Annotated in this window: 53 protein-coding genes (2 of these 53 running past the window's edge); 22 read left to right on the forward strand and 31 right to left on the reverse strand. The window is 68.9% G+C overall.

All coding sequences use genetic code 11. The features are described 5' to 3' along the window. From ABD255_RS28450 to ABD255_RS28470, 5 genes are all read right to left on the reverse strand, one after another. Positions 1-296, reverse strand: partial view of an SGNH/GDSL hydrolase family protein gene (locus ABD255_RS28450; protein ID WP_344219343.1) — the beginning only. 547 nt of this gene lie to the left of the window's left edge; only the first 296 of its 843 coding nucleotides appear in the window; its start codon is at positions 294-296; its stop codon lies off the left edge, out of view. Positions 297-406: 110 nt separating this feature from the next. Next, on the reverse strand, positions 407-1,633 hold the full coding sequence (locus ABD255_RS28455; RefSeq protein ID WP_344219345.1) for a glutathionylspermidine synthase family protein: 1,227 nt from the start codon (positions 1,631-1,633) through the stop codon (positions 407-409). Continuing rightward, on the reverse strand, positions 1,633-2,058 hold the full coding sequence (locus ABD255_RS28460) for a hypothetical protein (protein WP_344219347.1): 426 nt from the start codon (positions 2,056-2,058) through the stop codon (positions 1,633-1,635). The genes ABD255_RS28455 and ABD255_RS28460 overlap by 1 nt, the downstream gene beginning before the upstream one ends. Further along, entirely contained in the window at positions 2,055-3,410 is a 1,356-nt protein-coding gene (locus ABD255_RS28465) for an APC family permease (RefSeq protein WP_344219349.1), read from the reverse strand. Before ABD255_RS28465 ends, ABD255_RS28460 begins: the two co-directional genes overlap by 4 nt. Before the next feature lie 86 nt (positions 3,411-3,496). Continuing rightward, positions 3,497-4,075, reverse strand: a complete 579-nt coding sequence (locus tag ABD255_RS28470) for a GNAT family N-acetyltransferase (protein WP_344219351.1) — start codon at positions 4,073-4,075, stop codon at positions 3,497-3,499. A 29-nt stretch (positions 4,076-4,104) separates the two neighbouring features. On the opposite strand from ABD255_RS28470, the gene ABD255_RS28475 reads away from it, so the two are divergent. Next, positions 4,105-4,704: a TetR/AcrR family transcriptional regulator gene (locus ABD255_RS28475; RefSeq protein ID WP_344219353.1), complete on the forward strand. Its 600-nt coding sequence runs from the start codon at positions 4,105-4,107 to the stop codon at positions 4,702-4,704. On the opposite strand, the gene ABD255_RS28480 is transcribed toward ABD255_RS28475, so the two are convergent. The 4 genes from ABD255_RS28480 to ABD255_RS28495 all read right to left on the reverse strand — a co-directional run bounded on the left by ABD255_RS28480 (position 4,693) and on the right by ABD255_RS28495 (position 9,775). Further along, positions 4,693-7,173 carry a glycoside hydrolase family 2 protein gene (locus ABD255_RS28480; RefSeq protein ID WP_344219355.1) on the reverse strand — a complete coding sequence of 827 codons (2,481 nt, stop codon included), beginning with the start codon at positions 7,171-7,173 and terminating at the stop codon, positions 4,693-4,695. The two genes, ABD255_RS28475 and ABD255_RS28480, sit on opposite strands and share 12 nt — an antisense overlap. Positions 7,174-7,320: 147 nt before the next feature. Beyond that, positions 7,321-7,935 (reverse strand): SGNH/GDSL hydrolase family protein, encoded by a 615-nt coding sequence (locus ABD255_RS28485; protein ID WP_344219357.1) that lies wholly within the window; start codon positions 7,933-7,935, stop codon positions 7,321-7,323. Further along, positions 7,935-9,032: a Gfo/Idh/MocA family protein gene (locus tag ABD255_RS28490; RefSeq protein ID WP_344219359.1), complete on the reverse strand. Its 1,098-nt coding sequence runs from the start codon at positions 9,030-9,032 to the stop codon at positions 7,935-7,937. Before ABD255_RS28490 ends, ABD255_RS28485 begins: the two co-directional genes overlap by 1 nt. Next, positions 9,029-9,775: a sugar phosphate isomerase/epimerase family protein gene (locus ABD255_RS28495; RefSeq protein ID WP_344219361.1), complete on the reverse strand. Its 747-nt coding sequence runs from the start codon at positions 9,773-9,775 to the stop codon at positions 9,029-9,031. The genes ABD255_RS28490 and ABD255_RS28495 overlap by 4 nt, the downstream gene beginning before the upstream one ends. Before the next feature lie 269 nt (positions 9,776-10,044). Between ABD255_RS28495 and ABD255_RS28500 the strand changes: the two genes are divergently transcribed. After that, positions 10,045-10,725: an AAA family ATPase gene (locus ABD255_RS28500; RefSeq protein ID WP_344219363.1), complete on the forward strand. Its 681-nt coding sequence runs from the start codon at positions 10,045-10,047 to the stop codon at positions 10,723-10,725. A gap of 124 nt (positions 10,726-10,849) precedes the next feature. Then, positions 10,850-11,863 (forward strand): LacI family DNA-binding transcriptional regulator, encoded by a 1,014-nt coding sequence (locus ABD255_RS28505; RefSeq protein WP_344219365.1) that lies wholly within the window; start codon positions 10,850-10,852, stop codon positions 11,861-11,863. Here the strand turns inward: ABD255_RS28505 and ABD255_RS28510 are convergent. From ABD255_RS28510 to ABD255_RS28520, 3 genes are all read right to left on the reverse strand, one after another. Beyond that, positions 11,809-13,968 (reverse strand): molybdopterin-dependent oxidoreductase, encoded by a 2,160-nt coding sequence (locus tag ABD255_RS28510; protein WP_344219367.1) that lies wholly within the window; start codon positions 13,966-13,968, stop codon positions 11,809-11,811. The genes ABD255_RS28505 and ABD255_RS28510 overlap by 55 nt on opposite strands. Positions 13,969-14,000: 32 nt before the next feature. Then, a complete protein-coding gene (locus tag ABD255_RS28515) occupies positions 14,001-14,519 on the reverse strand; it encodes an AAA family ATPase (protein WP_344219369.1) in 519 nt (172 codons plus the stop codon). A gap of 70 nt (positions 14,520-14,589) precedes the next feature. Continuing rightward, complete coding sequence (locus ABD255_RS28520; protein WP_344219371.1) at positions 14,590-15,189, reverse strand: TetR/AcrR family transcriptional regulator; 600 nt, start codon at positions 15,187-15,189, stop codon at positions 14,590-14,592. Positions 15,190-15,264: 75 nt separating this feature from the next. On the opposite strand from ABD255_RS28520, the gene ABD255_RS28525 reads away from it, so the two are divergent. The 3 genes from ABD255_RS28525 to ABD255_RS28535 all read left to right on the forward strand — a co-directional run bounded on the left by ABD255_RS28525 (position 15,265) and on the right by ABD255_RS28535 (position 17,197). Then, positions 15,265-15,822 carry a 2TM domain-containing protein gene (locus ABD255_RS28525; RefSeq protein WP_344219373.1) on the forward strand — a complete coding sequence of 186 codons (558 nt, stop codon included), beginning with the start codon at positions 15,265-15,267 and terminating at the stop codon, positions 15,820-15,822. Positions 15,823-15,897: 75 nt separating this feature from the next. Continuing rightward, positions 15,898-16,545: a Pr6Pr family membrane protein gene (locus ABD255_RS28530; protein ID WP_344219375.1), complete on the forward strand. Its 648-nt coding sequence runs from the start codon at positions 15,898-15,900 to the stop codon at positions 16,543-16,545. A 4-nt stretch (positions 16,546-16,549) separates the two neighbouring features. Next, positions 16,550-17,197 (forward strand): class I SAM-dependent methyltransferase, encoded by a 648-nt coding sequence (locus tag ABD255_RS28535; RefSeq protein ID WP_344219377.1) that lies wholly within the window; start codon positions 16,550-16,552, stop codon positions 17,195-17,197. Between the two features lie 118 nt (positions 17,198-17,315). Here the strand turns inward: ABD255_RS28535 and ABD255_RS28540 are convergent, their stop codons facing one another. Next, the gene (locus ABD255_RS28540) at positions 17,316-17,957 is read right to left on the reverse strand and encodes a transglycosylase family protein (RefSeq protein WP_344219379.1); all 642 of its coding nucleotides are present in this window, start codon (positions 17,955-17,957) and stop codon (positions 17,316-17,318) included. Between the two features lie 617 nt (positions 17,958-18,574). On the opposite strand from ABD255_RS28540, the gene ABD255_RS28545 reads away from it, so the two are divergent. Next, a complete protein-coding gene (locus ABD255_RS28545; protein WP_344219381.1) occupies positions 18,575-19,174 on the forward strand; it encodes a response regulator transcription factor in 600 nt (199 codons plus the stop codon). On the opposite strand, the gene ABD255_RS28550 is transcribed toward ABD255_RS28545, so the two are convergent. From ABD255_RS28550 to ABD255_RS28590, 9 genes are all read right to left on the reverse strand, one after another. Then, positions 19,153-20,961 carry an ABC transporter ATP-binding protein gene (locus ABD255_RS28550; protein ID WP_344219383.1) on the reverse strand — a complete coding sequence of 603 codons (1,809 nt, stop codon included), beginning with the start codon at positions 20,959-20,961 and terminating at the stop codon, positions 19,153-19,155. The genes ABD255_RS28545 and ABD255_RS28550 overlap by 22 nt on opposite strands. Continuing rightward, positions 20,958-22,613 carry an ABC transporter ATP-binding protein gene (locus ABD255_RS28555; protein ID WP_344219385.1) on the reverse strand — a complete coding sequence of 552 codons (1,656 nt, stop codon included), beginning with the start codon at positions 22,611-22,613 and terminating at the stop codon, positions 20,958-20,960. Before ABD255_RS28555 ends, ABD255_RS28550 begins: the two co-directional genes overlap by 4 nt. Continuing rightward, positions 22,610-24,577, reverse strand: coding sequence for a prolyl oligopeptidase family serine peptidase (locus ABD255_RS28560; protein WP_344219387.1), 1,968 nt, complete (start codon positions 24,575-24,577; stop codon positions 22,610-22,612). The genes ABD255_RS28555 and ABD255_RS28560 overlap by 4 nt, the downstream gene beginning before the upstream one ends. A gap of 149 nt (positions 24,578-24,726) precedes the next feature. Then, positions 24,727-24,861, reverse strand: a complete 135-nt coding sequence (locus ABD255_RS28565; RefSeq protein WP_133797906.1) for a SapB/AmfS family lanthipeptide — start codon at positions 24,859-24,861, stop codon at positions 24,727-24,729. Positions 24,862-24,865: 4 nt separating this feature from the next. After that, positions 24,866-27,466, reverse strand: coding sequence for a class III lanthionine synthetase LanKC (gene lanKC / locus ABD255_RS28570; protein ID WP_344219392.1), 2,601 nt, complete (start codon positions 27,464-27,466; stop codon positions 24,866-24,868). A 300-nt stretch (positions 27,467-27,766) separates the two neighbouring features. Beyond that, the gene (locus ABD255_RS28575; protein WP_344219394.1) at positions 27,767-28,831 is read right to left on the reverse strand and encodes an ABC transporter ATP-binding protein; all 1,065 of its coding nucleotides are present in this window, start codon (positions 28,829-28,831) and stop codon (positions 27,767-27,769) included. Further along, on the reverse strand, positions 28,828-29,628 hold the full coding sequence (modB, locus tag ABD255_RS28580) for a molybdate ABC transporter permease subunit (RefSeq protein ID WP_344219396.1): 801 nt from the start codon (positions 29,626-29,628) through the stop codon (positions 28,828-28,830). Before modB ends, ABD255_RS28575 begins: the two co-directional genes overlap by 4 nt. Further along, entirely contained in the window at positions 29,625-30,398 is a 774-nt protein-coding gene (gene modA / locus ABD255_RS28585; protein WP_344219398.1) for a molybdate ABC transporter substrate-binding protein, read from the reverse strand. Before modA ends, modB begins: the two co-directional genes overlap by 4 nt. Next, positions 30,398-30,802 carry a TOBE domain-containing protein gene (locus ABD255_RS28590; protein ID WP_425554549.1) on the reverse strand — a complete coding sequence of 135 codons (405 nt, stop codon included), beginning with the start codon at positions 30,800-30,802 and terminating at the stop codon, positions 30,398-30,400. Before ABD255_RS28590 ends, modA begins: the two co-directional genes overlap by 1 nt. A gap of 123 nt (positions 30,803-30,925) precedes the next feature. Here ABD255_RS28590 and ABD255_RS28595 point away from each other — a divergent pair, with 123 nt between their 5' ends. Both ABD255_RS28595 and ABD255_RS28600 read left to right on the forward strand, forming a co-directional pair. Beyond that, complete coding sequence (locus ABD255_RS28595) at positions 30,926-32,860, forward strand: acyl-CoA dehydrogenase family protein (RefSeq protein ID WP_344219402.1); 1,935 nt, start codon at positions 30,926-30,928, stop codon at positions 32,858-32,860. After that, entirely contained in the window at positions 32,853-33,470 is a 618-nt protein-coding gene (locus ABD255_RS28600; protein WP_344219404.1) for a hypothetical protein, read from the forward strand. Before ABD255_RS28595 ends, ABD255_RS28600 begins: the two co-directional genes overlap by 8 nt. A 507-nt stretch (positions 33,471-33,977) precedes the next feature. On the opposite strand, the gene ABD255_RS28605 is transcribed toward ABD255_RS28600, so the two are convergent. Continuing rightward, on the reverse strand, positions 33,978-36,626 hold the full coding sequence (locus tag ABD255_RS28605; protein ID WP_425554550.1) for a bifunctional FO biosynthesis protein CofGH: 2,649 nt from the start codon (positions 36,624-36,626) through the stop codon (positions 33,978-33,980). Between the two features lie 88 nt (positions 36,627-36,714). Here ABD255_RS28605 and ABD255_RS28610 point away from each other — a divergent pair, with 88 nt between their 5' ends. Further along, complete coding sequence (locus ABD255_RS28610; RefSeq protein WP_344219408.1) at positions 36,715-37,263, forward strand: TetR/AcrR family transcriptional regulator; 549 nt, start codon at positions 36,715-36,717, stop codon at positions 37,261-37,263. Here the strand turns inward: ABD255_RS28610 and ABD255_RS28615 are convergent. From ABD255_RS28615 to ABD255_RS28625, 3 genes are all read right to left on the reverse strand, one after another. Beyond that, entirely contained in the window at positions 37,237-37,758 is a 522-nt protein-coding gene (locus ABD255_RS28615) for a DUF2867 domain-containing protein (protein ID WP_344219410.1), read from the reverse strand. The genes ABD255_RS28610 and ABD255_RS28615 overlap by 27 nt on opposite strands. A 10-nt stretch (positions 37,759-37,768) precedes the next feature. Beyond that, complete coding sequence (locus ABD255_RS28620) at positions 37,769-38,326, reverse strand: TetR/AcrR family transcriptional regulator (RefSeq protein ID WP_344219412.1); 558 nt, start codon at positions 38,324-38,326, stop codon at positions 37,769-37,771. Between the two features lie 138 nt (positions 38,327-38,464). Next, positions 38,465-39,718: a glycosyltransferase family protein gene (locus tag ABD255_RS28625; protein ID WP_344219414.1), complete on the reverse strand. Its 1,254-nt coding sequence runs from the start codon at positions 39,716-39,718 to the stop codon at positions 38,465-38,467. A gap of 41 nt (positions 39,719-39,759) precedes the next feature. Here ABD255_RS28625 and ABD255_RS28630 point away from each other — a divergent pair, with 41 nt between their 5' ends. Continuing rightward, complete coding sequence (locus ABD255_RS28630) at positions 39,760-40,239, forward strand: MarR family winged helix-turn-helix transcriptional regulator (RefSeq protein ID WP_344219416.1); 480 nt, start codon at positions 39,760-39,762, stop codon at positions 40,237-40,239. Then, positions 40,232-40,693: a methyltransferase family protein gene (locus ABD255_RS28635; RefSeq protein ID WP_344219418.1), complete on the forward strand. Its 462-nt coding sequence runs from the start codon at positions 40,232-40,234 to the stop codon at positions 40,691-40,693. The genes ABD255_RS28630 and ABD255_RS28635 overlap by 8 nt, the downstream gene beginning before the upstream one ends. Here ABD255_RS28635 and ABD255_RS28640 read toward each other — a convergent pair. Further along, a complete protein-coding gene (locus ABD255_RS28640; protein ID WP_344219420.1) occupies positions 40,677-41,381 on the reverse strand; it encodes a transporter substrate-binding domain-containing protein in 705 nt (234 codons plus the stop codon). The genes ABD255_RS28635 and ABD255_RS28640 overlap by 17 nt on opposite strands. Before the next feature lie 97 nt (positions 41,382-41,478). Between ABD255_RS28640 and ABD255_RS28645 the strand changes: the two genes are divergently transcribed. From ABD255_RS28645 to ABD255_RS28655, 3 genes are read left to right on the forward strand one after another with little or no spacing between them, the layout of a single operon-like run. Continuing rightward, positions 41,479-42,138: a TetR/AcrR family transcriptional regulator gene (locus ABD255_RS28645; protein ID WP_344219581.1), complete on the forward strand. Its 660-nt coding sequence runs from the start codon at positions 41,479-41,481 to the stop codon at positions 42,136-42,138. Beyond that, complete coding sequence (locus ABD255_RS28650) at positions 42,135-43,802, forward strand: MDR family MFS transporter (protein WP_344219423.1); 1,668 nt, start codon at positions 42,135-42,137, stop codon at positions 43,800-43,802. Before ABD255_RS28645 ends, ABD255_RS28650 begins: the two co-directional genes overlap by 4 nt. Further along, on the forward strand, positions 43,799-44,098 hold the full coding sequence (locus ABD255_RS28655; RefSeq protein WP_344219425.1) for a thiamine-binding protein: 300 nt from the start codon (positions 43,799-43,801) through the stop codon (positions 44,096-44,098). Before ABD255_RS28650 ends, ABD255_RS28655 begins: the two co-directional genes overlap by 4 nt. Before the next feature lie 4 nt (positions 44,099-44,102). On the opposite strand, the gene ABD255_RS28660 is transcribed toward ABD255_RS28655, so the two are convergent. Beyond that, on the reverse strand, positions 44,103-44,846 hold the full coding sequence (locus tag ABD255_RS28660; protein WP_344219427.1) for an SDR family oxidoreductase: 744 nt from the start codon (positions 44,844-44,846) through the stop codon (positions 44,103-44,105). A gap of 99 nt (positions 44,847-44,945) precedes the next feature. Here ABD255_RS28660 and ABD255_RS28665 point away from each other — a divergent pair, with 99 nt between their 5' ends. Then, the gene (locus tag ABD255_RS28665) at positions 44,946-45,800 is read left to right on the forward strand and encodes a helix-turn-helix transcriptional regulator (protein ID WP_344219429.1); all 855 of its coding nucleotides are present in this window, start codon (positions 44,946-44,948) and stop codon (positions 45,798-45,800) included. 230 nt (positions 45,801-46,030) lie between these two features. Beyond that, on the forward strand, positions 46,031-47,329 hold the full coding sequence (locus ABD255_RS28670) for a ThuA domain-containing protein (RefSeq protein ID WP_344219431.1): 1,299 nt from the start codon (positions 46,031-46,033) through the stop codon (positions 47,327-47,329). Here the strand turns inward: ABD255_RS28670 and ABD255_RS28675 are convergent. Beyond that, the gene (locus tag ABD255_RS28675; RefSeq protein ID WP_344219433.1) at positions 47,298-48,170 is read right to left on the reverse strand and encodes a bile acid:sodium symporter family protein; all 873 of its coding nucleotides are present in this window, start codon (positions 48,168-48,170) and stop codon (positions 47,298-47,300) included. The two genes, ABD255_RS28670 and ABD255_RS28675, sit on opposite strands and share 32 nt — an antisense overlap. 96 nt (positions 48,171-48,266) lie before the next feature. On the opposite strand from ABD255_RS28675, the gene ABD255_RS28680 reads away from it, so the two are divergent. The 3 genes from ABD255_RS28680 to ABD255_RS28690 all read left to right on the forward strand — a co-directional run bounded on the left by ABD255_RS28680 (position 48,267) and on the right by ABD255_RS28690 (position 51,952). After that, positions 48,267-49,358, forward strand: a complete 1,092-nt coding sequence (locus tag ABD255_RS28680; protein ID WP_344219435.1) for a WD40/YVTN/BNR-like repeat-containing protein — start codon at positions 48,267-48,269, stop codon at positions 49,356-49,358. A gap of 85 nt (positions 49,359-49,443) precedes the next feature. Then, positions 49,444-50,274 carry an endonuclease/exonuclease/phosphatase family protein gene (locus tag ABD255_RS28685; RefSeq protein ID WP_344219437.1) on the forward strand — a complete coding sequence of 277 codons (831 nt, stop codon included), beginning with the start codon at positions 49,444-49,446 and terminating at the stop codon, positions 50,272-50,274. A gap of 235 nt (positions 50,275-50,509) precedes the next feature. Beyond that, positions 50,510-51,952, forward strand: a complete 1,443-nt coding sequence (locus ABD255_RS28690; protein ID WP_344219439.1) for a C40 family peptidase — start codon at positions 50,510-50,512, stop codon at positions 51,950-51,952. Between the two features lie 264 nt (positions 51,953-52,216). On the opposite strand, the gene ABD255_RS28695 is transcribed toward ABD255_RS28690, so the two are convergent. Next, on the reverse strand, positions 52,217-53,020 hold the full coding sequence (locus ABD255_RS28695; protein ID WP_344219441.1) for an alpha/beta hydrolase: 804 nt from the start codon (positions 53,018-53,020) through the stop codon (positions 52,217-52,219). Positions 53,021-53,065: 45 nt separating this feature from the next. After that, a complete protein-coding gene (locus ABD255_RS28700) occupies positions 53,066-53,554 on the reverse strand; it encodes an inorganic diphosphatase (RefSeq protein ID WP_344219443.1) in 489 nt (162 codons plus the stop codon). Positions 53,555-53,604: 50 nt separating this feature from the next. Between ABD255_RS28700 and dacB the strand changes: the two genes are divergently transcribed. Then, positions 53,605-54,966: a D-alanyl-D-alanine carboxypeptidase/D-alanyl-D-alanine endopeptidase gene (dacB, locus tag ABD255_RS28705; protein WP_344219445.1), complete on the forward strand. Its 1,362-nt coding sequence runs from the start codon at positions 53,605-53,607 to the stop codon at positions 54,964-54,966. Positions 54,967-55,057: 91 nt separating this feature from the next. After that, positions 55,058-55,912: the 5' portion of a zinc-dependent metalloprotease gene (locus ABD255_RS28710; RefSeq protein WP_344219447.1), read on the forward strand. Its footprint extends 240 nt past the window's final position; 855 of the gene's 1,095 nt are visible here — the first part of the coding sequence; it begins with the start codon at positions 55,058-55,060; its stop codon lies off the right edge, out of view.

Raw genomic sequence — 55,912 nt, forward strand, 5'->3', positions numbered from 1 at the left:
ACCTGCCGGATCTGCCCCGGCGACGAGATCGCCCGGCTCAGATTCGTCCACGGCCCGATCCTGCCCGAGCCGTAGGTGCCGCGCGGGACGGCCTCCACCGTGTTCGGCGCCGGGTCGGCCTGCGAGTCGGGCACCGCCTGCGAGCCGGGCACCGCGTGCGAGGCCGGCGCCCAGGCCGCGGCGGACTTGCCCCGCCCGGCCGGGATGGCCACTGCCGCGACGAGTCCGGCGATGATCACGATGAGCAGCGTGATCCGCACGCTCATCCTGGTCGTGCGGACACTGATCGCGGCCATCGGTCCCTCACTTCGCGAGACGTTGAGGTCTTCTTGTCTCCAATACGCGGTCAGCCGGCGAAACGCTGCATCCGGCGCCCAACTATTTTCGCCTGTCCGGGGGGACTGGCCTACTCGGCGAGCCAACGTTGGATGGTCTCCTGGTCAGGGCGGGCCTCGGTACCGATGGCATGCGGGACGAAGCGTGCATAGTAGTCGGTCACGGGTCCGTCCGACTCGCGGACCATCATCCCAGCCGCGACGCCGTCCACCACCCAGCTGCCGATCACCGCCAGGTTGCCCTCGTACGACGGGAGCGGGTGCCACTCCTGGTAGACCATCGTCTCGGTGTCGTACGGACCGTCCTGGACCAGGTCCTCCGCCCCCGAGACGGTGTGGATCCGGATGTTGCTGCCCTCCCGCCCGTGCAGCGGCTTGGCCACCCACTCGAGCAGGTCACCCGGGGAGTCGAAGTACGCCGGCAGCAGGTTCGGGTGGTCCGGGTAGAGCTCCCATAGCACCGGCAGGATCGCCTTGGTCGACAGCATGGTCTTCCAGATCGGCTCGATCCACTGCACCGGCTCCCGCTCGACCCCGGCCAGGACGTACCGGCCGAACTGGTCGTCGAGCATGTCCTCCCACGGGTAGAGCTTGAACGCGGTCCGGATCCTCCGCCCGCCCCAATCCACGAAGGCGCGCTGCTCGGACTCCCAGCCGAGGTCCTCGATCTCATGCCCGTACGTCGCCAGTCCGGCCATCGCGGCCGTGTCGCGCAGGTAGGCGACCGTCATCGCCTCCTCACCGCTGGTCTCGGCGCCGGAGTTGAAGAAGTGCGCCTCGTTGCCCGGAAAGCGGCCGGCCGCGAGCTGCTCGCCCCACCACTTGACCAGCCGGTCGTGCACGGAGTTCCACTGGTCGGCGTCGGGGAACACGTCCTCGAGCCAGTTCCACTGGATCACCGCGGACTCCACCAGCCCGGTCGGGGTGTCCCCGTTGATCTCCAGCATCTTCGGCTCGATCCCGTTCCAGGCGAGGTCGAACCGGGCGTACACGGACAGGTCGTCGCGTTTCAGCGACTCCTGGACCAGGGGCAGCGTGCCGGGCGCCAGGCCGAGCTGGGCGTCGCTGAAGCGGTCACCCGCGGCCATCACGGAGGCGGCGTGCTTGCACATCTCGTAGAGCTCCTCGGTGACCTCTTCGAGGTGCAGGACCTCTTCCATCGTCACCTCGTACCAGGCGCTCTCGTTCCAGTACGGCCGCTCGCTGCCGTCGGGCATGTCCGTCATCGGGAACACCAGACCCTGCTCGACGACCTTGTCCCTCCAGTTCGGACGAGGCTTGATCGAGTGGCGCCACATCAGCCGCCAGAGCTCCCGGTGCCCGCCTTGCCGAACCCGCCGCGGGTGATGGTGCCGATGTTGCCGCCCTTGGTGTCGAGCCCGCCGCGCTTGACGGTCGCGGTACCGCCCTGGGCATTGCGCAGGCCGGAGGCGCTGTAGGTGCCGTCGGCGGCGCTGTAGCGGCCGCCGATGGGCGGCACGAAGGCGCCGCCGCGGGTGGCCATGTAGAACCAGAAGAAGCCCGTGCCGGAGCCGTGGTACTCGCGCTCGTCCTTGCAGTTGTCGTCGGAGGTGCGCTCCTGGGTCTGCGGGTCGACGCAGATCGCGGCGTAGTCAGGCTGGTCCTCGTCGTCGCTCGAGCACCCGGTCAGCGACGCGGCGACCAGCGCGGTCAGCCCGAGCGTGATGCCCGCGCTCCGCATCCGCCTGCGTGGTTGGTTCACCTTTCCCCCTCGCCGGGCGGCTTCATGGAGAACATGATGACGGCGCCCACCACCATGGTCACACCCACCACAACCAGCGGTCCCGTGCCCACGTCGGAAACCGCCAGCACGAGTACTACGACGAAGGAGCCCGCCGCGAGCAGCGGAACCACCGCCCGCTGCAGCACCCGCCCCCGGATCTCACCACTGAAGTACACCGGTACTGCGAGCGCCGTGGCCAGGTAGTACAGGGAGACCAGGACGGAGACCGCCGCCACCGAGTCGGCCAGTACTGCCTCCGAGGTGAGCACGAGGGCCAGGTAGACCAGCACGCTGGCTCCCGCGAACGCCCAGGTGGACACACTGGGCGTCTGGAAGCGGGCCGAGATCCGGGCGAACTGGCCCGGGAACGCGTCCCGCCGGGCCATCGAAAGCATCGTCCGGGCGGTCGGCAGGATGGTGGTCTGGGTGGAGGCCAGGGCGGACACCAGCACGGCGCCGACCAGGACCTTGCCGCCGGCCGTGCCGAGCAGTTCCGCGCTCAGGATCGCGAAGAAGTCGTCGTCGGCGATGTCGTCGAGCACGTCGGTCCCGGCGTACGCGACCGCGGCCCACGCGACCACGAGGTACAAAACGATCAGGAAGGCGTTCGCGATCAGGGCGGCGATGGCGGGAGTGCGGCGCGGGTTGCGGGACTCCTCGTTGACGCTGAAGGACGAGTCCCAGCCCCAGTAGAGGAACACCGCGACCAGGACGCCGGCTGCCCAGGCGCCCTCGCCGGTGGCCGAGAACGCGGGGATGCTGACGGTGCCTGCTTCCTGGAACGCCCTGAGGGCGAACCAGAGCAACCCGATCACCTCGACCGTGAGCAGCAAGACCTGTGTCCAGGCGGCGATCCGGATGCCGCGGTAGGCGAGCACGGCCATGCCGAGGATGAAGACCGTCCCCAGCCCGGCCTGTGCGAGCTTCGACTCGGCAGCGCTGTCCAGGTCGAACAGGGTGTAGGTGTAGATGGCAGCGACCTGGGCCAGGTTGCTCATGACGAGCACGCACGCCATCACGGTGGTCCACCCGACCATGCGGCCGACAGAGAGCCCGAACGCCTTCTCGGTCCACGGGAACGTCGTACCGCAGTCAGGCTCGGCCCGGTTCAACTCGCGAAAGCACAGAGCGACCAGGACGACCGGGATGGCGCTGGCAGCGAGCACCAGGGGAGCGGCTGCGCCTACGTAACCCGCGAGCAGGCCCACGGACACCGCGAGCGAGTAGGCGGGGGCTGTCGACGCGATACCGATGGCAGTCGACGCACCCACGCCCAGGGCGTCCCGGCGCAGGCTACGGCCCCGGGAGCGTGAATCAGCGGTGGTCGTCATCGCCACCAGAGTCTCACCTGCCCGGACCAGCCTCCGGACGGCCTGCCGATCAGCCACAACTTCGGGGAGGCAGCTACCCGGGGCCGTCACGCCCAGTGGCGGCTCTCCCACTCGTTGTGCAGCATCGCCCAGACCTGGAGGTCATGCCGCTCACCCCGGTACGGGAACGCCTCTCGCAGGGTCCCCTCGTAGGTCATGCCGAGCCGCTTCGCCACCGCGATGCTGCGCTCGTTGGACGGCACGCACCGCCACTCGACCCGGTTCATCCCCCGAACGCCGATCGCGTAGTCGATCAACTGCCGCGTGGACCGGGTGATCAGTCCGTGCCCCTGGCCCTCGGCAGAGATCCAGACACCGATCTCGCAGCTTCCCCAGGCCGGCTCGAAGGTCCGGAACAGCAGCCCTCCGGCCAGTTCCCCGTCGAGCCAGATCCCGTAGATCCGGCCTTCGCCCGCCGCCTGCCGGTCGGCGTACCGCTGGAGGAAGGTCTGTGCGCCGTCGAGGTCGGTGACCAGTTCGGCCCATGGGATGTACTGCTCGATGTTGGCCCTGGCCTTGTCGATGTGGGCCAGGAACTCGGCCGCCTGCCACGGCTCCAGCGCTCTCAGTTCGGCGTTCTCGGTGAGTCTCGACGCGAACAGCATGGTGGCCTCCGGTGCGTACATAACAAACGTTAGGTACGTACTATAGGACGATGCCGGCGAAGACGGATCACGAGGCCAGACGGCGGGACGTGTCGGCCGCGGTCTGGCGGGTGCTGGCGGCCGCGGGATTCGGCGGGTTGACCCTGCGCGCGGTCGCGGCGGAGATGGGCGCGACCACGGGTCTGGTGACGCACTACTTCCCGTCCAAGAAGGCGCTGATCGTGCACGCGCTGGAGTTGGCGGAGTCACACACCCGCGAGCTTGTCCCAGCGACAGACGGAGTGCACGGCCTGGAAGCACTACGCCAGGCCCTGGCCGCCGTGCTGCCGTTGAGTCCTGAGGGCACTGAGATCAACCGCGTCTGGGTGAGCTCCTGGGATGCCGCCCTGGCCGACCCCGAACTCCACGCTCTGGAGAAAGCCCGCTACAAGCGCTGGCGCTCCCGGCTGCACCCCCTGGTCGTCGAGGCCCAGACAGACGGCAGCCTGCCACCAGGAGATCCAGCTGACCTGGTGGCAGGCTTGGCCGCGTTCACCCACGGCCTCGTAGTACAGGCGCTCTTCGACCCGCGGGCTTTCAGTCACAAGCGCCTTGCCGCCTTGCTCGACACTCATCTGGACGCATTGCGTCCGACCGGCTCAGTTCAGTAGGTCGTTCACCGAGCGCAGTACGGGGACGCCGAGCGGTTCCTTCGGTGTGTTGCCGCAAGAGGTGACGTGGAAGGTGTGGGACTCGCCGGCGTTGAGGGTGATCAGGCAGCTGTCGACCCGGGCAGAGGCCTCCAGCCGGTCCGGGAACAACGCCAGGTCCTTGGCGAGGGCCGTCGCCGTCACGGTCACGTCGTAGCCGCCCCTGCTGCTGTCTGCCACCTTGACCGTGTAGGCGTCCGCCTCGAGCCGCAGCGCCGTGTCCTCGACGAAGTACCAGTACGCCGTACTGCCGTCCGCGCCGCGCACCTCGACGTACTCGGTCGCGGGATCGCCCGGGGTCGCGACCGAAGCGGGCAACGAGTTGAGGACCGCTGAGCGAGCCGGGACTTCCAGCGCGAAGGTCTCGCTGGCCAAGACCTCGCCACCGGTCGCGGTACTCCGCCGTGCCACCGTCACCTCGGTGCTCCAGGCGACGTCCGTGTCGTTGTGTGCGGCAACAACCGGACCGTCCTCGCGGGGCTGCACGGTCAGCAGGCGGTCGGCGTACACGCGCTTGAGGGCGTGCCACAACGGCTTGCGGACGCCGTGCCCGTCGACGGCGGCCCAGGAGACGACCGGCCAGTTGTCGTTCAGCTGCCAGACGATGGCGCCGGTGTTCAGCGGGAACAGGCTGCGGAAGTGCTCGATGCCGTAGGCAACCGCCCGCGCCTGGTTCAGCTGGGTGGTCCAGTGCCAGTCCTCGATATCCTTCCACTTCGGCAGGTGCTCGCCGAGACCGCGCTCGAGCTTGAGGTTGCCCTCGAACGCCTTCTGGTGCACGAGCATCTGCTCGCCGTACGGGTCGAGCGGCTCGTCGTGCACGACCGAGGTCAGCGTGGACCAGGCCGGCGGACCCTGGAAGCCGAACTCGGAGACGAAGCGCGGCTTGTACTTGCGGTAGGTCGAGTAGTCCACCTGGTTCCAGACGTCCCAGATGTGCATCGTCCCGTTGCGTTCGTCGTTCGGGTGGATGTACCGGTCGTAGGAGAACGGGCTGCCGGCCGAGTACGGCGTCCGCGGGTCGAGCTCGGCGACGATGCCGGGGAGCAGGTCGAAGTAGTACCCCTCGCCCCAGGTCCGGCCGCCCAGCGGAGCCCGCCAGCCCCACTCGACGTACCCCCAGATGTTCTCGTTGTTGCCGTTCCACAGCGCGAGGCTGGCGTGCTGGCTCAGCCGGGTGACGGCCTGCCGCGCCTCGGCCTCCACCTCGCTGTGCAGCGGCTCCTCCTCGGAGTACGCGGCGCAGGCGAAGAGGAAGTCCTGCCAGACGAGCACGCCGAGTTCGTCGCAGACGTCGTAGAAGTCGTCGCTCTCGTAGATGCCGCCGCCCCAGACGCGGAGCAGGTTCATGTTCGCGTCGATCGCGTCGCGGATGCTGCGCTCGTAGGTCTCGCGGTTCAGCCTGGTGACGAAGGCGTCGTCGGGGATCCAGTTCGCGCCGCGGACGTAGACGGGCCTGTCGTTGACCGACAGGATGAACGGGCCGCCGTCGTCGTCCGGGGCGACGTTCATCGTGATGGTGCGGAAGCCGACCCGGCCCTGCCAGCTGTCGGTCCGCGCGCCGGCGGCGACGGACACGGCGACGTCGTACAGCGACTGGTCGCCGTAGCCGCGCGGCCACCAGCGGTCGACCGCGTCGATGGTCGAGGTGACGCCGACCTCGGCGGTCCCCGCGCTCACTGTCATCTGGGTGGTGGTGCCGCCGACCTCGACGGTGACGGTCGCGTCGTCGCCGAAGCCCTCCGACCAGGCCAGGGCGACCCGGGTGTCGAGCACGCCGCGGTCACGGTCCAGCCCGGCGAGCGGGCGGACCGAGTCGACCCGGACACCGGTCCACGACTCGATCCGGATCGGCCGCCAGATGCCGACGGTCGCGACGTCCGGTCCCCAGTCCCAGCCGAAGTTGCTCGCCATCTTCCGGATCGCGTTGTAGGGATGCAGGTTCGTGTGCGGCCACAGCCCGGACGCCTCGGACAACCGGTTCGCGGTCTCGACCGGAGCGGCGAACTCGATCACCAGCTCGTTGCGCTCGGCAACGAGCAGCCCGGTGACGGCGAACCGGTACGAGCGGTGCTGGTTCCAGGTCCGGCCGAGCTCGGTGCCGTTCAGGGTGATCGTCGCCGCGGTGTCGAGCCCCTCGGCGACCAGTTCCTGGACGGCGTGCTCGTCCGGCTCCCAGTCGAACACGGTCCGGTAGCTCCAACTGGTCCGGCCGATCCAGGCCAGTTTGCTCTCGTTGTCGCCGTCGAACGGGTCCGGGATGACACCCGCGCCGAGCAGGTCGGTGTGCACCTCGCCGGGCACGGTCGCGTCGACAGGAGCGCCGAGCAGCGCGCTGTTCCGGTCGGGCACCGGTCCTTCGATCGCGCGGACGGACCACGCGGTCCCGGCGTCGCTGGTCAGCGGGACGGACCTGAGGGTCGGATTCACAGGCGGGATCTCTCTTGTCGAGGGGTTACTTGACCGGTTCAGTAAGGCTACGCCAGGACCTGCGGCCGAGGCTCCCGGCCCAGCCGGTCGTCGGCTGCCCTGACGCAGCCGACGACCACTCCTGCCCGGTGCCCCCGCGTCGGGGCCCTAGCTCTCCGAGACCGTCCGGCGCCAGAGGTCGGCCAGCAGGCGATGCCCGGCGGCCGTCGGGTGCACGCCGTCGTCGGCGAGGGTGGTCGCGCCGACCTGCTCGGCCTGCCGGGTGAACTCCCCGTCGGCCGGGACGAGCAGTGCGCCGTACTCCGCGGCCAGCCGCCGTACGACGTCGATCTTCGGGTCCAGGTCTTCGCGCCAGCCGAGCTGATCTTCCTTCACCGCAAGAAGGAACGGCTCGATCAGGACGAGCTCGGCCCTGCCCCGGACCTGCTCGAGCATGTTGCGGTAGGACTGCTCGTACGACTCGGTCGAGGTCGGGTCGTCCTTGTCGTACCGGCGCCAGGTGTCGTTGATGCCGACCAGCACCGACACGATGTCGGGCTCGTGGGCGAGGACGTCGGCCTGCCAGCGGGCGTCGAGGTCAACCGCCCGGTTGCCGCTGATGCCGACGTTGACGATGCGCGGCGGCTGCGGCCCGAACGAGGCGTGCAGCTGGCGGACGTACCCGTCGCCCAGCCCCTCCGGATCCGTCCGGCGGCCGCAGTCGGTCACGGAGTCCCCGGCGAACACCACGGTCCGCCGGGGGTCCAGGAATCCTTCGGCCATCAGATCGTCGCGGCGTGCACGTCCCAGTCGTCCGGCAGGACGGCGGGGATCTCGACGGTGCTGGTGACGTCCACGAAGGCGCCGGTCTCGATCGACTGGGTGATGGACGCCATCACGTCGACGGCGTGGAATGCCAGCGCCCCGGTGGCCCGGTGCGGCCGGTCCTCCCGGATCGCCCGCGCCATCTCCAGTACGCCGGTACCGCGCTCGGCCGAGGCCTCGGTGCTGGCGACGACCTCCCAGTCCTCGCTGCCGAGGCGGCGGATCCTGATGTCACCGTCGAACCGGTTCGGGTCCGGCACCGCCAGCGTCGCCTCCGAGCCGGTGATCTCCACGAAGCCCTGGCGGGGCAGCGGGGAGTCGAAGCTGAAGATGCTCTGCGAGGACTGGCCCGACTCGAACCGGGCGATCGCGCTGACATGCGTCGGCACCGTCACGTCGAAGTCCGTGCCCTGCAAGGGGCCGGACCCGATCGTGCGCTTGTCCCGCGACTTCGAACCCAGACCGGCGACTGCCGCGACCGGGCCGAACAACTGCACGAGGGTGGTCAGGTAGTACGGGCCGATGTCCCACAGCGGACCGGCACCCTCCTGGAACAGGAAGGCCGGGTTCGGGTGCCACGACTCCGGTCCGGGGGACTGCATCAGCGTGAGCGCCGTCAGCGGCTCCCCGATGTCACCCTTCTCGATGATCTTTCGCGACGTCTGCAGACCCGGGCCGAGGAACGTGTCCGGGGCGCAGCCCAGCCGGAGTCCCGCGTCCTGAGCGGTCGCGAGCAGCTTGAGGCCACTGTCCTGGTCGAGCGAGAACGGCTTCTCGCTCCACACGTGCTTGCCCGCGGCAACGGCTGCCAGGGCGACCTCGACGTGCGCGATCGGGATGGTCAGGTTGACCACGATCTCGACGTCCGGGTGGCTGAGCACGACCTCGGGTCCACCGTGGGCCTCGATGCCGAACTCCTCGGCCTTCGCCTGGGCCGCCTCCGGCCGCAGGTCACCGATCGCGACCACCTTGAGGTCGGGGAAGCTCTGCATGCTCTTGATGTAGGCGTCGGAGATGACGCCGGCGCCGATGACGCCCACACCGACAGCGCTCATGCGACATCCTCTCCGGTGAGGTAGGTGAAGCTGCCGGCCACGGCGTCGAAGATCTCGCCGCTGAAGTCGTCGAGCTCGACCACCCGCAGCGCGGTCGGGGCCGCCTTGAGGATGTCGATCACGGCGATGGTGCCGTCGCCGACCGCCACCTGCGCCTTGTTGTCGAGGGTGCCGTCGCCGTCCTTGACGTGCAGCGCCTTGACCCGGTCGCCGAGCCGCCCGAGCAGCGCCGGTACGTCGGCGCCTCCGACCGCGGCCCAGTAGGTGTCGACCTCGAGGATGACCTCGTCGGACAGGTTGTCGACCAGGATCTCCAGGCCGTGCACCCCGTCGATCACCGACTCCAGTTCGAAGTGGTGGTTGTGGTAGCCCACGGTGATCCCGTGGTCGGCGGCCTCGGCCGCCGCCTTGTTCAGCGCTTCCGCCGTCGCCTTGATGTCCTCGGCGGACTGCCAGCGCGCGGGATCGACGAACGGGTCGATCACGGTGGTGATGCCGAGCTTCTTGGCCACCTCGAAGATCGGGCCGCTGTCCTCGCGGAGCAGCCCGGCGTGGGTGGTGGGAGCCGACAGACCGTACTTGGGCAGCGCCTCGGCCAGCTGGTCGGCGAAACCGACCACGCCGAAGGGCTCGACCTTCGTGTACCCGATCTCCGCGATGCGGGCCAGCGTGGCGTCGAAGTCCTCCTCCAGCTTGTGCCGGACCGTGTAGAGCTGGAGGGACAGGTTGTCCACTGCGACCATGTTTTCTCTCCTCGTCTTCGGGTCCTCCCGCTGCCCATGGGAGGCCCGGACTGGACTAGCCGAACCGGTTAAGTAACTCGCCGCAGCCTATCCCAGCCTGCCCGCCCCCGACCACCCCATAACCACCAGGCGAGCCGCCTTCACGACGCGAAGGCAAACGCTTACCCAGAGGTGCGCGGCGGGCTCTCAGTCAATTCCCAGTGACTTCTTATCGGCGGGCGGGACGATGGCGGAACGCCTTCCGGCTCCGTTGCGTTGACGGACGAAAGGTGGATTGGCTGAGAGAGGACGGGACTATCAAAGTGGCAGGTCTGGGCATCGCCGAGGTGCCGGATACCCGCGGGGACCTTCGGGAAGTGTGCACCGGCGAACTGCGGTACCCGGCGGACTCTGTGGTCGTGCTCGCCGGGATTCCGGGGGCCGGCAAAAGCACCTTGCTTCACCGGTTGTTCCCGGACGGCGGCGCCGAGTACGGCGTACGGGTGCTCGACTCCGCGCGTCTTCGTGCTGACTGGATGCAGGTGCTCGGCGCCATCCCGTACTCCTGGTGGCGTCCACTTCTCCACCTCGGCTACTACGTCCACGTACTGCGGGAGATGCGCCGTGGTGGCCCCCTGGTGGTCCACGACTGCGCCACCCGGCCTTGGGTCAGGCGACTGCTCGGCTGGAGTGCGCGGCGATCCAACCTGAAGGTGCACCTCCTCCTGCTCGACGTCCCCGCTGACGTCGCGCGCGCCGGCCAACAGACCCGCGGGCGAGTCGTCCTCTCGCGGACGATGGCGACCCACTGCCGCCGCTGGCCGCACCTGATCGAGCAGGCCACCGAAGACCCTGGCCGAGTCGTTCCGGGCGCGGTCTCCGCCCTGATCCTGAACCGCCGTCAGGCGAACGAAATCACCGGACTCACCTTCGAACCGGCTTCTGCGGACCCGCATGTGCCCCGCATTTGATCAAACCTGTCGCTCTCGGTGCCGGAAACCGTTTACCTGAAGACGGGGAGTAGGCAGCGGGCGCAGAATGTAGCCAACCGGATCGCCCGTCACGGTTCGGATCGCCCGTTCGAAGGAGGCCATCGTGCCCCGAATCACGATCAAGGAGATTGCCCGACGGTCCGGCGTCTCCAAAGGCGCGGTGTCGTATGCGCTGAACAACCAGCCCGGTGTCTCCGAGGCCACCCGGGCCCGGGTGCTGAAGGTCGCCGAGGAGTTGGAGTGGGTGCCGAACCGGGCCGCCCGGCAGTTGTCCGCGGCGCGCAGTGAGACCTTCGGCCTGGTCCTGGCCCGGACGGCCAAGACTCTCAGCGAGGAGCCGTTCTACATGGGCTTCGTCGGCGGCGTGGAGTCCGTGCTGAGCGACAAGTCGTACGCGCTCGCGCTGCAGGTCGTGCCGGACCTCGCCGACGAGATGGCGACGTACCGGAAATGGGCGGCCGAGCGCCGGGTGGACGGCGTGATCGTGGTGGATCTGCGAGTCGACGATCCGCGGATCCCGTTGCTGCGCAAGCTCGAACTGCCCGCGGTGCTGGTCGGGGATCCAGCCCTGGCCGACGGGATGACGTGCGTCTGGACCGACGGTACGACGGCCATGTACGCCGCGGTGCAGCATGTCGTGTCTCTCGGGCACCGGGTGATCGCCCGGGTCGCCGGGCCGCCGGAGCACGGGCATGTGTGGATCCGCGACGAGGCGTTCGCGGCGGCGGGCCGGCGGTTCGGGCTGGATGCCCAGGTCGTGCACACCGACTTCTCGGGCGAGGAGGGTGCCGCGGCCACCAGGAAGCTGATCGCGAGCGAGAGCAGGCCGACCGCGATCATCTACGACAACGACCTGATGGCCGTCGCGGGGTTGTCGGTGGTCAACGAACTCGGCCTGACGTCACCCGGCGATGTCACGCTGGTCGCCTGGGACGACTCGACGCTGTGCCGGCTCACGCACCCGACGCTGACCGCGATGAGCCACAACATCGTCGCGTACGGCGCCGAGGTCACGCACCGCTTGTTCGGCCTGCTGGACGGGGCTCTGCCCGCGGCGCACCTCTACTCGACACCGGCCTTGGTCGTCCGGGGCAGTTCGGGTCCGCCGCCCGCCTGAGCAGTAGCTGCCGCCGACACCTCCACCGGTACGCCGTTCACCACGGCCGTACCGGCGAGCAGGTCCGTCAGCGCACCGTCGGTGACGTCGTTCGCGCTGACGCCGGCGACCTGGTTGGCGACCGACAATCGCGAGCCGGGCCGCCCGTGCCCGAACCCGTGCGGCAGGCTGACCACGCCCGGCATCATGTCGTTGCTGGCAGCAACTTCCACGTCGATCGACCCGGCGGCCGAGCTGACCTGCACCAACTGGCCGTCGGTCAGCGAGCGGGACATCAGGTCGTCCGGATTCATCAGCAACTGATGCCGCGGCTTGCCCTTCACCAGCCGGGCCGAGTTGTGCATCCACGAGTTGTTGCTGCGCAGATGCCGCCGCCCGATCAGTAGCAGCCCGTCGCCGGGTGGACCACCGAGCAAGGTGTCAGCGGCCCGCGGGAGATCGTCGAGAATCAACGGCGGCGCAAGGTCGATCCGCTTCGTCTTGGTGTGGAGAGCGCCCGGCAGCGCGGGCTGCAACGGCCCGAGATCCACCCCGCCGACGGACTTCCGCAACTTGCGCACCGACAACCGGTACGGCCCGATCCGCAGTCCGAGATCGACGATCCGCCGAGGCGACAACCGCAACCGGGCGGAGGCAAGCACCGTCTTCTTGCTCCGCCCCGTACCGCGTAACAACGCCAGCCCCAATCCTCGGAAGATCTCCCAGTCGTGCCGGGACTCCGACGGCCGAGCCAGTACCGCGTCGTTCCACCGCGCCGTGTTCCGTACTGCGAGTTGGTGGAACGCCAGGTCGTAGTGGTCCCGCTCCAGCGGTGGCGTCGGTGGCAGGATCACGGAAGCGTGCCGGGTGGTCTCGTTGATGTACGGGTCCACCGCCACCATGAAGTCCAGCGTCCCCAACGCCTCGTCGAGCCGCCGCCCGTTCGGGGTGGACAGCACCGGGTTCCCCGCGATCGTCACCAGCGCGCGGATCTGGCCGTCGCCCGGCGTCAGGATCTCCTCCGCGATCGTCGACGCGGGCAGTTCGCCGCCGAACTCGGGCAACTCCCGCACGCGGCTCTTCCAGATGCCGACGTGCCCCTTGCCGATGCCGCGGAGCGTGTCCACGGCCGGCCGCGGGAACATCGTGCCACCCGGCCGGTCGAGGTTGCCGGTGATGATGTTGAGCACCTGCACCGCCCACTGGCAGACCGCGCCGAACTGCTGCGTCGACACCCCGAGCCGGCCATAACAGGCGGCCTTGTCAGCACCGGCGAACTCCGCGGCGATCCGCCGGATGGTGTCCGCCGAAATCCCCGTCACCTCGGCCGCGCGCTCGGGTGTCCACTCGCGGGTGGCTTCCTTGACGGCGCCCAGACCGTCGACGTACGACGGGACCGACGCGTGTCCGTCGGCGATCACCTGGTGGATCAGGGCGAGCAGGAACGCGGCGTCGGTGCCCGGCCGGACGAAGTGATGCTCGTCCGCGACCGCGGCGCTCTCGGTCCGCCGCGGATCGATCACGACCACCCGGCCGCCGCGCCTCTGGACCTCCTTGAGCCGGCGACCGAAGCCGGGCGCGGTCATCATGCTGCCGTTGGAGGCGAGCGGGTTCGCGCCGAGCATCAGCAGGTACGACGTACGGTCGATGTCCGCGACCGGGACCATCAGTTGGTGCCCGTAGAGCAGGTGCGACGCCAGCATGTGCGGGAGTTGGTCGACCGAGGTGGCGCTGAACCGGTTCCTCGTCTTGAGCAGCCGGACGACCGTCGGCATGTGCGTCATCGCGCCGAGGCTGTGCACGTTGGGATTGCCGAGGTAGACACCGACCGAGTTCTGCCCGTGCTCCTTCTGGATCTCCCGCAACCGGTCCGCGACGAGCGTGTAGGCCTCGTCCCAGCCGATCTCCTGCCAGCCGGTCGCGGTACGCCGTACCGGCTGGGTCAGGCGGTCGGGATCGTCCTGCAGGTCGCGCAGCGCGACCGCCTTCGGGCAGATGTGTCCGCGGGAGAGTGGATCCGCCTCATCACCACGAACGTCGGTGACCCGGCCGTTCTCGACCGTCACCAGCACGCCACAGATCGCTTCACACAGGTTGCACGAGGTCCGCCGTACGGTGGTCGCCATCCAGCCAAACTACTCCGGGGTAGCCGACTCGACTAGTCGAATCGTGCCTCGTCGAGGCGGCCCAGGATGGCGTCGACGGTTTCGTGCGGGGACAGGTCGGAGTTGTCCAGCCAGAGACCGCGGCGAGGGCTGAAGGCGTGCAACTCGTAGTCGAGTTCGTCGACCGAGTGCTCGTGGCCGAAGCCGAGCCGGTGGTGGATCACCTCGGGCCGCGGCGTCAACACGACCAGATAGCGCGGCCGGGTCTGGATACCGTCGAGGAACTCGCGCAGCAGTTCTCCGATCACCACGTCCTGAAGAACCACCGTGAAGCCGGCGTCGGCGTACCCGTCGGCGGCCTGGCAGGCCAGCCGGTACCTGAGTTTGAGTTGTTTCTGCGCTTCCTCGCCGTCCTCCGCGGTCGACGACGCCTGGCCGCTGACGATCATCCGGCGGAAGACGTCACCGCGCAGATGAACCCCGTACTGGAATCGTTCCGCCAGCAACTGGGAGACAGTGGATTTTCCGGCCGCCGTGATCCCGCTGACGACTAGAACCCCCTCGGTCTCCATACAGGCGATCGTGCCACGCAGGACAGGCTTTCCGTCAGGCTTTGTCCATTCTTGGCGGTGATCAGACAGTTCACGGCTGTAGGGATTTCAGGTGCGCGCCGAGGATCTCGCGGACGCGGGTCGCGGTGGTGCGGTCCGGCTGGATCGAGACGTGCATCGCGAGACCGTCGATCAGCGCGTGCAGCCGTTCTGTCTCGAGGTCGATCGAGAGGTCCTCGCGCAGCGCACCCGACTCGGACAGGCCGGTGACGAGGGAGTGGCAGAGGTCGCGCAAGCCCTTCTGGACCGGGCCGAGGAGTTCGCGCAGGCCGTCGGCGCCGGACTCGGCCTGCGCCTGGGCGACGAAGGACAGCCAGACGTCGAACTCCGCCCTGCGCTCCTCGTCGAGCGGGATCACCTCTTCCAGGTAGCGCAGCACGATGTCGGTGATGCTGCCCTCGTTCCGGATCGCGCTGATCCTCGTCTCCACCCGGCGCGCGACCAGATCCATCGCGAAACTGATCAGCCCGGCCTGGTCCGGGAAGTAGTAGCGGACGGCGCCGGCGGACCAGCCCGCCTCGGCGGCGATGGTGCGGACGGAGGCGGCGCGCATCCCGTCCCGGCGGACCACCCGCCACAGGGCCCGGGCGATCTCCTCGCGGCGGGCGTCGTGGTCGACGATCTTCGGCATCTGCCCTTTTTAGCACAGCTGTGTTACTGTCGTTCTTGTCAACACGATCGTATCAAAAAGGGGAAGGGGGCTGTCGTGCTGCTCGCTGTGATCGCCGCGTGTGAGATCGGCTTCTGGGTGCTGCTCGCCGCCGGGATGCTGACCCGCTATCTCTTCCGGCTGCCCAGGGCCGGGATGGCCCTCTTGCTGGCGGTGCCGCTGGTGGACGTGGTGATGCTGGTTGCCAGCGTGATCGACATCCGGCAGGGCGGCGAGCCGTCGTTCAAGCACTCGCTCGCCGCGATCTTCATCGGGGTCAGCGTGGGCTTCGGTCACGCGACGCTGACGTGGGCGGACGGCTGGGCGGCGTACCGGTTCGCCGGTGGTCCGCGTCCGGTCAAGCCGCGCAAGGGCACCCGGGCGAAGGCCCGCAAGGAACGCCACGGCTGGTACCGGCACGTGCTCGCGTACGCCGTCGGTGTTGGCGTGATGGCCGGCCTCGGGCTGCTCTCCGGCGAGGGGTACGACGCACTGCTCGGCCCGGCCTGGACCTGGACCATCGTGCTCGTGATCGACGGCTTCGTCTCGTTCAGCTACAACGGCGACGTGGACGAGGATGCCGAGCCGGAGACCCGGGCGAAGCAGGCCGCCTGACCGGGGCGGTGGGGCGGGGGAGGAAACAGTCCTGACCTCCCACTCGCAACCGCCCTGCCACCGTAGATTTCGGCCATGACGAAATCGGTGGCGGGGCGGGCGTGGTTCGGGGTCACCGCGGCGGTGGTGGCGATCGGCATCGTGGTGCAGTGCTTCGTGACCGCGAACGGCAGGGAAGGGTTCTTCCAGGAGACTCCGGAGCGGGTCCTCAACGTCTTCGCCTTCTTCACCATCCAGTCCAACCTCCTGCTGGGCGGGACATGTCTGCTGCTGGCGTTGCAGCCCGACCGATGGCAGTCGAGCGTGTTCAGGACGCTCCGGCTCAACGGGGTGCTCTGTATCGCGGTGACCGGGATCGTCTATCACCTGGTGTTGTCCGGGACGGACGAACTGTCCGGCTGGGCAGTGGTCACCAACCTCATCCTGCACACGCTCACTCCGCTGCTCGGCGTGCTGGGCTGGCTGATCTTCGGGCCACGCCGGCAGACCGACTGGCAGATCGTCGGCTGGTCGATCGTGTTTCCCCTGCTGTGGTTGGCGTTCACGCTGGTCCGGGGCGAGGGAACCGGCTTCTATCCCTACCCCTTCGTGGACGTCGCGGACCACGGCTACGGCCAGGTCCTGTTGAACTGTCTGCTGGTCGCGCTACTGTTCCTCGCTCTGGCGGCCGGGACCACACTGCTCGACCGCCGAATGGCCCAGAAAGCTCCCATTGAGAGGTAGTGCCGTGTTGGTGACATCTCGCTCGTACGCCGAGTACGAGGCGATGTTCGACCTGTCCGAGCTTCCCGATTCCGTCCTCGACTGTTGTGCCGGTGGTGCGAGCTTCACCGCGGAGGCGGCCGCCCGGGGTGTCGATGCCGTCGCGGTCGACCCGGCGTACGAACTGCCGGCCGCGGAGTTGGTCGACACCGTACGGCGAAGCCTGCCGGCCGGTTCGCGGATCGTCGACCAGCACGCCGACAGCTTCGTCTGGACCTGGTACGGCGATCCCGGCCGCAAGGACGAACTGCGGATCGAGGCGGCCGACCGGTTCCTGCAGGACGTGGCGGTGGCTCCGGAACGTTATGTCCCGGGCACCTTGCCCGAGTTGCCCTTCGGTGACAGGCGATTCGAACTGGTGCTCTGCTCGCACCTGCTCTTCACCTGGGCCGACAAGTACGACCGGGACTGGCATCTCGCCGCGTTGCGCGAATTGATCCGGGTCAGCAGTTCGGAGGTCCGGATCTTCCCGCTGGTCAACCAGGGTGCGGGTGATCCGGTCGAGTTCCTGCCCGACCTGCTCGAGGCGCTGCCGGTGAGGTCGGAGATCCGCAAGGTGCCGTACGAGTTCCAGGTAGGGGCCGACGAGATGCTGGTCCTGAGCCTGGATTGAGCCCGGACCGAGCTCGGACCGAGTGCGGACTGCAGGCCCGCCGAGCACGGACCGAGTGCGGACTGCAGGCCCGCGGGGCGAGGTTCGGAGTACGCCCCGCAGGGCCCGCAGGAGGGGATCAGCGCAGGTACCTACCGCACACGGGCCAGGGCTGGGCACCGCGCTGCGAGTAGAGCTTCTTCGCCCGCATCAACTGCTCGGCCGCCGACGCCTTGGCCGGGTTGCCGGAGCCGCCGACGCTGCGCCAGGTCTGCAGGTCGAACTGGAACAGGCCGTAGTAGCCCGCCGGGTTCACCGCCCGCGGGTTGCCGCTCGACTCGCAGTTGGCGACCTTGCGCCAGGCGGCGCTCATGTTCGCGCTGCCGCCCGTCGCCGCCGACCGGCTCTGCGACCGGGTGGTCCGGACCTTCCGCTCGGTCTTGCGCTCGGTCTTGCGGACGGTCTTGGTCTTCTTCGCCGTGGTCTTGCTGCGCTTCTCGGACCGGACGGTGGCCTTCTTCACACCGTCGAGCTTGAGGGTCTGCCCGATCAGGATCAGGTCCGGATCCTGCAGGTTGTTCAGCTCGGCCAGTTCGTGCCAGTCGGCACCGTTGGCCTGGGCGATCTCGGAGAGGGTGTCGCCCGCCTTGACCGTGTAGTCGGTCGCGAACGCGGCACCCGCGCCTGCCGCGGTGATACCGGCACCGAGGCCGGCAATGGAAAGAGTCCGGACTACCCGGCGTGTACTTCGCCGGGGGCGGGCATGTCGAGCTTTGGACATCAGGGTTCTGCTCCTCATGAGCTGGGCATGGTGAATTTCTCCAGCCCGGACGATTCAGCCGCGTGCGCACTTACCCCGAGAACCTCGCCGGCCGGACGTGCGGACCGGGGCGAGGCGAAGGTGGACGTCACCTGGGTGCGTGAGGCTCGGATCACCGGCCGCTTCCGCGACCGCACCGGGCTCCGCAGTCTGGTGAGGTACCACTCCCTTCGGGGTGCAGGGGACGGGCATCCGGGCAGGTCACGAGACAGCGTCCGAATGATCACGCGCTGGTAACGACGTGACCGGCCCATCGTGCGCGACGGGTGGGCCGAGCGCAAGAGTTCTGGGGGAATCCGGACAAACTTTTTCGCGCCCCAGGGTCCGGAACGTCAACAACAGAACGGTTTCCCGGCTTTCGGTAGTCGAGTGGACACAGCATTCTTCCCGGTTTCGCAGCGTTCGATCAGCGCTGGGGAGGCCCGGGACCTCCCGCGTGCCTTCCGGGCGGTTCGCTCGTTGATCGATGCGCGGGCGTGACCGTCCCGAGACTGAAACTGTGGCGGAAAGCGATCGCTCAGGTACTCTCGGTAGTCATCTCGCGGTCGGGGCGAATCGAAGGCGATGGGGGCGAAGCGGTGATCCGAGTAGTCCTCGGCCACCGCGGCACGATGGTGCGAGGTGCACTGGCCGCGGTGCTGTCAAGGGAGAACGATCTGGACGTGGTGGCCGAGCTGGACCGCTCGGACGACGTACTGGCGGCGGTGAGCCGGCGACCGCATGTGGTGCTGCTGGATCCACAGCTGCCGGGCAAGGTCGGGATCGAGGACCTGTGCCGCAAGCTGACCGGGCGCGGGGTGCTGGTGCTGGTCGACCACGAGGCGCTCGCCGCGACCAGCCTGGCGCTGGTCAAGCAGGCGCCGCGGATCGGCCTGATCGCGACGGACTCGTCCACCGGCCAGTTGGTCGAGGCGGTTCGCGACGTGGCCAAGGGCCTGCCGGTGGTCGACATCCGGCTCGCGGTGGCGGCGCTGAAGGCGGGCGACAACCCCCTGACGGATCGCGAATGCGAAGTACTGCGCCAGGTCACCACCGGCGCGACCGCACAGGAGATCGCCCGCACGCTCAGTCTGAGTGCCGGCACAGTGCGGAACTACCTGTCCCGGATCCTGGCCAAGACAGGGGCGCGTAGCCGGATCGAGGCGATCCGGAAAGCTCAGGACGCGGGCTGGATCTGATCGCCTCGTAGCCGACCGCCCCGCAGTTGGTCATCCCGGCGCCGGCTGCCGCGAAGCTGCTCCCCGCGAAGCTGCTCCCCGCGAAGCTGTTCACCGCGGAGTTGTTCACCGCGGAGCTGCTCGGCGCTGGGCTGCCAGTGGCCGAGGAGCTCGCGGTAGAGCGCTGATCTCCGCAGCAGGGTCTGGTGGTCGCCGATGGCCGCCTGATTGCCGTCGAGGACGAGGATCCGGCGGGCCCGCAGTGCGGAGCTGATCCGGTGCGCGATCACGATCAAGGTCCCACCGCGGGCCGCGAACGCCTCCTCGGCCCGTCGCTCCGCCTCCGGATCGAGGAAGCAGGTCGCCTCGTCGAGCACGACCAGCGGCGCGGGCGACAGGTACGCGCGGGCCAGCGCGATCAACTGCCGTTCACCAGCGGACAGGTCGCCGGGCCGGACCAGCGCGTCGAATCCCCCGAGCCGCTCGACCAGCCTGCCCGCACCGACGGCCTCGACGGCTTCGGAGACCTCGGAGATCGAGGCATCCGGCAGCAGGTACGTGAGGTTCTCCATCAGTGGCCCGCTGAAGACGTAGGCCTCCTGCGGGATCAGCACCCGCGTCGCGGCCAGCCGCTCGGTGGACAGCTCACTGGGCGGTACGCCGCCGAGCAGCAGGCGGCCACTCGTCGGAGCCAGCATGCCGCAGACCAAGCCGGCCAGCGTCGACTTGCCGATGCCACTGGGACCGACCACGGCAAGGTGTTCGCCTTCGGCCACCGTGAGGTCGAGGTCTTCCAGCACCGGCTCGGCGTTCGGCCCGTAGGCGAAGGTCAGACCACGCAGGCGCAACTGGTAGCCGTTCACCTCGTGCATCGGCCGTGGCGGAGTCGCCGGCGCTGCGGCGTCGAGGATGCGCCCGAGCGTCACGACGTACCGCAGGCCGCTCTCACCGAGTGCGCCCATCACCGTGTTCAAAGCGGGCTGCAGACCGATCAGGACGTAGGTGAGACCGCCAAGCAGGGTGCCTGTGCTGACCCCGCGCCCGACCAACCACGGTCCGGCCGCCAGCAGGATCAGCAGCGGCGCCCAACCGCCCACCGCGAAGCACAACATCCGCAGCGCGGCGACCTTGGCCAGGGAGCGTTCAGCAGCGGCCTGGGCCTCGATGGGCCGCCCGACCAGCCTCTCGGTGAACTCCTCGGCTCCGGTGGCCGCGATGTCCCGCACACCACTGAAGGCCATCCCGGCCGCGCCCGCCAGCTCCTCGTCGGCTTGCAGGGAGGCCCGCACCCGATCGGCCGCCATGCCGAGCACGGCCAGCGAGAGCGCGAACCCGAGCAGGAACGGCGGTACGACGAGCGCCGCGACCATCGGCGCCAACGACAGCAACCCGACCAGTACTCCGACCAGGGTGACCGCGAAGCTCCGGATCACCAGCGTCAGTCCCGCGAAGGTGTCCCGGACGATCTCGACCTGGCGGTTCACCCGCGCGACGGCGGCCTCGTCACCGGTTCGCAGCGCGCCGCCCACCACTCGCCGGACCAGGTCGTCGCGCAAGGGCTCCACCAGGTCGCCGAGGCGGCCGTAGACCTGGAAGGCGCCGGCGGCACCCAGGCACGCGGTAGCGACCAGTCCGCCGAGCCAGGCGATGCCCTCCCACGCTCGGCCGGCCAGGAAGTTGTCGGTCGCGTGGGCAACAGCGACGCCGTAGATCGCGGTCGGCAGGATCTCGGGCACAGACCACAGGGCCAGCTTCAGCGTCGACCGCTGCCGCAGTGCCCTGGCTCCGAAGAGCAGTTCGCGTTTCACCCGAACACCTCCCGGTAGGAGGCGTCCTGCCACAACTCCTGGTGCGGCCCGACCGCGCGGACCCGGCCGCGGTCCAGCCAGACGACGAGGTCGGCCCGGGCGGCGGTGGCGGCGCGGTGCGTGACGATCAGCCTGGTCCGGTGGTGCCGGTCCTGCGTCAGGGTGTTGCTGATCTGCATCTCGGTCGCGGTGTCGAGACTGGAGGTCGCGTCGTCCAGCACCAGCAGGCGATTCGCCGGCCAGGCCCGGGCCAGGCCCAGCCGCTGCCGCTCGCCGCCCGACATGGGTGTCTTAGGCAACGGAGTGAAGTAGCCCTCCGGCAGCCGGCTGACGAAGTCGTGGGCGTGGGTGGCGCGGGCCGCGGCGAGGGTGCGCACCGGCCCGACCGCGTCGTGCGAGATCGCGTCGCCGATCGTCGTGCCCACCAGGGTCGGTCGCTCGAACGCGCAGCCGACGGCAGCCCGCAGGGCGTGCCGGTTGACGGCCGGCAGCGGAATCCCGTCCAGCAGCACCTGGCCGGCCGAGGGATCCCGAAGCCGAGCAGCCAGCGACGCGAGCACCGACTTCCCCGCACCGCTGGGCCCGACCACGGCGACGGTCGCGCCACCCGGCAGATCCAGTTCGATGTTCTCCAGCAGTACCGCGTCCGCCGTGGCGACGGTGACGCCGTCGAAGGTCAGCCGGCCAGGTCCCGCCGGCAACGCGAGAGTGCCGTGCGGGACGGTCTCGATCGCGAACACCTCGGCGGCGCGCTGGATCCCCGCCCGGGCCCGGGCGACCTCTCCGATCACTCCGGTCAGGCTGCCGAGGCCCGCGCCGATGACGGCGTACTGGGCGGCCGCGAAGAGTTCGCCGGCGGTGATCCGGCCGTCCACGAGTTGGAGCCCGCCGACGGCCAGAACCGCCACCAGGACCAAGGGCCCGACGACGGCGGCCTGCGCACCGGAGCGGGCCAGGATCTTCCAGGTCAGCAGTCCGTGCTGGTGCAACTCGGGCAGGAGTCCGAGGATCCTGCGCTCCTCGCGGGCCGTGGTCCCGGCAGCGGTGATCGTCCGGATCCCGGCAAGCGCCTCGGTCAGCAGCCCGGAGATCCGGCCCTGGGTCTCCTGGTAGGCGAGGCTGATCTCCGCGGTCCGGCGGGCGAAGACGAAGAGCACGGCGATGACGAGCACGACACCGCCGAAGAACGCGGCGGCGAGCCACGGATCGATGACCGCCAGCAGGACGAGGCTGCCGATCGGCGGTGCCATGGCGGCCACGACGGTGACGGCAGCCGGTCCCGCCTGGGCCGCGTCGGTGGCGTTGCCGGAGACCCGGCTGACCAGGTCGCCTGGGTCGAACTCGCGGCTGCCCTCCGGTCCGCCGCGGACCACCTGGCGGACCAGTCGGTGCCGCAGCCAGGCCGTCGTACCGGCGACGCAGGCTGTCCCGGCGAAGACGTCGATCAGGCTGCAGACGATGCCGGCCCCGATCAGCGCGGAGGCGATCACCAGCCATCGCCCGTAGCCGTCGCCCGCCACGATCGCGTCGACGGACCGCCCCAGCACGGTGGGAAGCGCGAGCATCGTCGCGCTGTTGATCAGCGCCGTCAGGCCGATCACCGGCAGCCAGCCACCGCCGTGCCTGGCGACCGAACCGAAGGTGGTGGTCATGGGAACAGCCCGGTGTGATGTCCCAGGAAGGCAAGCATGTCGGCCGCTAGCCCGACACCCTTGCTGGCACCACCGGCCAGGTGGCCCGAATCGTGCTCGAGGCGGAGCACGACCGGGCGCCGGCCGTCTGTCGCGTGCTGCAGTGCCGCGCACATCTTCCTTGCGTGCAAGGGATCCACGCGGGTGTCGCCGCCGAAGACGGTGAACAGTACGGCGGGATACTCCACGCCCGGCCGGACCCGGTGGTACGGCGAGTAGGCGAGCAAATTCTCCAGTTGCGCCGGGTCCGACGCCGAGCCGAACTCCGGCACCCAGCTCTTGCCGAGCCCGAACTGCTCGTAGCGGACCATGTCCAGGAGCGGAGCCGACAAGGCGGCCGCCGCGAACAGGTCCGGTCGCTGCGTCAGCGCGGCCCCGACGAGCAGGCCGCCGTTCGACTCGCCGCACAGCGCCAACTGCTCGCTCGTGGTCCAGCCTTGGGCGATCAGCGCCTCGGCCGCGGCGAGGAAGTCGTCGAACACGTTCTGCTTCCGGTCGAGCATGCCGGCCTTGTGCCAGTCGTTGCCGCGTTCGCCGCCGCCGCGCAGGTTCGCGGTGACGAAGACCCCGCCGGCTTCGACCCAGGCCAGGGTGAACGCCGAGTATGTCGGGGTGATCGACTGGCCGAAACCCCCGTAGCCGTAGAGGATCGTGGGCCGTGGATCGTGCTCGCCCGGCTCGCCGACCACCAGCATCTGCAGCTCGGTCCCGTCGGCCGACGTGAAGTCCACTCGGCGCGACTCGGCTTCCGGTACTTCGACGGCGCCGGGCGGCCGCGACCAGAGCGCAGTACTGGCTGAGGTGGTGTCGTAGCAGTAGACGGCGGAGGGGGTGATGCTGTCGGTGTAGGAGAACCAGGCCTCGTGACCGCCCTCGCGGCGGGTGGACAGGGAGCCGACCGAGCCGGCGCCGGGCAGCGGAACCTCGCCGAGCAGCCGGCCGGTGACCAGATCGTGGATCGCGATCTCGCCGACCGCGTGCCTGGTCCGGCCGACCAGCACCACCTTGTCGAGGATCGCCAGACTGCTGAGAGGCGCCTCGGGATCCGCGGCCACATAGTCGTGCCAGACCAGCGGATTCGCGGGATCGCCGACGCAGATCCGGCCGGTGGCCGCGTCGCGCGTGGTCACGACGTACAGGCGTCCGTCGGGGCCGACCGACATCACGGTGATCGCGTCGACGTCCTGCTGGACGACGGCCGGCGGGGCGTCCGACGTCAGGTCGGCGAGCCAGAGATCGTTCGAGGCGCCGCGGGTCGCCGAGATGGTCAGCCAGCGACCGTCCGCACTGAGGTCCAACCCGTACGACGCTTCGTCGGCGAACAGCAGGTCATCCTCGGCCGCGCCGAGGTGGTGGCGCCAGACCTGGCGGAATCGCACGTAGTGGAAGGACTTTCCGTCCGGGAGCCAGGCGACGGGGGAGTAGCGGCAGCCGTCGATCGGGCCGTCCACCAGCTGGCCGGTGGACACGTCGAGCACGTGCAGGACGGACTGCTCGTCGCCACCGCGAGAGATCTGGAAGGCCAGCAGATTCCCGTCGGGGGAGGGCTGCCAGCTGTCGAGCGAGGTGAGTCCGGTCGAGTCCAGCCGCATCGGGTCGAGGAGCACCGCGTCGTCGACGTACAGGACCGGGTGTTCCTGGTCGGCGGAGCGGCGGACCACGAAGCAGCGGTCACCGCGCCACTGCGGCGCCGAGACGCTGCCCACGCTGGACAGGGCTTTGACGCGAGTCCTCAGCTTGTGGCGACCGGGGAGACCGGCGGCGTGATTCAGCCAGAGCTGGTCCTGGATGGCCTGCCATTGCTGGGTTTCGGGCGTGGTGGGGTCTTCGAGCCAGCGGTACGGATCGGGAACGGCGTGGCCGTGCAACTGGTCGACGAGCGGCAGACGCTCGGCGTGGGGATAGCTCGCGTCGAGGTGGTGCACGGGTGCCTCCTCCCGTCGGTGGAACGGCCTGCTCCGGGAAACAGGTTCGGCCCCGGGTGGGAATGCTGCCCACCCAGGGCCCTCGGAACCTGAGTGCCTCGGATCCGGGGTCTCACTCAGTAGACCTCAGATTCGGGGCATTCGTCCGATCAGTGGCAGAGCAACAGGCTCAGGTTGCTCGGGCGGTGGGAGCCGCAGCCGAGGACGGTCAGCGTGGAACCACCGTGGTGGTGGCCGCCACCGTAACCGGGGGTCTCCAGACCCTGAAGGTCGAGAAGTGCCATGTGTTTACACCTCCTTAGGTGCGAGTAGTCGGGATGGAGACTCGGACCACTGGGGAGGTCCGAGGAACGGGAGGGTGACTCGCTGCTCGTGCAGCGCGGCACCCAGGGCCAGCAGGACGCCGGCCGATCCGGTCGCCAGGTCCATCGAGAGACGGAGCAACTGGTTGCCCGGGAACGCGAGACCGCCTTCGAACGGCATCGCGTGCCAGCCGAGACCGCGGACCAGGTCGTCGGTCTGCTCACCCAGCGCTGGAGCGGCGAGGAGGAGACCGGCGCGGCCCATGAACAGTCCTGGCTGGACGTAGTAGGAGCAGCGGGTGACCCGGCGCAGCGCCTCGAGATCCGCGGCCAGCTCTTCGTTGGGGCGGTACTGCAGATAGCGGGCCAGGACGAGGGCTATACCGGCCGAACCCTCTTCCAGATAAGGCAGCGTGCGCCAGCCCTGGTTCACCTGCAGCATGCCGTCGGGAGTCCTGGTGCAGCGGCGCAGATCCTGCCGCAGGGCGATCTCGGCGAGGTCGAGCAGACCGGTGTCGCCGGTGAGCTCGTACGCGTCGATGAAGAGCAGTGCCGGTCCGGACGACCCGTGCATCAGGCCTGCCCGGGGCTTCCCCTCGCCGCTGGTCTCCGGTACGTCGGTGACGTCGCCGAGGCGGTCCGCCACCAGGTCGATCATCCGGATCGCCTGCGCCCGCAGGGTCGGCTCGTTGGTGAAGTGCAGCAGGTTGAGCCCGATCCCGGCCAGGCCCGAGTGCAACCCCAGCTCGCGGTGCTGGAACTCGTCGGCCAGGGTGCGCTCGACCAGGTCCAGTGCGTCCTGGTGGTACCCGAGCTCGTCGAGGACGTACGCGACGCCGTGCAGCCCGTCATACAGGCCGGGGCCGATCTCGGCGGTCAGGGCGTGCTTGCGGAGCCACTCGTCGTACTCCGGGAAGCGGCCGGCGCCGGTTTTCGCCAGGGCGTACAGGACTCCTGCCGCGCCGCTGGCGATGTTCGTGCCGCCGCCGGGCTGGAACTGCGCGATGTCGCCCGGGAACAGCCGGTCGTCGCGCTCCGGGGTCGCGCTCGCCACGATCGCCTTGGTCAGCGCGGCCCGGACCTCGGTCCAGCCGGCCCGACCCGGCAGAGCCAGCGACTCCATCTCCGGGTCGCTGGTGACGCCGGGCCCGACGATCGTGCGGACCGCGGCGTCGAGGGTCTGCCTCGGCACCGGGAAGGTCTCGGCGATCATGTCGGCCAGTTGGAAGGCCTTGCCTGGATGGAGATTCAGCAACATCGTCGTCTGCGGTGCGAACATGCCCAGCGTGATGCAGGCCAGCGCGTAGAGGTCGACGTCCGGGCCCTGCCGGTCGCCGGGAGCCGCATAGCCGGGGTGGGCGAGCGCGGAGCGGGCCCGGTCCTCGACGAGGGTGGCAACCTCGAAGTCGATCAGGACCATGCGGTCTCGCCTGACCGGCGCGGTGGCGTGGGGGTCAGAGATCGCACTGCTGAGGAGGACGTTGTCCGGGTGCAGGTCGCAGAAGACGACACCGCGGCCGTGCAACTGCTCGACCGCGTTCTGTACGTCGACCACCATCCGCGCGGCCCACTCGGCGTACTCGGCCAGGTCGGCCTCGGTCGCTTCGGGATGGGTCAGCGGGTACCGCCGGACCAGCTCGCGCTGCAGCGGGTTGGAGTCGATGAACTCCTGGACCAGGAAGTGGTGCTCGCCGAGCTCGAAGTAGTCGTGCATCTTCGGCACCACGTCGAGCCCGTCGAGCCGCTGCAGGATGTCCCGCTCGTGGCCCACCCGGGCGACCGCGTCCCGGGCGCTCATGTCCAGGCCCGCCATCGGGCGGCCTTCCTTGAGCACGACCTTGGCGCCGGTCTCGTTGTGGTGGCCGAGGTAGACGCCGCCGCCGTTGGAGAACTGGATGACGCCTTCGATCGTGTACGCCAGGTCGTTGGTGGTGACCGAGTTCCGGGCTTCCAGATGGGCCTGGAGGAAGGGCGGAAGAGTCACCCACGGGGGTGTCGAGAAGGTGGGGCCGCGGTGGTCCGGGACCAGCCGGCCGGTGCCGTCCTCGAGAGCCAGGACGCGCTCACCGCCGTCGTTGAGGCAGTACCTGCTGATGAAGGCGCCGTACCGGACGAACAGCGGGCCCTCGCCGTACCGGAGGTCGCTCAGGATGTACGGCCCGCGGATGCCCTCCAGCAGGTCGTCGAGTTCCTTGAGGACAAGCTCCAACTGGGTCTCGTCGGTCGGGTAGATCGTCACCAGCTTGCCGCTCGAGCCGCGCGGGGCGGACTTCGAGTTGACCATCACCATGACGGGTTCGTTGCGGAGGAACTTGAACGCGATGCCGCGGGGAACGCAGTAGTCCCACACCACGGCGAGCGTGCGCTCGGCGTCCTCGAGCCGGGACGAGACGTGGATCTTCCAGCCCTGGGCCGGCAGTACCAGGTCGTCCGGCGCGTAGTGCATCCACATCTCGCCGGCGACGTGGCTCCAGCCCGCCGGGACCGGAAGCGCGCTCTGGCTGAAGTCGGGATGCTCGGCCCCGCGGTTGGTCGGGGTCTCGTAGAAGCGCCTGTCGGCCAGGCAGTACAGCTCGTAACTTTCCATGGCGGTTCCTCCCCCCTTCTCGTGGTGCCCGGGCACATCTTGGGCAGCGGGAGGAGGGCTGGCGTAGTGCATGACGTCACGACTAGGCCGTGAAGAACTCACACGCTACGAGTGGGTAAGTAACCACTCTTTGTTACGCCTCGATCACTTTGAGCGGGAAAAGTGGCGTTACATCATGTCAAATCGTGGCATTGGCGTAACGGGCCGTAACTTGACGTGAATTTGATCGTGTTGAGTCTTGCTGTCCGAGCAGGGGTGCTTGTATACAGCCTTCCCCGTTGTCGGCACGGTCTGATCGCCCTAGGTGGGATAGGTCTGGATCTCGGTCGCCTTCAAGGTGGCGTGGAGGAGTTGGCCCGGAGTCAAGTGGAGGTCGGCCACTGCCGCCGTCGTGATGTCGGCGAGGAGCGTGGCAGGAGCCTGCGAGTTGTGGGGAGTCAGGCGGACTCTGACTGTGTGGGCGTGCTGCTCGATGCCCGCCACCTGCATCGGCCAGGTGTTGCGCGGGGTACCGCTCGGGCGGTCCGGGTAGAGGCTGATTGCCGATGGCGGGAAGGCCACGTAGACATTGCCGGCTGCGGGAGAGGCGATGGTGAGTGAGCCGCCGGTGTCGAGCCTGACCGTCGTGCCGTCGGCCACGCCGCGGTAGAGGTTGAGGCCCACCAACTGGGCGACGTAGTCGGTGCGCGGGCGACGGGCGATCTCGGTCGGGGCGCCTTCCTGGACCACCCGGCCGTTCTCGACGATGACCAGGCGGTCGGCGAGCACCATCGCGTCGAGGGGATCGTGGGTGACGAGCAGCGTTCGGCCGCCGTACCGGGAGAGGTGCTGGCCGAGTTCTGCCCGCACATGGACGGTCGTACTGGCGTCGAGCGCGGCCAGTGGTTCGTCCAGCAGGAGCAGATCTGGTGAAGTCGCCAGTGCGCGGACGAGCGCGACCCGTTGGGCCTGTCCGCCGGAGAGTGCCCGGGGTCGACTGCGGGCCTGATCGCCGAGGCCGACCGTCTCGAGCCACTTGGAGGCCTCGGCTCGGGCGGCTCGTTTGCCGGTCCCGCGAGCCCGGAGACCGAAGGCAACGTTCTCCAGCGCGCTCAGGTGGTGGAACAGCAGGTAGTCCTGGAACACGACCCCGATCGGCCGGCGATCGGCCGAGCGGAAGACCCGTGGCGGCTCGTCCCAGATCTGGTCGTCCAGGTGGATCCGGCCGCCGGTGATCGGGAGCAGGCCGGCGATCGCCCGGAGCGCGGTGGTTTTGCCGGCGCCGTTCGGGCCGAGCAGAGCGACGACCTCGCCTGGTTCGACGGTCAGGTTCAGGTCGAGTTGGAAGGTGCAGCGGGCCACCTTCAGTTCGGCATACAGGGTCATCGGAGACCACTGATCCAGCGTTCGCGCAGACAGGCGAGCACCACGACCGACACGGCCAGCAGGACGACACTCAGTACCACTGCCACCTCCGGATCCGTCTCCAGCGCCAGATAGACAGCCAGTGGCATCGTCGTCGTCCGCCCCGGCAGGTTCCCCGCGAACGTGATCGTGGCGCCGAACTCCCCGAGCGCCCGCGCCCAGCACAGTACTGCGCCCGCCACGATCCCCGGCGCGATCGACGGCAGGGTGATCCGGCGGAAGGTCAGCCACCGCCCGGCGCCGAGGGTCGCGGCGGCTTCCTCGTACCGCGGGTCGGCCGCGCGCAGCGCGCCTTCCACCGAGATCACGAGGAACGGCATCGCCACGAACGCCTCCGCGACGACGACTCCGGCCGTCGTGAACGGCAGGGAGAAGCCGAACCAGAGATCGAGGTGCTTTCCGATCAGGCCCTGCCGGCCGAGCACGAGCAGTAGCGCGACTCCGCCGACTACCGGGGGCAGGACGAGCGGGACCGTCACGAGCGCTCGGATCAGTCCCCGGCCGGGGAGTTCGGCCCGGGCCAGCAGCCAGGCGAGGGGGATTCCGAGGACGAGGCAGATGACCGTGGCGGCGCTGGCGCAGAGCAAGGACAGTCGGAGCGCCTGCCCGACGTCCGCGCTGAACAGCCGCGAGGGGAGCGTCGACCAGGGGGCCTCGGCGAGCAGACCGATCAGAGGAACCAACAGAAAGGCAAGCCCGAGCAGAGCGGGCAGCAGCAGGACCAGTGGAAGCCGCCCGCCGATCCGCCGCGAACTCACGGGACCTCGAAGCCGGCGGCGGTGAGGGTGGGTTTGGCCTGTGGTGACAAGACGAACTCGACGAACGCCTGTGCTCCGCCCGGATTCTTCGCCTTGGTCAGCGCGGCGATCGGGTAGTCGTTGACCGCCTGCGCTGCCTCGGGGAACTCGATCCCCTCGACCTTGTCCTTGGCTGCCAGCACGTCCGTCTTGTAGACGAGCGCGGCGTCGACCTCGCCCAACCCGACCTTGGTGAGTGCGGCCTTCACGTCCTGTTCCAGGGTGTCGGGTGACGGGGTGATCTTCGCGGCCTCGAACACCTTCCTCGCCGCCGCGCCGCACGGAACCTGCTCGGCGCACAAGGCGATCTTGCGGTCCTGATCAGCGAAGTCCTTCAGGCCGGTGACCTTGCCCGGATTGCCCTTCGGGACGGCGATCTCGAGCCTGTTCCGTACGAACGTCGCCGCCGTGCCGCGGTCCGCCACCTGTTCCAGGTTCTTCTGCGCCGCCGGGGCGAACACGTCGGCCGGTGCACCCTGGTTGATCTGCTGCGCGAGTGCGGAACTGCCGGCGAAGTTGAAGACCACCTTGACGCCCGGATGCGCCGCCTCGAAGTCCTTGCCGAGTCGGCTGAACGTCCCGGTCAGCGAGGCCGCCGCGAACACGGTGACAGTGCCCGACAGGTCCCCGCTGCCCGGCGAGGTCGAGGCGGCGGGGCTGTTGTCGCCGCAGCCCGCCAGGGCGAGACCGGCGACGGCAGCCAGCGCGGCGGCGATCGTACGGCGGAACATCAGCCCTCCGGGATCTCGACGACGACATGGGTGGACTTGATCGAGGCGACCGCGACGACGCCGGGCTCCAGGCCGAGTTCGTCGGCCGCCTCCCGGCTCATCAGCGACACCACCCGGAACGGGCCGGCCTGCATCTCGACCTGGGCCATCACGCCGTCCTTGAGCACCCGGGTGACGATGCCGCGCATCCGGTTCCGCGCCGAGGCGGCCGCGGTGGTGCCGGGCTCGGGCGACTCGGCCAGCCGTTGGGCGAACGCAGCCAACTCAGCGCCCTCGACGGCCATCCGGCCACCTTCCTGGACGGCAGGCAGACGCCCTTGCTCGACCCAGCGCCGCACCGTGTCATCGCTGACTCCGAGCAACCCGGCCGCTTCGCTGATCCGCAGATTCGGCACGAGTAGCATCCTATCGCCGCAGATGCGTCTTCCGGCCCGTAGATCTCGCTTACCGTCCGAGAACACATCGACGCGCCCGGGAACGTGAGCGTCGTTACGCCGCCGTCACCACCGGCGGCATAGGTTTGGTCCATGAGCGCGACGGGCTTGCGGGACTATCTGGACGGGCCGCACAAGGCGGCGAGGGACCTGGTCCGCGACGGGCTGGCGGCGAACGCCGAACTGCTCGACGCCGGGCTGGAGTTGTCGAGGAGCGAGTACCGCGACAAGGTGTTCGACGTCCTGCAGCAGATCACCGCCGAGGGCCACACCGGCCGGGGCTTCCCGAAGGAGTTCGGCGGCCAGGGCGACCCGGGCGGCTTCATCGCCGGGTTCGAGACGCTGGCCTTCGGGGACCTGTCGCTGATGGTGAAGGCCGGCGTGCAGTTCGGCCTGTTCGCCGGCGCGATCCTGCATCTGGGCACCACCCGGCACCACGACGAATACCTGACCGACGCGATCGAAGGCCGGTTGCCCGGCTGCTTCGCGATGACCGAGACCGGGCACGGTTCCAACGTCCAGGCGCTCGGTACGACCGCGACGTACGATCCCGCGACGCAGGAGTTCGTGATCCACACGCCGACCCCGGCGGCGCGCAAGGACTACATCGGCAACGCGGCCCGGCACGGCCGGATGGCCGCCGTCTTCGCCCAGTTGGTCGTCGGCGGCGAGTCGCACGGCGTGCACTGCCTGCTGGTGCCGATCCGGACCGCGGCCGGCGACCCGATGCCTGGCGTGACCCTGACCGACTGCGGCCCCAAGCTCGGCCTGAACGGCGTCGACAACGGCCGCATCGTCTTCGACCGGGTCCGCGTACCCCGTACCGCGCTGCTGGACCGCTACGCCCAGGTGGATGCGGAGGGCAACTACAGCAGCGAGATCGAGAACCCTGACCGGCGGTTCTTCACCATGCTCGGCACGCTCGTCCAGGGCCGGGTGTCGGTCGGCGGCGCCGCGATCAACGCCAGCAAGGTGGCTTTGACCATCGCCGTCCGGTACGCGAACCAGCGCAGGCAGTTCGGTGCGCCCGGGAGCGCCGACGAGTCGCTGCTGCTCGACTACCGGATGCACCAGCGCAGGTTGCTGCCGCTGCTGGCCAAGACCTATGCGCTGCACTTCGCCCAGGCCGAACTGGTCGACGAGTTCGTCCGGATCTTCGCCGGGGACGTGGCCGACAAGTCCGAGCACGACCAGCGCGCGCTCGAAGCCCAGGCGGCAGGGACGAAGGCGCTCGGCACCTGGCATGCCACCGAGACGATCCAGACGTGCCGCGAGGCCTGCGGCGGCGCCGGGTACCTGGCGGAGAACCGGCTGGCCACGCTGAAGGCGGACACCGACGTCTTCACCACCTTCGAGGGCGACAACACCGTCCTGCTGCAACTCGTCGCGAAGGGACTGCTGACGAACTACCGGGAGTCGTTCGGCAAGCTCGACCCGCTCGGCACCGCCCGGTTCATCGCGGCCCAGGCGGTGGAGATCGCGGTCGAGAAGACGGCGCTGCGGACAGTGGTCGAGCTGTTGCGGGACGCGGTCCCGAACAGGAACGACTCCGCCGATCCCGATGCCGGGCTCCGCGACGACGCGTACCACTGCGGCATGCTCCGCTTCCGGGAGGAGCACCTGCTGGCCGGGGTGGCGCGCCGGCTGAAGAAGGGCATCGACGCCGGAGACGAACCCTTCGAGGTGTTCAACCGGTGCCAGGACCACGTGATCGCGGCCGGCCGGGCCCATGTGGACCGCGTCGTGCTGGAGGCCTTCTTGGCCGCGGTACAGGCTGCTCCGGAGGGTTCGGTGCGGGATCGGCTGAAGGAGCTGTACGACCTGCACGCGCTGTCCACGCTGGAGGCGGACCGGGCCTGGTACATCGAGCACGGCCGGTTGTCCGGCCCTCGATCGAAGGCGATCACGGCGCTGGTGAACGAGCTCTGCGGGGTGGTCCGGCCGCACGCGGGGGAGCTCGTGGACGCGTTCGGAGTACCGGGCGCGGCGGTCGATGTGCCGATGGTTGTACCGTCGCAGCATGAGTGAGCCGATTGAGCCCGCGTCGGCCGCCGAGGCCGCCCGCGAACTGGCGAAGGTGCTGCTGGAACAAGCCGACGCTCTGGACCTGCACGACCTGCGGGCCACCACGGCGATCGAGAACGTCCGGGTCCAGGCCCGCGTCCTCGCCGACGCCGTGCACGAGCGGGGCTGGGGTGACATCTTCCTCGGCATCGACTCCTACGATCCCGACGAGCTCGACGACCTGCCGCTGGGCCCGGACGACTTCGACGACCCGAGCGACTACCGCGAGATGGTCGAACGCGGTGAGCTGGACGAGTTGGAGGAGCCGCTGGTCCCCGAGAACGGGATCCGGCTCAGCTACCAGGCGCGGTACGACTTCGTGGTGACCGATCCGGAGGCGTTCATCGCCTACGTCCGTAGCCGCGCCGACGAGGCCCAGAACGACGACGTGATCGAGGACGTCGAGGACGCCCGGTCCGCCTTCGAGCTGCTCGCCTACCTCGACGGCATCGGTTCCAGGGACTACGACGGCCTCGGCCTGAGCCCGGCCGGCGGGGAGGAGTCCCACAAGGTGGTCGAGTTCTCCCTCTGGGACATGGATCCGATCCGCCGGGACGACACCTACCCGTACTGATCCGGCCCACCCGTAGGGCCCACCATTTCCGGTCTGTTCCGGCGCGGAGATTGTTGTTGCTGAAGGCAAGTTCTCCTACCGGCGAGTACGGAAGGTGACACTCTGTATACAGAGCGTTGCCTTAGACAAGATCAATGCAAATGTTTGACCGGGCTGATGGCGGCTCTCCGCCACCCCGTGACAACGTTCTGTTGTCAGCGACGGACGGGTCGCCGACACAGGCTCCAGGCGGTACCGCGACTCCCGTCCGCAACCGGACTGCACCTCCCCTGCCGGTTACGGAATGAGCCGCGAGACCTCCCTCCTTCGGGCCGAACGCCCTCTCGGGGCACAGCAGGACGTCGGCCGTGTCGCCGGGGTGCCGGTCGCCAGTGAGGTGGTGACCGACACCCGACGCGGTCGGCGTTTCTTTTCCCGGCGGGCACTGATGTGATCTGGGGATCAGTGCCCGCCGGGAAAAGCGCACCGCCGTGTCGGGCGGCTGCGTTCCGTCAGGCCAGTGTTCCGTCAGGCCAGTTCGAGTGCGGTGTGGGACGTCTGCACGACCTCGCCGTACGTCGTGGTGCGCTGCCGGGCCGGCCGTCCGGCCGCGGTCGCCATCTGGGTGAGTTCCTCGATCGACTTGCGCGAGCCGTGCTTGGAGCCGGCCATCCGGCTGATGGTCTCCTCCATCAAGGTGCCGCCGATGTCGTTCACGCCGCCGTTCAGTACGGCGACGCACCCGTCCACGCCGAGCTTCACCCACGAGCACTGGATGTTGTCGATCCGGCCGTGCAGCATGATCCGCGCCATCGCGTGCACGGCCCGGTTCTCGTCGTACGTCGGGCCCGGGCGGGCGATGCCGGCCAGGTAGATCGGCGAGTTCGTGTGGATGAACGGCAGCAGCACGAACTCGGTGAAGCCACCGGTCCGGTCCTGCACCGCGGCGATCGTGCGCAGGTGCTGGACCCAGTGGTGCGGGGAGTCGACGTGGCCGTACATCATCGTCGACGACGACGGCAGGCCGACCTTGTGCGCCGTCGAGATGACCTCGATCCAGCTTGCCGTCGGCAACTTCCCCTTGGTCAGGATCCAGCGCACGTCGTCGTCGAGGATCTCGGCCGCGGTGCCGGGGATGCTGTCCAGCCCGGCCTCCTTCACCGAGATCAGGAACTCCTCGATCGACAACCCGGTCCGGACCGAGCCGTTGACGATCTCCATCGGCGAGTAGGCGTGGACGTGCATCTGCGGGACGCGTTCCTTGACCGCCCGGGCCAGGTCCGCGTACGCCGTACCGGGGAGGTCGGGGTGGATGCCGCCCTGCATGCAGACCTCGGTGGCGCCGATCACCCAGGCCTCCTCGGCGCGCTGGGCGACCTCGTCCATCGACAGCGAGTAGGCGTCCGCGTCGGTGCGTCGCTGGGCGAACGCGCAGAACCGGCAGCCGGTGTAGCAGACGTTGGTGAAGTTGATGTTCCGGTTCACCACATAGGTGACATCGTCCCCGACCGTTGCCTTGCGCAAGTCGTCGGCGATCTTCGCGAGCCGGTCCAGCGCCGGACCCGTTGCCGTCATCAACGTCAACGCCTGCGCGTCGGACAGGCCGGCCGGATCCCGCTCAGCGGCAGCAAGAGCGGCCTTCACCTCGGCGTCGATCCGCTCCGGCGCACCTGCTCCGCCGGCGGGCGCTTGCCCGGCGCTGCCGCCCGGCGCGGTCGCCGCCGCCTCCGCGGCGCGGCGTGCCGCGACGTCTTCGCGGAGTACGTCCCAGTCGCCGTAGGCCGCGTCGAAGTCCGAGCGGGTCTCGGTCCGGCGTCCCTCGGTGTCGATCGCGGTGTGCAGATCAGTGCGCCCGGCCCCTGACTTATACACGTCCCACCCGCCGTCCGGCTCCTGCCAGGGCAGCCCCTTCGGCATCGCGCCCTCGTTCGCCAGGCCCGTCGCCGGGTCGGCCAGCGCCTCGACGTGCGAGATCAGCCGCGGGTCGAGCCAGGGCTCCCGCAGGTACTCCGGGTGCGCGGTGAGCCTTTCCCGCAAGGTGAAGCCGGCATCGGCGGTCACCTTGGCCAGGTCGTCGATCTGCGGCCAGGGGCGCTCGGGATTCACGTGGTCCGGGGTCAGCGGGGAGACGCCGCCGAAGTCGTCCACGCCGGCGTCGAGCAGTTTGCGGCACTCCGTGAGGTCCACCAGGTTCGGCGGGGCCTGCACCCGCATCCGCGGGCCGAGCACGATTCTGGTCACGGCGATCGCGGCCAGCCACTCGTCCAGCGGTACGTCGGCGTCGTTGCGCATCGCCGTGTCCGGCTTCACCCGGAAGCCCTGGATGATGACCTCCTGGATGCCGCCGTACTGACGGGCGATCCGGCGCAGCGCGAAGATCGAGTCGGCGCGCTCCTCGAGGTTCTCGCCGATCCCGATCAGCAGGCCGGTGGTGAACGGGACGTTCGAGCGGCCCGCGTCCTCCAGCACCCGGAGCCGGATCGCCGGGTCCTTGTCGGGGGAGCCGTAGTGTGGCTGGCCCTTCTCCTCGAACAGCCGCCGCGAGGTGGTCTCCAGCATCGTGCCCATGCTCGGCGCGACCGGCTTCAGCCGCTGGATGTCCTGCCAGGACATGACTCCCGGGTTCAGGTGCGGCAGCAGCCCGGTCTCCTCGAGCACGCGGATCGCCATCGCGCGCACGTAGTCGAGGGTGCTGTCGTAGCCGGCCTCCTCGAGCCACGTCTTGGCCGCGTCCCACCGGTCCTCGGGAGCGTCGCCGAGGGTGAACAGCGCCTCCTTGCAACCCAGTGCGGCGCCCTGGCGCGCGATCTCGAGCACCTCGTCAGGACCCAGGTACGGCGAGTGCACGCGGCCCGGGGTGGTCGCGAACGTGCAGTAGTGGCAGCGGTCCCGGCACAGCCGGGTCAGCGGGATGAACACCTTCTTCGAGTACGTGACGATCCCGCTCCGGCCGGCGTCGGCCAGTCCCTGGTCCCGGACCCGGGCGGCGGTCGCCATCAGCGAGCCGAGGGCGTCACCGGAGGCGGACAACAGGACCTCGACCTCGGCCGGGTCCAGCGTCTTGCCGTCGTCGGCGCGCTTCAGGGCGCGGCGCATGGCGGTGCTGAGCGGGGTCTGCGGGGGAGTGGCTGAGCGCTGTTCGGGTTCGGTCACGACGACGAGCGTATGTCGCCACATGAGCCGATCGGACCGAATTCCGGGGGCAAAAACAAGTAGTACGTCTGTCCTGGTAGTTTGCCGTTTGCCCAGGTGAGGAGGGCTTTCGATGGCAGTTCGGGTGGACGGACGGCGAGTCCGGGGGCGGTTGCGCCGGACGGAGTTGCTGACCGCGGCGCTGGCGGTGATCGAGCGTGACGGGGTCGCCGGCGTGAGTCACCGGGCGGTCGCGGCCGAGGCGGGGGTGTCGCTCGCGTCGACGACCTACCACTTCGCGACGCTGGACGACCTGCTCGTCGCAGCGCTGACCTGGGCCGCCGAAGACCTGACGGCCGAGCTCCAGGAACGCGTCAACGAACTGGGCGCCCGCCCGGCCGACGAACTCGCTCGGCTGATCGAGCACTGCCTGGTCTACCGCCGCGGACGCACGCTGGCGGAGTACGAGTTGTATCTGTTGGCTGCTCGTCGCCCGGCACTCCGCGAGGCAGCGGCCGCCTGGCTGGAGCCGCTCACCGAGATCGCCAGGAACTTCACCACCGACCCGCACAAGGCGAGCCTCTTGGTGGCCGCACTGGACGGCATCCTGCTGCAGTCCCTCATCGGCGCCCGCCCGTACAACCACGCCGACTTCTCAGCGCTCTTGACCCACCTTCGCTGACCGAGTGAGGCCGGCGCGGATCATCGCGCGGACCACTACGTGGTGGAAGGGCCGGATGGCGGCGAAGTACAGGCGGCCGGTCTTCTGGTGGAAGTGGACGAGCGTGACGATCTTGAAGTCGCGTTGGGGTGCGGTGTCGTCCGCCACGATGAAGGCGAGGTAGGCGGTCAGGTGCTTGTCCTTCATGCCGAGCAGCAGATAGTGGTGCTCTTCGCCGCGGATCACCTTGAAGAAGGACAGGTCGTCGCCCGGGGTGAAGCTGACGTCCGCCGGGCGGATCTCGTCGGTCGGCGGCATGCCGGCCATGTCCAGGCGGAGGAGCCTGGCGAAGAGGATGCGGACGGCGTACAACGACTTGATCCAGCCGGGCTGGTAACCGACCGCGCCCGCGATCAACTCGCGCAGGGTGACGGTGCCGGTCGCGGTCTTGAGGTCGACGACGTCGGCGGTGGGGATCAGGTCGTCGAGTTCGGGTAGGTCGGTGCGGACCGGCATCGGAACTCCTTCAGTCGAGGAGCGACTCGCCCGTGGCCAGTCGCAGGGTCATCGCGTAGAGCTCACGGAGTTCGCTGCTCGGGAGCGGGGGAAGCACCTGCTCGGCGCCGATCAGAATCAGATAGAGCAATCTGGCCAGGCGATCGGGGTCGTCGACCTGCTTGCTGTCGAGGCCCCGGCAAAGGCGCTGGAGGTACTGGGTGCGGGTGTGGTCCACCCGCTCCTGCGCGGCGCGCGCCTCGGCGTCCTGCAAGGCCCACGCCCGTACCGCGATCTCGAGCTGAACCTTCGCGTCGTCCGCCAGGACCAGGTCGAGTAGTCGCTTGAGCTTGGTGGCGGCATCCGCCTCGGGCTTCTCCTCGACGGTGTCGATCAGCCGGGCCGTGAACTGCGCTTCGAAGTACTCCAGCAATGCTGTCCGGAAACCGCCCGCGCCCTTGAAGTGGTGGTAGTACGAGCCCTTGCTCAAGCCCATCCGCTCGGTCAACCGCTCGATCGTCAACGCCGGCGCGCCTTCCTCCGCCAGCACCGTCAACCCGGCCTCAAGCCAATCCGCCCGCGTCACCATGCCGCGACCGTACCATACTGTTTGGTATGGATCAGTTCGCGGGGACTTGGATTCAGGCGTCGGCGGTGGTGAGGCTGGTGGCCTCCGCGCCGGTGATCAGCTATGCAGTTCTACTGCGGCGACCGTGAAGCGAGTCACTCAGAGTTGCTGGGCGATGGTCTGCGCGGCCTCCGCCGGGCCGTCGACGGCGGCGTAGAACTTTTGGATTCGTTCGGCGGCTTCCAGGTGGGCGCGGTTGCCGAGCATGCCGGCCGCGAGGGCGGGGAGGTTGGCGGACGGGGCGGCGTGGCGGGCGGCGCCGAGGCGTTCGACCAAGGCGAGGTTGAGGTCCTGCTCGATGTGGAGCGGGATCCCGAGCAGGGGCGTGCCGGCGGCCATCGCCGTCTGGACGCTGCCTTGGCCGCCGGTGGTGATCGCGAGGTCGACCTGCGGCATCACCAAGTGGCTGGGGAGCACGCCTTCGATCATGATCCGGTCGGTGGCGAGGTCGTTGAGATCGTGGATGGTGCCGGCCACCAGCATGCGTACGTCGAGGCTGCTGAGCGAGGCGATCGCGGCGCGAACCTGGGCGGCTGGAGTGGAGGTCATGGCCAGGTAGACGGTGGGGCCCGGCCGGTCGAGGAACTCTTGCACCCGGTCGGGCAGCGGGATGTTCAGGTGGGCGAACAGCGGTCCCACGCTGGTGAGGCGGGAGTCGGGGCGATAGCCGACCGTGTGGGCGGGAGTCCAGGCGGCGAGTTCGGCCGCCGAGACGCCAAGGACTTCGGGCACCTCCGGCACCAGTGAGAGATCGCCGAGCAGGAGGGCGGAGAGGCTGGGAACACCTTCTGCGCCTAGCGATTCGGCCACGCGGTTGAAGCCACCGCAGTAGCCGGTGGTGCGATTCGCGGTGCGGTTGATGAGGAATCGGCTGAGCCAGCCGGGTGCGTGCTTGAGTCGCGGATCCACGGGATGAGTCGGTGCCGGCAGCAAACGTCGCTCGAAGACCGGCGGCACGAAGCTTCCCGCGTGTTCGGTGACGAGCCGTACTCCGGCAAGCCGCGTCGACAGCAATGTGGTCAGCGTGAATCCCGTGACCGCGACCGTGATCCCGTGTGCTGTGAAGTACTCCACCTCCGCCTGCACGTAGGTGTGGATCTCGGCGTCGGAGTACATGCTCTGGCGTGGATCCCCGAGCCCGATCGCCGACGCGACGAACGTGGCCGCTCTCTCCGGCGTGATGCCTGGACCGAGTACGTCGTACGGGATGCCGGCGTCGGCAAGCAGGCGCTCGTGCGGGCCGCCGTGGGTCGCGACGCGGACGGGGAGGCCGAGGTCGGCCAGGGCGCGGTGGATCTCGATCATCCGCGACGTCTCGGACAGGTAGGCGCAATGCGGCAGTAGGCAGATCACGGTGGTTGCCCCCTTCGATGGTGATAGGTAATATATTGCCTATGTCGCCCAGGAACAAGACCGGAGACCTGCTCGGAATCGGCGCCGGCTCGCGGTTGGAGCCCTCGATCCGGGCCTTCCGTACCGCCCTGACGCTCGCCCAGAAGTTGCGCTACGCGATGGATGACCGGCTTCGCGCGGACGGGTTGACCACCCAGCAGGCGGCGTTGATCACCGTCGTGTCGGCGATGGGCAAGCCCTCGCTGGCGGAGGCGGCCGCGGCGCTGGGAAGTACTCACCAGAACGTCGCGCAGATCGTCGCGGCCCTGGTCCGCAAGGAACTCCTGCAGGTCGAGGCGGATCCGGCGGACAAGCGTCGCAAGTTGCTGTCAGCAACGAATCGGAACGAGGGCTACTGGAAGGAGCGTGACGAGGGTGACCATGCGGCCGTCGCCGGCTGGTTCGGGGATCTGAGCCCGGCCGAACTGAAGACCTTCTGCGAACTGTCCGACCGGGTGATCGCCAGGCTCGACGATGCTTAAGGCGGCGCTCGGCAGTACGGCGTTCTTCTTCGCGGCGCCCTGCGTGGTCGCGGGACTGATCCCGTGGTGGATCAGCGACTGGTCCGAGCCGCGGTTCTGGCCGGCGCTGCTGCTGATCGCGGCCGGGGTGGTCGTCTTGCTGCGCGCCTTCCTCCGCTTCGTCCGGGAAGGCCGCGGGACGCCGGCGCCGATCGCGCCGACCGAGCAGTTGGTGATCGGCGGCGACTACCGCTTCGTCCGCAACCCCATGTACGTCGGGGTGGTGGCGACGGTGCTCGGTCAGGCGCTGCTCTTCCTCGACCTCTGGTTGCTCGCGTACGCAGTACTGGCGTGGGCGGTGATGGCGTCGTTCGTCCGGTGGTACGAGGAGCCCGTACTGCGGCGGCGCTACGGCACGCAGTACGAGGAATACTGCAGGACCGTGCCGGCCTGGCTGCCTAAGGTGCGACCGTAGCGTCGGACTGGCCGGCGGTGCGGAGGGACTCCGCGACGAACCCGTTCGCCTTCAGTTCCTCGACCACGTCCCGCAGGAACTGAACGGTCTGGGGCTGCCGGTCCTTGGTGGTCCCGACCGCCTGCTGGATCTGCATGAACCGCTCGTCGATCAGGCGCACGTCGTCGTTCGCCGCGACGAAGGCGGCGATCGGCTGCCGAATCCCTGCCGCTGCGTCGAGCCCCTCGGCGCGGAACACGTCCACGCCTTCCACTCCGCGCACCACCGTCGCGTGCTCGAGAGTGCGGGTCAGGAACAGGTCGTATGCCGAACCCTGCTTCACCCCGATCCGTACGCCCGCGCTGTCCACCTCGGCAACAGTGGTCAGCGCCGAGTCCGTCGGTACGGCGTACACGCCCTCGATCACGACGTACGGCGCGGTGAAGGCGACCTCGGCCTCCCGGGCGGGGTCGATCGCCAGGAAGCAGAGGTCCGCGTTGCCCTCCGTCATCGCCTCGAACGACTTCCGCGCGGCGTCGAAGCAGACGAACTCCACCGGTACGTCCAGTCGCGCTGCGATCTCCCGAGCCAGGTCCACCGTGATGCCGGTGGGCGCGTCGGGGGTGCCCTGGGCCAGGACCGGATTGCCGAGGTTGATCGAGGCGCGCAGCACGCCGGTCGGAGCCAGGTCCGCGGAGAGGGAGGTCATGAGGCCCGAGCGTAGTGCGCGACCGTGGATGCAGTTCTGCAAAGTTGCACGAATATTAATTTGCACTCACTGCAAGTTCATCTATCGTGGAGGGGTGATGCAAGCCGAGGAGAGCCCACCGACCGGGCGGCGTGAACGCAAGAAGCGGGAGACCCGGCTGGCGCTGACCGCGGCGGCGCTCCGGCTGGCGCTGGAGAAGGGGCCGGACAACGTCACGGTCGAGGAGATCAGCGAGGCCGCCGACGTCTCGGTGCGGACCTTCTTCAACTACTTCTCGCACAAGGAACACGCCATCCTCGGCCGCGATCCGGACGACCTCGCGCTGGCGTTGCGCCGGGTGCGCGAAGCGCCGGCCGGCCAGTCGCCGTTCACCACGATGCGGATGATCGTCGCCAAGGTGCTCGACGACCTCGAGGACGTCGAGAAGCACGAGACCGCCATCTCGCAGCGGATCGACCTGCTGATGCGGTCGCCGAACCTGCTGGCCCAGTTCGTCGTGCTCAGCGCCGAGGACGAGCGTGAGCTCGCCGCCGCGCTGGGCGCGCGGATGGGGGAGCCACCCGGATCGCCCCGGCCGAAGCTGATCGTCGGCGCCACCACGATGGCCGTCCGGGTCGCGATGGAGCAGCGCAGGGCCGGCTCGGACCGGTCGCTGCGTCAACTCGTCGACGAGGCGTTCCTCCTCTTCGCCGACGGCCTCGACCCCGCATTCGACAAGACCAGTCTCGACAGAACCGACCAGGAAGGTCAGGAATGACAACGACCTCTTCGCCCTCTCCGGCCGAACCGGCTGGAGTCGAGGCGGACGTCCTCACCGCCGACGTCGAGACCGGGCAGATCGCCCAGCTCACGCCGCGCCAGACCATCCAGGCCATCTCCGGCCTGATGATGGGCATGTTCGTCGCGATCCTGGCCGGCACCGTGGTGTCGACCGCGCTGCCGCGGATCATCGCCGACCTCGGCGCCAGCCAGTCGTCCTACACCTGGGTGATCACCCTGGAGTTGCTCGCGATGACGGCCACCGTGCCGTTGTGGGGCAAACTGGCCGACCTCTACAACAACAAACTGCTGGTCCAGCTGTCGCTGGGCTTCTTCGTGATCGGCTCGATCGTCGCCGGCTTCGCCCCGAACATCGAGGTACTGCTGGGCAGCCGGGTCCTGCAGGGCCTGGGCGCCGGTGGTCTCACCGCCCTGGTGCAGATCGTGATGGCGGCGATCATCCCGCCGCGCGAGCTCGGCCGGTACTCCGGGATCTTCGGCGCCATCTTCGCCTCGGCGACCGTCGGCGGGCCGTTGCTCGGCGGCTTCCTGGTCGACTCGCCGCTGGGCTGGCGGGCCTGCTTCCTGGTCGGCGTGCCGTTCGTGCTCGCGGCGATCGTGCTGCTGCAGCGCACGCTGAAGCTGCCGACCGTCCGGCGTGAGGTGAAGATCGACTGGTGGGGCGCGTTCCTGATCACCGCCGGCGTGAGCACCCTGCTGGTCTGGTCCTCGTTCGCCGGGAGCAAGTTCGAGTGGGCGTCCGGCTGGAGCTTCCTGCTGGTCGCGGTGGCCCTGGTGGCGCTCGGGGCGGCCGTCATGGTCGAACGCCGGCACCCTGAGCCGATCATCCCGATGGACCTGTTCCGCAACCGCACGGTGACGCTCGCCATCGTCGCCAGCGCGCTGGTCGGGGTGGCGATGTTCGGCGGCTCGGTGTTCCTGGCGCAGTACTTCCAGATCGCGCAGGGCTACACGCCGACCAAGGCCGGCCTGATGAGCCTGCCGATGATCCTGGGCATGATGGTCGCGTCCACCATCGCCGGTGGACTGATCACGAAGTACGGCAAGTGGAAGATCTACCTGGTCGTCGGCAGCATCCTGATGCCGATCGGGCTGGCCCTGTTCGGCACGATCGACGCGCACACCGGCAAGGTGATGCTGTGGGCCTTCATGGTCGTTCTCGGCGTCGGGCTCGGCCTGGTGATGCAGAACCTGGTGCTCGCCGCGCAGAACGACGTACCGGCGCGGGAGTTGGGCGCGGCCACCTCGGCGGTGAGCTTCTTCCGCAGCATGGGCGGCACCATCGGGGTCAGTGTGCTGGGCGCGATCCTGGCCAACAAGGTCACCGAGACGCTGAACCCGGGCGGTGCCTCGTCCGGTGGCAGCAACGCGGTCCCGAACATCTCGGAGCTGCCGGAGCAGGCCCGGACGGCCGTCGAGAACGCGTACGCCGCGGCGACGGCGGACCTGTTCATGATGTCGGTGCCGTTCGCGGTACTCGCGCTGGTCGCGGTGCTCTTCATCAAGGAGAAGGCACTGCTGACGACCTCTGGGTCCGAGCGGATGGCCGAAGAGGCGGCGGCCCAGAGCGCGGTCGGGGACACGGTTGGGGAGACGGTCCAGGACGACGGCAAGGGCAGGGCTGGCAAGCTGGACGCATGATCGTTGCCTTCAGTATCAGCCCGGCCGCCGGGGACGAGACCGGTGGCGTGAGCGAGGCGGTCGCCGAGGCGATCCGCGTCGTTCGCGCCTCCGGCCTGCCGAACGAGACCAACGCGATGTTCACCAACATCGAGGGCGAGTGGGACGAGGTGATGGCGGTGGTGAAACAGGCCGTCGACGCCGTCACCGCCGTGTCGCCGCGGGTCGGGCTGGTGCTCAAGGCGGACATCCGCCCCGGCTACACCGGCCAGCTCGCCGCCAAGGTCGAACGGATCGAGCAGGCCCTGTCCGACTAGTCCCTCAGTGGCTGTTGACTGCGGCAACAGTCTGGGCGAGGCGGTTCTCGCGTTCGGCGTCCCGGAGGAAGCCGACGCGCTGGACGGTCACCTCGGTGACGTCCGGCTGCTCCGCGAGGATGCTCATCGTCTCGCTGAGGTAGTCCTCCACCGGCATCGCGTTGTCGTTGTCCTGCTGGTTCATCAGCGTGGTCTGGACGGCCGGCGGGATCAGCTCGATCACCTGCACGGGCGTGCCGGCCAGCTGGATCCGCAGGCTCTGCGTGTAGCTGTGGATGGCGGCCTTGGTCGCGTTGTACGTCGGCGTGATGGCCAGCGGCACGAACGCGAGACCCGACGACACCGTGAGGATCACCCCGTCCTGCCTGCCGGCCAGGTACGGCGCGAAGCGGGTGAGCACGCGGATCGTGCCGAGCAGGTTGGTGGTGATGGTCGCCTCGGCCGTCGCGAGGTGGCCGGGGTCCAGCAGGTTCTCGGGCTGCATGATGCCGGCCATCGTGAGAACCGCGTTCAGCTCCGGATACTTGGCGGTCACCTCGTCGAAGGCGGCTTCGACCGACTCGGGGTCGTCGACGTCGAGCAGGACGGTGTCGATGCCCGCGTGCTCGGTCGCGATCCGGTCGAGCAGTTCCTTGCGCCGCCCGCCGATGATCACCTTGTTGCCGAGATCGTGCCAGCGCAGCGCCAGCCCCAGCCCGAGACCCGAAGTACCGCCGGTGACGAAGATCGTGTTGTTTGTCGTTTTCATGTCTCCAGGTTTGGGCAGATCGGGCGGGGCAACCAGGCTCGGCTCAACCACTGCTCACTGAGCAGTGGCTAACGCCCGCGGCTGCTGAAGAATGGAGGCATGGACTACCGGGAGCTGTCGGACTTCCTGCGCAAGCGCCGCGAGGCGGTGCAGCCGGAGGACGTCGGCCTGCCCCGCGGCCGCCGGCGCCGTACTCCGGGCCTGCGGCGCGAGGAGGTCGCCGCTCTCGCTGTCATGTCCGCGGACTACTACAGCCGGTTGGAAGGCGGGCGTGGACCGCAGCCGTCGACGGAGATGCTCACGGCGATCGCCCGGGCGCTGCGGCTGACCCTGGACGAGCGGGACCACCTCTACCTCCTCGCTGGGCACGGCATCCCGCCGCGAACGACCGGTGGCGACCACGTGAATCCCGGCCTGCTCCGGATCATCGACCGGCTGGTGGACACGCCCGCGCAGGTCATGAACCGGCTCGGCGAGACGCTGGTGCAGACACCGGCGGACGTCGCCTTCGAGGGTGAGTTGACGAATTTCGAGGGTCTCGAACGCAGTGCGATCCATCGGTGGTTCCTCCGCGCCGGCGAGAAGGACCGCTACGCCGAAGATGCGGCCCGCGCCACCCACAGCCGGATGCTGGTGTCGATGCTGCGGTCGGCGTACGCCGTGGACGGGGCGAAGTCGCGGGCCGGGAATCTCGTGCGGGCGCTGCTGGACGGCAGCCCGGAGTTCGCCGAGTTGTGGGCGGCGCACGAGGTGGGGATCCGGCACAGTGGGACCAAGCGGTTCCTGCATCCGGCCGTCGGTGCCTTGGAACTGCACTGCCAACTGCTGGACGACCAGCAGCAGCAACAGACTCTGCTGGTCTTCACGGCCGCGCCCGGAACCGAGAGCGCTGAGAAGTTGCGGCTTCTCGGTGTGCTCGGTCAGCAGCGGCTCGAGACGGTCCCGGCCGACTGAGCTGTCGGCTTTCCGCCAGTGGCGGAAACTACCTCGGGCTGCGGAAGAACCGGAGTGGGAAAGGGCTTTCTGGCGTCTGGACAGGAGTTGGGTCGGAGGTTAATTTAAGCCCTGAAATTTCTCTGAGTGATCTGTCCATGACTAAGGGGATTCGCCTGTTCGGCGACTACAACCGGACCGGCAAGTTGCACCGCCACCGGTAGTACCCCCTCACGGAAGGACCCGCCCCCATGCTTTCCGACCGCAAAAGTCCGATCGCCCGATTACTGGCGTTGCTCGTCCTCGCCTGCCTGTGCCTGACGTCCGGGAGCGCGTTCGCTCGCGAGGCGCGGCAGGACAAGGCTGACGCCACCTTCAACGTGCTGGCGTTCTACAGCGCGAGCTGGGACGCCGCGCACATCGACTTCGCGAAGGAGGCGAACCAGCGGTTCCCGCAGTTCGCCGCCCAGAACGGCTTCACCTACACCGCCACGAACAACTGGGACCAACTGAACAACCTCAGCGCTTCGCAGTACCAGGTGGTGATGTTCCTGGACGACTCGCCGCACACCTCGGCGCAGCGGGCCGGGTTCCAGCGGTACATGGACAACGGTGGTGCGTTCTACGGGTTCCACGTCGCGGCGTACAACGATGCCGGCAGCAACTGGCCCTGGTTCAACCAGACCTTCCTTGGCACCGGCCGATTCGCCCGCAACACCTGGGGGCCGACCGCGGTCACGCTGAAGGCCGAGAACCGCTCGCACCCGTCACTGGTGAACACGGCCGCGACGTTCCGCTCGTCGGTGAGCGAGTGGTACAGCTGGCAGAACGACCTGCGGGCCAACCCGAACATCCAGATCCTCGCCTCGATCGACCCGTCCAGCTTCCCGGTCGGCACCGACCCGGCGCAGACCTGGTACAGCGGCTACTACCCGATCGTCTGGACGAACAAGAACTACAAAATGATCTACGCCAACTTCGGCCACAACGCGATGAACTACGAGACCAACACCCGGCTCTCGTCGACCTTCGACAGCGCGGCGCAGAACCAGTTCCTGATGGACTCGCTCAAGTGGCTCGGCGGTGGCGGCGGCACCGTCCCTCCGGTCGACCAGCCGGTGCCGACCACGTGGTACTCGGTCGCCAACAAGGGCACCAACAAGTGCGTCGACGCCCGCGCCGCCGGGACCGCCAACGGCACGGTGATCCAGCAGTACAGCTGCAACTCCTCGCAGGCCCAGCAGTTCCAGTTCCAGCCGACCTCGGACGGGTTCACCCGGGTGAACAACCGCAACGACGCCACCAAGGTGATCGACGTGACCGGAGTGTCCTCAGCCGACAACGCCGGGCTTCAACTGTGGACCTACAGCAACGGCACCAACCAGCAGTGGCGCGCCGTCTCCGAGGGAAGCGGCTACTTCCACTTCGTCAGCCGCCTGAGCAACAAGTGCCTGACGGTCCCCGGCGGCTCCACCGCCGACAGTGTCCAACTGGTCCAACTGACCTGCGACAACTCCGCTACACAGTCGTTCCGACTCGCCGCCGGCTGAGGTAGAAGGCGAAGATCGCGGTCGGGATGAACATGACGATGCCGTAGACGGCGACCGGGATGGACATCTCGCTGTTGTTCAGCAGGGATGGGCTGAGAGCGATGGTGAGCGCCAGGGTGGCGTTGTGGATGCCGATCTCCATCGAGCAGGCGATGGACTGGCGCTCACCGAGCTTGGCCAACCTCGGTACCGCGTAGCCGAAGGCGAGGCTGAGCACGTTCAGCAGGACCGCGACCACGCCGACCGCGGCCAGGTAGTCGAGGACGTTGTCCCGCTCGCTGTAGATGGCGGCGAAGATCACCAGCACGAGCACCACGATCGAGCCGAGCTTCACCGGCCGGGTCATCCGCTCGGCGAACCCGGGCCGCTTGTTCCGCAGCAGCATGCCGAGCGCGACCGGGACCAGCACGATCGCGAACACCTGCAGCATCTTCGCCGGTTGCAGGCCGATCTGGCCGTCGCCGAGGAAGTGGTTCAGGGACAGGTTGACCACGATCGGCAGGGTGATCACCGCGAGCACCGAGTTCACTGCGGTCAGGGTGACGTTGAGCGCGACATCACCGCCGGCCAGGTGGCTGAAGAGGTTCGCGGTGGTCCCGCCGGGCGACGCGACCAGCAGCATCATCCCGACGGCCAGCGCCGGAGCCAGGTCGAACAGCTTCACCAGGCCGAAGCAGATCACCGGCAGCAGGAGCACCTGGGTGCCCAGCGCAACCAGTACGGCGCGCGGCATCCGCAGCACGCGGGTGAAGTCGGCGATGGTCAGCGTCAGGCCGAGGCCGAGCATGATGATCGCGAGTGCGATCGGCAGCAGCACCGACGTGAGCACTGAGTCATTCATCCGCGGCTCCTTTGAAATGGGTGCTCAGAGTGACAGTGGCACGAGGTGGCGGCAAGACCTCGTGTTCTGTCCGTTACGTGTATTACGTTGCCGCTCATGAAGACCCTGCGCATCGCCGCGCTCGCGGCTGGAGTCCTGCTGGCCATGTCCCAACTAGCGCCTGCCCAGGCGGTGACGACCGGCGGCGGGCACCACGAGCCGAAGTACGAGTGGGACCTGAAACCGACCGGGAGCGCATCGCAGTTCCGCGGGCTGGCAGCGGTGAGCAAGGACGTCGCCTGGGTCGCCGGCAGCGCGGGACAGGTGCTGCGGACGGTCGACGGCGGCAAGAGTTGGGAGAACGTCAGCCCGCCCGGGCAGACCCTGCTGTTCCGCGACGTCGAGGCGTTCGACGCGAAGCGTGCGGTGATCCTGGCCATCGGCAACGGTGAGGACTCGCGGATCTTCCGGACGGCGGACGGCGGTAAGACCTGGGCGGAGACCTTCCGGAACACCGACCCGGTTGCCTTCTACGACTGTCTGGACTTCAACAACAGCCGGTCGGGGCTGGCGCTGAGCGACCCGGTCGACGGGAAGTTCCGGATCGCGGCGACCTCCGACGGCGGCCAGTCGTGGAAGATCCAGCCGACCGCCGGGATGCCGGCGGCGCTGCCGGGTGAGTTCGCCTTCGCGGCCAGCGGGACCTGCCTGGTCGCCGGACCCGGCCGGACCGCGTGGTTCGCGACCGGCGGTGGCGATCGGCCGCGGGTGTTCCGGACCTCGGACGGTGGCCGGTCGTGGAAGGTGACCGACTCGCCGATGGCCAGCGGCGAGGCCGCCGGCATCTTCAGCCTCGCGTTCCGCGGATCGCTGCGCGGCGTCGCCGTCGGCGGCGACTTCCTGAAGCCGACCGAGGCGATCAAGGCCGCCTCCGTCACCAACGACGGCGGCCGCAGCTGGAAGCTGGTCCCGGCGGACCAGGCGCCGAAGGGCTATCGCAGCGGATCGGCCTTCGTGCCCTGGTCCCTCAAGACGGTGGTTGCCGTCGGCCCGTCGGGGAGTGACGTGAGCTACGACGGCGGCTGGAGCTGGACACAGTTTGACGCCGGCAACTACGACAGCGTCGAGTGCGCCGGACACGGCTCCAAGGCGGCATGCTGGGCTTCGGGTCCGAAGGGCGCGGTCGCACGGCTGGCCGTCGATCGGTAATTCGCGACCCGTTGATCCGCTTATTCAGCTGGGCGACACCCTGTGATTACTGACCCCGCCCCACCATCCCGGTCAGGATGAGGGCATGCGCAAACTTCCGAAGCGGGTACTGGCCACCGTCGCGGGGCTGCTGATGGTGCTGCCGACGGCGGCCGCCGCGCAGGCGTCCCAGACCGACAACCGGCCGGGCCGGCCGCTCAAGGTGATCACCTACAACATCCACCACGGCGCGGGCACCGACGGCGTGCTCGACCTCGAGCGGATCGCGCTGGTGATCGAGAGGTCCGGTGCCGAGGTGGTCGGCCTGCAGGAGGTCGACAACCACTGGAGCGAGCGGAGCAAGTGGGTGAACCAGCCGGCCTGGTTCGCCACTCGGCTGAAGATGCACTACGCGTACGCGGCGAACCTGGACCTGCCGCCGCTGAACCCGGGTGAACCGCGTCGCCAGTACGGGACGGCGGTGTTGTCGAAGTACCCGATCAAGGACTTCGAGAACACCTTGCTGCCGCTCTACCCGACGGGCGAGCAGCGCGGGCTCGCGGTCGCCACGATCAAGGTCCGCGGGGTGGACCTGCGGTTCGCCAACACCCACCTGACGTCGAACAACAACGCCGAGCGGCTGGAGCAGTCGAAGAAGGTGGTCGAACTGCTGGCCGGCTCGAAGACCGCCACCATGCTCGTCGGCGATCTGAACGCCCGGCCGACCGCGCCGGAGATCACCACCCTGACCCAGGTCTGGCGCGACACCTGGCCTGAGGTCGGCGTCGGCCCGGGCTACACGATCGAGGCGGACAACCCGACCGCGCGGATCGACTACATCTTGCACTCGGCCGCTGTTCGGCCGACTGCCGCCGAGGTGATCAGCACCAACGGCTCCGACCATCTCCCGCTCGTCGGCAGTTACGTCCTGCGGTAAACCCCGTCAGCCACACCGGCCGGCGTCCACCTCTCGGGGTGGGCGCCGGTTTTTGGTGCGCGCGAATTACAAGCTTGTAGTTTGTCAAGCCGACACGCAGGTGAAATAAAGTTATTAGTGTGAAAGGTGTTCCCAATGGGGCTGTAGGCAACTAGTGTCGCGTATGTGGTCCAGATGGACCAAAGGTTCGCGAAGCCTGGGGAAGGGTTTCGCGACTGGCGGAAGGAAGTACCCGATGCGGACGCCCACGGGGGTTACGTCCGGCAAGCGGGACACGGGCACTGGGAAGACCGGTAGAGCGCTGCTCTCCGGGGTGCTCGCGGTCTCTCTGGCCGGCACCATGACCCTGATCTCCGTTCCGGCCCAGGCGGATCCCAAGCCGCCGGTCATCCCGTCCCAGTCCGCCGTCGACGCCGCCAGGAAGGCGGCCGCGGCGAAGGCCGCCCAGGTGGCCGCGATCGAGCAAGAACTCGCTGCCGCCGGCAACCGTCTCGAGCAGCTCGGGATGGAGTCGGGCAAGGCCGCCGAGCTCTACAACGGCGCGATCTACCGGCTCGCGCAGGCCAAGGCCGAGGCCACGGCCGCGGCGCAGCGGGCAGCCAAGGCCGAGCGGACGCTGGCCGGTCAGCGCCGGCAGATCGGCCGGTTCGCGGCGGCGTCGTACCAAGGTGGTGGCGAGCTGGCCAAGCTCGGTCCGCTGTTCACCGCGGAGGGCCCGCAAGAACTACTCGAGTCAGCCGGTACTGCGCACTCCGTGTCCCAGGCGATGCAGGGCTCGTACCTGCGGTTCACCGCGACCCAGGTGGTCAGCAACGCGTTCAAGCTGCAGAAGCAGCAGGCCGTCGTCAAGGTGAAGGCGGCCAGTGACGAGGCGGCGAGGGCGAAGGCGAAGGCCGAGGCCGCGGAAGCTGCCCAGGCTGCGGCGGTGACGTCGATCGGAGTACAGCGCAAGCAGCAGATCGCGCAGCTCGCGACGCTGCGGAACACTTCGATCCAGGTCGCTGAGCAGCGGCAGCGGGGGCTCGAGGAGCTCGCTCGGCAGCGGGCCGCGGCGTTGGCCGCGAAGAAGGCAGAGGAGCTGCGCAAGCGGATCGCCGCTCGGGAGGCCGCGGATCGGGCACGGGAGGCTGCTGCTGACCGTGCGCGGGAGGCGCGCGAAGCTCGCGAGGCGGCTGCGAGGGCGGCGCGCGAGGAGCGGAACAGCCAGAAGCAGAGCGGTGGCAACAAGCAGAACGTCGGCAAGAAGAAGCCGCCGAAGAGCAAGCCGGATCGCGGTGGCAAGGGCAACGATGGCGGCTCCGGGCGCAACTCGCGCGGCGCCCGGGCTGCTATCGACTTCGCTCTGTCGCAGCTGGGCGACATGTACCTGTGGGCCGCGGCCGGTCCCGACCGCTGGGACTGCTCGGGCCTGACAATGGCCGCCTGGAAGCGGGCTGGGGTGTCGTTGCCGCACTACAGCGTCGCGCAGTACGACCAGACCAAGCGGATCTCGGAGGACGAACTGCGACCCGGAGACCTGATCTTCTGGGCTGAGACCGACGGTGATCCGGGCTCGATCTTCCACGTCGCGATGTATCTCGGCGGCGGCCGGATGGTGCACGCGCCACGCACCGGCAAGCCGGTCCGGATCGACAGCGTCTACTACTGGGAAACCCCTGACTACTTCGGCCGCCCTTGAGTTGCGGGACGGTGCCAGTGATGAATCGATTGCGCAGCCGGGCGGTGTTCGCGTCCGTGAGGTCGTTGGTCCGCCAGCCCAGCAGACGTCGCGATCCGGTCCGGGAGTCTCCTTCAGCAGACTGCCCACCGAATCAAACAGACCGTTCCGAATCGGTTTCGGCTTCTTCGCCGGCACCCGGGGGCGAGGCGGCGACTTCGTACTCGTTGATTGGCTGGTAGGGCGGTTCAGACGGTCGCGATAAGTCGGTTCTGGAGTGCCGCCTTACCAGCGGGTGGTCGTTTCGGCGCGGGTGGTGGTGAGGGTTGGGTTGTTGGCGGGGCAGTGGGTGTTCGGGGCGGGGAGGGTCAGCGAGAGGAAGTAGTTGTCGGCTGCTGCGCGGGTGCAGGCGGTCCGGTGGTAGATGGTGTGGCCGGCGCCTTCGTAGGTGACGAGCTCGGCGCCCTTGCCCAGTTGGCGTTTCGCGTTGAGGGCCCAGGCGTAGCCGGTGGCGGGGTCGTGGAGGCCGTTCATCATCAAGATGGTCGGCGCGTCGCGGACCTCGAGCCGGTGCTGCGGGTTGTTGACCTTGCCGGGCCAGCCGATGCACTGCGTCATCGACTGCAGCGCGAGCACCGACACCCGCATCCGCGGCGCCACCTCCAGGCTCGCCCGGTACATCGCGTCCAACTCCGTGTAGCTCCGCACCGGCAGCGACCAGTCCTGGCAGAACTGCGGCCGCACATCCTCCACCAGTTCCCCAACCCCCCGTACTGCGGGACGCCGGGCGCCGGGGAGTGTCGCGAGCTCGGCCCGGGCGGTGCGGAGTACTGCTGAGGCGGTGCCACTGTGCAGGGAGCTCAGGAGCTGTCCGAGCTGCACCCAGCGCGGGCGGTTGAAGTAGAACTGAGTGACGTCGAGCAGGTCCCACGTGCCGACTGTGGTGCCGTCGGACGGGTCCACCAGAGTCCCGGCGTCTGCCTTCGCCAGGAGTTCGGCGTACACCTTGGAGACGTCCTGGCCGTGCAGGGCGCAGTTGGCGCTCTGGTCGCACCAGTCAGCGAACTGCTGGAACGACGCAGTAACCATCACCGCATTTGCATCAACCTGCAGGTGCCGGCGCGGGGGTGGGAACTAGTGCGGGTGGGTCTTGAGGCGTTCGAAGGAGGCGGTGATTTCGGCCTCGGCGTCGGCTCGGCCGACCCAGGTGGCGCCTTCGACGGACTTGCCGGGCTCCAGGTCCTTGTAGACCTCGAAGAAGTGCTGGATCTCCAGGCGGTCGAACTCCGGCACGTGGTGGATGTCGCGCAGGTGCTCCTGGCGCGGGTCACCTGCCGGGACGCAGAGGACCTTGTCGTCGGGGCCCTTCTCGTCCGTCATCCGGAACATGCCGATCGCGCGGGAGCGGATCAGGCAGCCGGGGAAGGTCGGCTCGGGCAGCAGGACCAGGGCGTCCAGCGGGTCGCCGTCCTGGCCCAGGGTCTCCTCGATGAACCCGTAGTCGGACGGGTACTGAGTGGCCGTGAACAGGGTGCGGTCGAGCCGCAGCCGGTTCGTCACGTGGTCCAGTTCGTACTTGTTGCGGGTGCCCTTGGGGATCTCGATGAAGACGTCGAACTCCATACGGCAGATACTGTCACGGTTCTCACCGTCGAACTGACAGGAGTGCCCCGGTGTCCCGTCCTCCCCGTGCGGTCTTCGTCACGCTGCTGACCGCAGGCGTGCTGGCAGGCCTGGTCAGTGGAGCACAAGCTGCACCCGGTTCGTCGCAGCAAGCCACCAGTACTACGGCCGCGCCGCTGGTCCTCCCGCCCGCGAAGGCGGAGGGCGTCGCGCCCACGGCGGCCGGAGTACAGAAGGCCATGGCGGCTGCTCTCAAGGACCCGTCGCTCGGCAAGCACTTCGGCGCCTACGTGTACGACGCGTCGCGCGGCAAGCCGGTCTTCTCGGTCGGGACGGCCAAGCCGTTCGTCCCGGCGTCCACGATGAAGCTGCTGACCACAGTGGCTGTGCTCGAGGCGCTAGGCCCCGACCACCGGTTCACCACGAAGGTGGTCCGCTCGGGCCCGGCCTCGATCGTACTGGTCGGAGGCGGCGACCCGTTGCTGACCGTGAAGCGACCGACCGACCCCACGAGCTTCCCGACTCGCGCCACGCTCCAGGACCTAGCAGCCAGTACTGCGAAGGCGCTGCTGGCGGAGGGGGTCCGCACAGTCACCCTCTCGTACGACGCCAGCCTGTTCACCGGGCCGGCCGCCAACGCCAAGTGGCAGCCGAACTACCTCACCGAGGGCATCGCCGCCCGGACCTCCGCGCTCTGGGTCAACCAGGGCCGGCTGACTCCGGGGATGGCGAAGCGGGCCGACTCCCCGGCTCTCGCGGCGGCGACCTCCTTCGCGGCTCAGCTCCGCGCCGTCGGGATCAAGGCGGCTGGGCTCAAGCCGGCAGTAGCGGATCCGGCGGCGAAGCCTGTTGCCCAGGTCAACTCGGCGTCGCTCGGGGACCTGGTGGAGCACGTGAACCTGCACAGCGACAACGACGGCGCGGAGGTCCTGCTGCGGCACGTGGGCCTGGCAACCGACAACGGTGGCTCCTACGCCGGGGGCATCAAGGGACTCGGCACGACTCTCACCAAGCTGGGCATCGACGTCACCAGGGCTCGGTTCGAGGACGGTAGCGGGCTGTCGAGGACCAACCAGGTGCCGCTCGACGTACTGGCCGGAGCGGTCCGAGTGGCGGCTTCTCCCGACCACCCGAAGTTGCGGCACCTCATTACCGGCCTCCCGATCGCTGGGTTCAACGGGAGTCTGGACGGCCGGTTCGCCGGGCCTGGGACCGCTACGGGTACCGGATTCGTCCGGGCGAAGACGGGCACGCTCACAAGCGTCCACTCGCTCGCAGGACTGGCTCGGAGCCGCTCAGGCACCCTGCTGGTCTTCGCTGTGGCGACTGACAGCTCACCGCCCGCCAAGGCACTCGCCGCCCGTGCAGCCCTGGACAGGGCGACCGCGGCCCTCGCCGCCTGCGGCTGCTGACCCGCCGCACGCAGTACCGCGGGCGCCGGCTGAGGCGCGGAGTCGGACCCGTTGGCGGGCGCATGTTGGGACATGCCACTAGGGTCGACATATGAGTACGGCGGAGGGTAATACCGCGGCTGACATGGTCGACTGGCAGTTGGCGACGGGAGTGGCGCGCAAGCTGCTCCGGCCCGGGCCTGCGGTCAGTCGCGCGGAAGCGGACCAGGTAGTTGCCGAGCTGCGGCAGTTCGCCGCCGATTCAGAGCATCACGTGCGCGACTTCACCGGGCTGCAGGCGACGTCCGCCACGGCCCCGGTGGTGATCGTGGACCGGCCCGGCTGGGTGCAGGCCAACGCGGACGGGTTCCGCACCGTGCTGCAGCCGCTGGCGGACAAGCTGCGGGAGAAGCAGGAGAACGCCGGCGGGCTGTCGTCCGCGGTCGGCTCCCGCGTCACCGCGATCGAGGCCGGCGCACTGCTCGCTTTCCTCTCTTCCCGGGTGCTCGGGCAGTTCGACCCGTTCTTCCCGTCCGTGCCCGACCCGGAGCGCCCGCACCTGACCGGGCGGCTCCTGCTGGTCGCGCCGAACGTGATGCACGTGGAGTCCGAGCTCGGCGTCGTACCGCGGGACTTCCGGCTCTGGGTCTGCCTGCACGAGGAGACCCACCGGGTGCAGTTCACGGCGGTGCCGTGGCTGCGAGACCACCTGCGATCCGAGATCGCGCTGTTCCTGGACCAGGCCGAGCTGGACGCCTCGGCGTACGCGGCGATGTTCCGTGAGGCCGTGCAGCGGCTGGGGCGGTCGGTGAAGGGTGAGGCGGAGCTGAGCCTGGTCGACCTGATGCAGTCGCCGGAGCAGCGCGCGGTGCTGGACCGGCTGACCGCGGTGATGTCGCTGCTGGAGGGCCACGCGGACTTCGTGATGGACGGGGTCGGGCCGAGCGTGATTCCGACCGTCGACACG

It is taken from the genome of Kribbella sancticallisti (genome assembly GCF_039530625.1).
In the GTDB taxonomy this organism is placed as follows: domain Bacteria; phylum Actinomycetota; class Actinomycetes; order Propionibacteriales; family Kribbellaceae; genus Kribbella; species Kribbella sancticallisti.

Excerpts from the sequence above, each read along its gene's own strand:
- lanKC (WP_344219392.1), bottom strand. The coding sequence starts at position 27,466 with ATGGAAAGTTACGAGCTGTACTGCCTGGCCGACAGGCGCTTCTACGAG.
- ABD255_RS28465 (WP_344219349.1), bottom strand. The coding sequence starts at position 3,410 with ATGACGACCACCGCTGATTCACGCTCCCGGGGCCGTAGCCTGCGCCGG.
- ABD255_RS28510 (WP_344219367.1), bottom strand. The coding sequence starts at position 13,968 with ATGGCGACCACCGTACGGCGGACCTCGTGCAACCTGTGTGAAGCGATC.
- ABD255_RS28640 (WP_344219420.1), bottom strand. The coding sequence starts at position 41,381 with ATGACCTCCCTCTCCGCGGACCTGGCTCCGACCGGCGTGCTGCGCGCC.
- ABD255_RS28695 (WP_344219441.1), bottom strand. The coding sequence starts at position 53,020 with ATGGTTACTGCGTCGTTCCAGCAGTTCGCTGACTGGTGCGACCAGAGC.
- ABD255_RS28490 (WP_344219359.1), bottom strand. The coding sequence starts at position 9,032 with ATGAGCGCTGTCGGTGTGGGCGTCATCGGCGCCGGCGTCATCTCCGAC.
- ABD255_RS28595 (WP_344219402.1), top strand. The coding sequence starts at position 30,926 with ATGAGCGCGACGGGCTTGCGGGACTATCTGGACGGGCCGCACAAGGCG.
- ABD255_RS28665 (WP_344219429.1), top strand. The coding sequence starts at position 44,946 with ATGGACTACCGGGAGCTGTCGGACTTCCTGCGCAAGCGCCGCGAGGCG.
- ABD255_RS28515 (WP_344219369.1), bottom strand. The coding sequence starts at position 14,519 with ATGGAGACCGAGGGGGTTCTAGTCGTCAGCGGGATCACGGCGGCCGGA.
- ABD255_RS28700 (WP_344219443.1), bottom strand. The coding sequence starts at position 53,554 with ATGGAGTTCGACGTCTTCATCGAGATCCCCAAGGGCACCCGCAACAAG.
- ABD255_RS28590 (WP_425554549.1), bottom strand. The coding sequence starts at position 30,802 with ATGCTACTCGTGCCGAATCTGCGGATCAGCGAAGCGGCCGGGTTGCTC.
- ABD255_RS28575 (WP_344219394.1), bottom strand. The coding sequence starts at position 28,831 with ATGACCCTGTATGCCGAACTGAAGGTGGCCCGCTGCACCTTCCAACTC.
- ABD255_RS28660 (WP_344219427.1), bottom strand. The coding sequence starts at position 44,846 with ATGAAAACGACAAACAACACGATCTTCGTCACCGGCGGTACTTCGGGT.
- ABD255_RS28630 (WP_344219416.1), top strand. The coding sequence starts at position 39,760 with ATGTCGCCCAGGAACAAGACCGGAGACCTGCTCGGAATCGGCGCCGGC.
- ABD255_RS28485 (WP_344219357.1), bottom strand. The coding sequence starts at position 7,935 with ATGGCCGAAGGATTCCTGGACCCCCGGCGGACCGTGGTGTTCGCCGGG.
- ABD255_RS28690 (WP_344219439.1), top strand. The coding sequence starts at position 50,510 with ATGCGGACGCCCACGGGGGTTACGTCCGGCAAGCGGGACACGGGCACT.
- ABD255_RS28600 (WP_344219404.1), top strand. The coding sequence starts at position 32,853 with ATGAGTGAGCCGATTGAGCCCGCGTCGGCCGCCGAGGCCGCCCGCGAA.
- ABD255_RS28675 (WP_344219433.1), bottom strand. The coding sequence starts at position 48,170 with ATGAATGACTCAGTGCTCACGTCGGTGCTGCTGCCGATCGCACTCGCG.
- ABD255_RS28620 (WP_344219412.1), bottom strand. The coding sequence starts at position 38,326 with ATGGTGACGCGGGCGGATTGGCTTGAGGCCGGGTTGACGGTGCTGGCG.
- ABD255_RS28530 (WP_344219375.1), top strand. The coding sequence starts at position 15,898 with ATGACGAAATCGGTGGCGGGGCGGGCGTGGTTCGGGGTCACCGCGGCG.
- ABD255_RS28470 (WP_344219351.1), bottom strand. The coding sequence starts at position 4,075 with ATGTACGCACCGGAGGCCACCATGCTGTTCGCGTCGAGACTCACCGAG.
- ABD255_RS28655 (WP_344219425.1), top strand. The coding sequence starts at position 43,799 with ATGATCGTTGCCTTCAGTATCAGCCCGGCCGCCGGGGACGAGACCGGT.
- ABD255_RS28495 (WP_344219361.1), bottom strand. The coding sequence starts at position 9,775 with ATGGTCGCAGTGGACAACCTGTCCCTCCAGCTCTACACGGTCCGGCAC.
- ABD255_RS28455 (WP_344219345.1), bottom strand. The coding sequence starts at position 1,633 with ATGTGGCGCCACTCGATCAAGCCTCGTCCGAACTGGAGGGACAAGGTC.
- modA (WP_344219398.1), bottom strand. The coding sequence starts at position 30,398 with ATGTTCCGCCGTACGATCGCCGCCGCGCTGGCTGCCGTCGCCGGTCTC.
- ABD255_RS28650 (WP_344219423.1), top strand. The coding sequence starts at position 42,135 with ATGACAACGACCTCTTCGCCCTCTCCGGCCGAACCGGCTGGAGTCGAG.
- ABD255_RS28670 (WP_344219431.1), top strand. The coding sequence starts at position 46,031 with ATGCTTTCCGACCGCAAAAGTCCGATCGCCCGATTACTGGCGTTGCTC.
- ABD255_RS28645 (WP_344219581.1), top strand. The coding sequence starts at position 41,479 with ATGCAAGCCGAGGAGAGCCCACCGACCGGGCGGCGTGAACGCAAGAAG.
- ABD255_RS28615 (WP_344219410.1), bottom strand. The coding sequence starts at position 37,758 with ATGCCGGTCCGCACCGACCTACCCGAACTCGACGACCTGATCCCCACC.
- ABD255_RS28520 (WP_344219371.1), bottom strand. The coding sequence starts at position 15,189 with ATGCCGAAGATCGTCGACCACGACGCCCGCCGCGAGGAGATCGCCCGG.
- ABD255_RS28685 (WP_344219437.1), top strand. The coding sequence starts at position 49,444 with ATGCGCAAACTTCCGAAGCGGGTACTGGCCACCGTCGCGGGGCTGCTG.
- ABD255_RS28540 (WP_344219379.1), bottom strand. The coding sequence starts at position 17,957 with ATGTCCAAAGCTCGACATGCCCGCCCCCGGCGAAGTACACGCCGGGTA.
- ABD255_RS28605 (WP_425554550.1), bottom strand. The coding sequence starts at position 36,626 with ATGTGGCGACATACGCTCGTCGTCGTGACCGAACCCGAACAGCGCTCA.
- ABD255_RS28680 (WP_344219435.1), top strand. The coding sequence starts at position 48,267 with ATGAAGACCCTGCGCATCGCCGCGCTCGCGGCTGGAGTCCTGCTGGCC.
- ABD255_RS28610 (WP_344219408.1), top strand. The coding sequence starts at position 36,715 with ATGGCAGTTCGGGTGGACGGACGGCGAGTCCGGGGGCGGTTGCGCCGG.
- ABD255_RS28565 (WP_133797906.1), bottom strand. The coding sequence starts at position 24,861 with ATGGCACTTCTCGACCTTCAGGGTCTGGAGACCCCCGGTTACGGTGGC.
- ABD255_RS28555 (WP_344219385.1), bottom strand. The coding sequence starts at position 22,613 with ATGACCACCACCTTCGGTTCGGTCGCCAGGCACGGCGGTGGCTGGCTG.
- ABD255_RS28475 (WP_344219353.1), top strand. The coding sequence starts at position 4,105 with ATGCCGGCGAAGACGGATCACGAGGCCAGACGGCGGGACGTGTCGGCC.
- ABD255_RS28635 (WP_344219418.1), top strand. The coding sequence starts at position 40,232 with ATGCTTAAGGCGGCGCTCGGCAGTACGGCGTTCTTCTTCGCGGCGCCC.